53 protein-coding genes (2 of these 53 only partly in view) are annotated in these 57406 nt (G+C 64.4%); 30 read left to right on the forward strand and 23 right to left on the reverse strand.

Going from position 1 to position 57406, the window contains the following annotated elements; genetic code table 11:
* Positions 1-46, forward strand: the final stretch of a protein-coding gene (locus RX329_RS25425; protein WP_085352964.1) for a hypothetical protein. 164 nt of this gene lie to the left of the window's left edge; the window shows 46 of its 210 coding nt (coding positions 165-210); its start codon lies beyond the left edge, outside the window; it ends in the stop codon at positions 44-46.
* 55 nt (positions 47-101) lie between these two features.
* Here the strand turns inward: RX329_RS25425 and RX329_RS25430 are convergent, their stop codons facing one another.
* Complete coding sequence (locus RX329_RS25430) at positions 102-650, reverse strand: CreA family protein (protein ID WP_085352963.1); 549 nt, start codon at positions 648-650, stop codon at positions 102-104.
* A gap of 208 nt (positions 651-858) precedes the next feature.
* Between RX329_RS25430 and RX329_RS25435 the strand changes: the two genes are divergently transcribed.
* From RX329_RS25435 to RX329_RS25450, 4 genes are all read left to right on the forward strand, one after another.
* The gene (locus RX329_RS25435; RefSeq protein ID WP_085384887.1) at positions 859-2442 is read left to right on the forward strand and encodes a L,D-transpeptidase family protein; all 1584 of its coding nucleotides are present in this window, start codon (positions 859-861) and stop codon (positions 2440-2442) included.
* A 92-nt stretch (positions 2443-2534) separates the two neighbouring features.
* On the forward strand, positions 2535-3104 hold the full coding sequence (locus tag RX329_RS25440) for a glutathione peroxidase (RefSeq protein ID WP_085352959.1): 570 nt from the start codon (positions 2535-2537) through the stop codon (positions 3102-3104).
* A 166-nt stretch (positions 3105-3270) separates the two neighbouring features.
* Positions 3271-4290: a polysaccharide deacetylase family protein gene (locus tag RX329_RS25445; RefSeq protein WP_085352958.1), complete on the forward strand. Its 1020-nt coding sequence runs from the start codon at positions 3271-3273 to the stop codon at positions 4288-4290.
* A gap of 8 nt (positions 4291-4298) precedes the next feature.
* On the forward strand, positions 4299-4850 hold the full coding sequence (locus tag RX329_RS25450) for a dihydrofolate reductase (protein WP_018456295.1): 552 nt from the start codon (positions 4299-4301) through the stop codon (positions 4848-4850).
* Between the two features lie 11 nt (positions 4851-4861).
* Here RX329_RS25450 and RX329_RS25455 read toward each other — a convergent pair whose 3' ends face one another.
* Both RX329_RS25455 and RX329_RS25460 read right to left on the reverse strand, forming a co-directional pair.
* Positions 4862-5314 carry a DoxX family protein gene (locus RX329_RS25455; protein WP_018456294.1) on the reverse strand — a complete coding sequence of 151 codons (453 nt, stop codon included), beginning with the start codon at positions 5312-5314 and terminating at the stop codon, positions 4862-4864.
* Between the two features lie 291 nt (positions 5315-5605).
* The gene (locus RX329_RS25460) at positions 5606-7915 is read right to left on the reverse strand and encodes an NADP-dependent malic enzyme (protein WP_018456292.1); all 2310 of its coding nucleotides are present in this window, start codon (positions 7913-7915) and stop codon (positions 5606-5608) included.
* A 245-nt stretch (positions 7916-8160) separates the two neighbouring features.
* Between RX329_RS25460 and RX329_RS25465 the strand changes: the two genes are divergently transcribed.
* From RX329_RS25465 to RX329_RS25475, 3 genes are all read left to right on the forward strand, one after another.
* Complete coding sequence (locus RX329_RS25465; RefSeq protein WP_085364700.1) at positions 8161-8517, forward strand: hypothetical protein; 357 nt, start codon at positions 8161-8163, stop codon at positions 8515-8517.
* Between the two features lie 29 nt (positions 8518-8546).
* Complete coding sequence (locus RX329_RS25470) at positions 8547-9638, forward strand: hypothetical protein (protein WP_317244440.1); 1092 nt, start codon at positions 8547-8549, stop codon at positions 9636-9638.
* 74 nt (positions 9639-9712) lie between these two features.
* Positions 9713-10123 carry a hypothetical protein gene (locus tag RX329_RS25475; RefSeq protein ID WP_317244441.1) on the forward strand — a complete coding sequence of 137 codons (411 nt, stop codon included), beginning with the start codon at positions 9713-9715 and terminating at the stop codon, positions 10121-10123.
* Positions 10124-10268: 145 nt separating this feature from the next.
* On the opposite strand, the gene aspS is transcribed toward RX329_RS25475, so the two are convergent.
* The gene (aspS, locus tag RX329_RS25480; protein WP_085352954.1) at positions 10269-12041 is read right to left on the reverse strand and encodes an aspartate--tRNA ligase; all 1773 of its coding nucleotides are present in this window, start codon (positions 12039-12041) and stop codon (positions 10269-10271) included.
* Between the two features lie 194 nt (positions 12042-12235).
* Between aspS and RX329_RS25485 the strand changes: the two genes are divergently transcribed.
* On the forward strand, positions 12236-13711 hold the full coding sequence (locus RX329_RS25485; protein WP_085384886.1) for a protein adenylyltransferase SelO: 1476 nt from the start codon (positions 12236-12238) through the stop codon (positions 13709-13711).
* An 86-nt stretch (positions 13712-13797) separates the two neighbouring features.
* Here the strand turns inward: RX329_RS25485 and RX329_RS25490 are convergent, their stop codons facing one another.
* On the reverse strand, positions 13798-14787 hold the full coding sequence (locus RX329_RS25490) for a zinc-dependent alcohol dehydrogenase family protein (RefSeq protein ID WP_085353061.1): 990 nt from the start codon (positions 14785-14787) through the stop codon (positions 13798-13800).
* 101 nt (positions 14788-14888) lie between these two features.
* Here RX329_RS25490 and RX329_RS25495 point away from each other — a divergent pair, with 101 nt between their 5' ends.
* Together RX329_RS25495 and rnd are read left to right on the forward strand one after the other, a co-directional pair.
* Positions 14889-15788 (forward strand): LysR family transcriptional regulator, encoded by a 900-nt coding sequence (locus RX329_RS25495; protein WP_085352952.1) that lies wholly within the window; start codon positions 14889-14891, stop codon positions 15786-15788.
* Positions 15789-16162: 374 nt separating this feature from the next.
* On the forward strand, positions 16163-17314 hold the full coding sequence (gene rnd, locus RX329_RS25500) for a ribonuclease D (RefSeq protein ID WP_018456286.1): 1152 nt from the start codon (positions 16163-16165) through the stop codon (positions 17312-17314).
* A 63-nt stretch (positions 17315-17377) separates the two neighbouring features.
* Here the strand turns inward: rnd and RX329_RS25505 are convergent, their stop codons facing one another.
* From RX329_RS25505 to RX329_RS25525, 5 genes are all read right to left on the reverse strand, one after another.
* Entirely contained in the window at positions 17378-18760 is a 1383-nt protein-coding gene (locus RX329_RS25505) for an aspartate aminotransferase family protein (protein WP_018456285.1), read from the reverse strand.
* 158 nt (positions 18761-18918) lie between these two features.
* Positions 18919-19089, reverse strand: coding sequence for a hypothetical protein (locus RX329_RS25510; protein WP_007609402.1), 171 nt, complete (start codon positions 19087-19089; stop codon positions 18919-18921).
* Positions 19090-19119: 30 nt separating this feature from the next.
* On the reverse strand, positions 19120-19683 hold the full coding sequence (locus tag RX329_RS25515) for an isochorismatase family protein (RefSeq protein ID WP_085352950.1): 564 nt from the start codon (positions 19681-19683) through the stop codon (positions 19120-19122).
* A 25-nt stretch (positions 19684-19708) separates the two neighbouring features.
* Complete coding sequence (locus RX329_RS25520; protein WP_018456283.1) at positions 19709-20329, reverse strand: GNAT family N-acetyltransferase; 621 nt, start codon at positions 20327-20329, stop codon at positions 19709-19711.
* Complete coding sequence (locus tag RX329_RS25525; RefSeq protein WP_026233132.1) at positions 20316-20933, reverse strand: hypothetical protein; 618 nt, start codon at positions 20931-20933, stop codon at positions 20316-20318. The genes RX329_RS25520 and RX329_RS25525 overlap by 14 nt, the downstream gene beginning before the upstream one ends.
* A 71-nt stretch (positions 20934-21004) precedes the next feature.
* Between RX329_RS25525 and RX329_RS25530 the strand changes: the two genes are divergently transcribed.
* Entirely contained in the window at positions 21005-22045 is a 1041-nt protein-coding gene (locus RX329_RS25530; protein WP_018456281.1) for a LysR family transcriptional regulator, read from the forward strand.
* 80 nt (positions 22046-22125) lie between these two features.
* Here RX329_RS25530 and RX329_RS25535 read toward each other — a convergent pair whose 3' ends face one another.
* On the reverse strand, positions 22126-23286 hold the full coding sequence (locus RX329_RS25535) for an autotransporter outer membrane beta-barrel domain-containing protein (protein WP_085352948.1): 1161 nt from the start codon (positions 23284-23286) through the stop codon (positions 22126-22128).
* A gap of 378 nt (positions 23287-23664) precedes the next feature.
* Between RX329_RS25535 and RX329_RS25540 the strand changes: the two genes are divergently transcribed.
* On the forward strand, positions 23665-23871 hold the full coding sequence (locus RX329_RS25540; protein WP_007591938.1) for a cold-shock protein: 207 nt from the start codon (positions 23665-23667) through the stop codon (positions 23869-23871).
* A 94-nt stretch (positions 23872-23965) separates the two neighbouring features.
* Here RX329_RS25540 and purN read toward each other — a convergent pair whose 3' ends face one another.
* Positions 23966-24619 carry a phosphoribosylglycinamide formyltransferase gene (gene purN / locus RX329_RS25545; protein ID WP_085352946.1) on the reverse strand — a complete coding sequence of 218 codons (654 nt, stop codon included), beginning with the start codon at positions 24617-24619 and terminating at the stop codon, positions 23966-23968.
* A 14-nt stretch (positions 24620-24633) separates the two neighbouring features.
* A complete protein-coding gene (purM, locus tag RX329_RS25550; RefSeq protein WP_085352944.1) occupies positions 24634-25707 on the reverse strand; it encodes a phosphoribosylformylglycinamidine cyclo-ligase in 1074 nt (357 codons plus the stop codon).
* A gap of 155 nt (positions 25708-25862) precedes the next feature.
* Between purM and RX329_RS25555 the strand changes: the two genes are divergently transcribed.
* The 4 genes from RX329_RS25555 (at position 25863) to ppx (ending at position 31014) form a co-directional block, all read left to right on the forward strand.
* Entirely contained in the window at positions 25863-26405 is a 543-nt protein-coding gene (locus RX329_RS25555) for a CDP-alcohol phosphatidyltransferase family protein (RefSeq protein ID WP_026233129.1), read from the forward strand.
* Between the two features lie 92 nt (positions 26406-26497).
* On the forward strand, positions 26498-27175 hold the full coding sequence (locus tag RX329_RS25560) for a DnaA ATPase domain-containing protein (protein WP_085352943.1): 678 nt from the start codon (positions 26498-26500) through the stop codon (positions 27173-27175).
* Between the two features lie 128 nt (positions 27176-27303).
* A complete protein-coding gene (locus RX329_RS25565) occupies positions 27304-29496 on the forward strand; it encodes an RNA degradosome polyphosphate kinase (protein ID WP_026233127.1) in 2193 nt (730 codons plus the stop codon).
* Positions 29497-29511: 15 nt separating this feature from the next.
* The gene (gene ppx / locus RX329_RS25570; RefSeq protein WP_085352941.1) at positions 29512-31014 is read left to right on the forward strand and encodes an exopolyphosphatase; all 1503 of its coding nucleotides are present in this window, start codon (positions 29512-29514) and stop codon (positions 31012-31014) included.
* A 35-nt stretch (positions 31015-31049) separates the two neighbouring features.
* Here ppx and RX329_RS25575 read toward each other — a convergent pair whose 3' ends face one another.
* The 3 genes from RX329_RS25575 to RX329_RS25585 all read right to left on the reverse strand — a co-directional run bounded on the left by RX329_RS25575 (position 31050) and on the right by RX329_RS25585 (position 33255).
* Complete coding sequence (locus RX329_RS25575) at positions 31050-31910, reverse strand: TerC family protein (RefSeq protein ID WP_085352939.1); 861 nt, start codon at positions 31908-31910, stop codon at positions 31050-31052.
* A 44-nt stretch (positions 31911-31954) separates the two neighbouring features.
* Entirely contained in the window at positions 31955-32377 is a 423-nt protein-coding gene (gene ndk / locus RX329_RS25580; protein ID WP_018456271.1) for a nucleoside-diphosphate kinase, read from the reverse strand.
* 251 nt (positions 32378-32628) lie between these two features.
* On the reverse strand, positions 32629-33255 hold the full coding sequence (locus RX329_RS25585; protein WP_085352938.1) for a glutathione S-transferase family protein: 627 nt from the start codon (positions 33253-33255) through the stop codon (positions 32629-32631).
* 335 nt (positions 33256-33590) lie between these two features.
* Between RX329_RS25585 and RX329_RS25590 the strand changes: the two genes are divergently transcribed.
* From RX329_RS25590 to RX329_RS25600, 3 genes are all read left to right on the forward strand, one after another.
* Complete coding sequence (locus RX329_RS25590; RefSeq protein WP_085352936.1) at positions 33591-33854, forward strand: sulfur globule protein precursor; 264 nt, start codon at positions 33591-33593, stop codon at positions 33852-33854.
* A 217-nt stretch (positions 33855-34071) separates the two neighbouring features.
* A complete protein-coding gene (locus tag RX329_RS25595) occupies positions 34072-34245 on the forward strand; it encodes a hypothetical protein (protein ID WP_007609361.1) in 174 nt (57 codons plus the stop codon).
* A 71-nt stretch (positions 34246-34316) separates the two neighbouring features.
* Complete coding sequence (locus RX329_RS25600; protein WP_085354380.1) at positions 34317-36179, forward strand: ABC-F family ATP-binding cassette domain-containing protein; 1863 nt, start codon at positions 34317-34319, stop codon at positions 36177-36179.
* 159 nt (positions 36180-36338) lie between these two features.
* Here the strand turns inward: RX329_RS25600 and RX329_RS25605 are convergent, their stop codons facing one another.
* The 7 genes from RX329_RS25605 to RX329_RS25635 all read right to left on the reverse strand — a co-directional run bounded on the left by RX329_RS25605 (position 36339) and on the right by RX329_RS25635 (position 46977).
* Entirely contained in the window at positions 36339-37304 is a 966-nt protein-coding gene (locus RX329_RS25605; protein WP_085352933.1) for a tripartite tricarboxylate transporter substrate-binding protein, read from the reverse strand.
* 166 nt (positions 37305-37470) lie between these two features.
* Positions 37471-38925 (reverse strand): HlyD family type I secretion periplasmic adaptor subunit, encoded by a 1455-nt coding sequence (locus RX329_RS25610; RefSeq protein ID WP_085352931.1) that lies wholly within the window; start codon positions 38923-38925, stop codon positions 37471-37473.
* A complete protein-coding gene (locus RX329_RS25615; protein WP_085384879.1) occupies positions 38912-41044 on the reverse strand; it encodes a type I secretion system permease/ATPase in 2133 nt (710 codons plus the stop codon). The genes RX329_RS25610 and RX329_RS25615 overlap by 14 nt, the downstream gene beginning before the upstream one ends.
* A 29-nt stretch (positions 41045-41073) precedes the next feature.
* Complete coding sequence (locus tag RX329_RS25620) at positions 41074-43920, reverse strand: beta strand repeat-containing protein (protein ID WP_085352928.1); 2847 nt, start codon at positions 43918-43920, stop codon at positions 41074-41076.
* Between the two features lie 440 nt (positions 43921-44360).
* Positions 44361-44852, reverse strand: a complete 492-nt coding sequence (locus tag RX329_RS25625) for a hypothetical protein (protein ID WP_018459090.1) — start codon at positions 44850-44852, stop codon at positions 44361-44363.
* A 166-nt stretch (positions 44853-45018) separates the two neighbouring features.
* Complete coding sequence (locus RX329_RS25630; RefSeq protein WP_018459091.1) at positions 45019-45471, reverse strand: DNA polymerase III subunit chi; 453 nt, start codon at positions 45469-45471, stop codon at positions 45019-45021.
* A gap of 6 nt (positions 45472-45477) precedes the next feature.
* On the reverse strand, positions 45478-46977 hold the full coding sequence (locus RX329_RS25635; RefSeq protein WP_085352926.1) for a leucyl aminopeptidase: 1500 nt from the start codon (positions 46975-46977) through the stop codon (positions 45478-45480).
* A gap of 340 nt (positions 46978-47317) precedes the next feature.
* Here RX329_RS25635 and lptF point away from each other — a divergent pair, with 340 nt between their 5' ends.
* From lptF to RX329_RS25685, 10 genes are all read left to right on the forward strand, one after another.
* Positions 47318-48487, forward strand: coding sequence for an LPS export ABC transporter permease LptF (gene lptF / locus RX329_RS25640; protein WP_018459093.1), 1170 nt, complete (start codon positions 47318-47320; stop codon positions 48485-48487).
* Positions 48484-49581 (forward strand): LPS export ABC transporter permease LptG, encoded by a 1098-nt coding sequence (gene lptG, locus RX329_RS25645; protein ID WP_018459094.1) that lies wholly within the window; start codon positions 48484-48486, stop codon positions 49579-49581. The genes lptF and lptG overlap by 4 nt, the downstream gene beginning before the upstream one ends.
* On the forward strand, positions 49581-52070 hold the full coding sequence (locus RX329_RS25650) for an LPS-assembly protein LptD (RefSeq protein ID WP_026233733.1): 2490 nt from the start codon (positions 49581-49583) through the stop codon (positions 52068-52070). Before lptG ends, RX329_RS25650 begins: the two co-directional genes overlap by 1 nt.
* A 69-nt stretch (positions 52071-52139) precedes the next feature.
* Complete coding sequence (locus RX329_RS25655; protein WP_026233734.1) at positions 52140-53066, forward strand: SurA N- domain family protein; 927 nt, start codon at positions 52140-52142, stop codon at positions 53064-53066.
* A complete protein-coding gene (pdxA, locus tag RX329_RS25660; protein ID WP_085352922.1) occupies positions 53066-54082 on the forward strand; it encodes a 4-hydroxythreonine-4-phosphate dehydrogenase PdxA in 1017 nt (338 codons plus the stop codon). The genes RX329_RS25655 and pdxA overlap by 1 nt, the downstream gene beginning before the upstream one ends.
* On the forward strand, positions 54079-54939 hold the full coding sequence (gene rsmA, locus RX329_RS25665; protein WP_018459098.1) for a 16S rRNA (adenine(1518)-N(6)/adenine(1519)-N(6))-dimethyltransferase RsmA: 861 nt from the start codon (positions 54079-54081) through the stop codon (positions 54937-54939). Before pdxA ends, rsmA begins: the two co-directional genes overlap by 4 nt.
* A 16-nt stretch (positions 54940-54955) precedes the next feature.
* Positions 54956-56014: an alcohol dehydrogenase gene (locus tag RX329_RS25670; protein ID WP_018459099.1), complete on the forward strand. Its 1059-nt coding sequence runs from the start codon at positions 54956-54958 to the stop codon at positions 56012-56014.
* Positions 56015-56104: 90 nt separating this feature from the next.
* Positions 56105-56266, forward strand: coding sequence for a Flp family type IVb pilin (locus RX329_RS25675; RefSeq protein ID WP_018459100.1), 162 nt, complete (start codon positions 56105-56107; stop codon positions 56264-56266).
* A 71-nt stretch (positions 56267-56337) separates the two neighbouring features.
* Entirely contained in the window at positions 56338-56574 is a 237-nt protein-coding gene (locus RX329_RS25680) for a hypothetical protein (RefSeq protein ID WP_018459101.1), read from the forward strand.
* 360 nt (positions 56575-56934) lie between these two features.
* Positions 56935-57406 carry the 5' portion of a Crp/Fnr family transcriptional regulator gene (locus RX329_RS25685; protein WP_085352920.1) on the forward strand. It continues 245 nt past the right edge of the window, so 472 of the gene's 717 nt are visible here — the first part of the coding sequence; it begins with the start codon at positions 56935-56937; the stop codon falls past the right edge of the window.

A 57406-nucleotide genomic window follows, 5' to 3' on the forward strand; every position in this document is an offset into this window, starting at 1 on the left:
GCATCTTGCAAAACCGCGCGCCATCCGCGCTGACATCATCGAGTGAACGCAAACCCCTCACTGAGTGCACGCGAGAGCGTCACTGAGTGAACGCAAGAGCGTCACTGAGTGAAGAACTCTCCGCACTTCTGGACGTTGGCGTCCGCCGGTCCCCACGGCATGACCGGCACGGTCGAGGTCGAGTTCTTCGGCGAACCCTCGATCAGCCTGTCCGAATAGACCATGTAGACCAGCACGTTGCGCTTCGCGTCACAGCCGCGCACGATCTGCATCTTCTTGAAGAACAGCGAGCGGCGCTGGCGGAACATGTCGTCGCCCTGCTCCATCTTGTTCTTGAACTTGATCGGGCCGACCTGACGGCAGGCGAGCGAAATGTCCGAGACTTCCTCGGCAAGGCCCAGCCAGCCCTTGAAGCCGCCCTTCTCCGGCACCGTAAAATGACAGGCCACGCCCTCGACTTCAGGATCGTCGAGGCCGTAGGTCGCAAGCTTGTCGTTCGGGCTCATCCATTTGAACACGGTCGAGCGGCGAAAGATTAGATCCGGCTCGTCGGCGGCGAAGGCGGACGCTGCCGGCACGGTCAACGCCATGAGGAATAAAGCGAGGCCTTTCAAGCGGATGCTGGAAAGACTGGGGAAACGAGATGACATGAACCTCTCCGGTAACAACTTCCAGCAATGTAGGGATGAGGCGACCGATCAGGAAGACGACCGGCAAGCCGACACGGCCGCCGTTTACCGCTCCGTGAGGCTTTTTTGCTACGCTTTGGACAAATGTAGCTGATGGCAGAACCGCCATGCTGGTGAACGCGTATCCCCTCTGAGAGACTAACATCTGATTTGGATTATGGATTCGAGGATGAACAGCGTGAACGGGGCCGGTTTTTCTGCCAAGCCGACGCGGCTTTGGCAGGTCGCCATTTTGGCGGCGGCGGGTGCGATCGGCACGGCAAGCCAGGCGGACGCAGCGTTTTATTACTGGACGGACTATTCCGACGGGTCCTACGGGCGCCAGGAGCGCCATCTCGACGTCCCGCGCCAGAAACCGCAGAAGCGCGGTGCGGTCGGCAAAAAAGACCTTGTTGCCGAAAAAGAAGCCGGCACCAAACCGCAAGGTCCTCTCGTCATCGTCGTCTCGATCGACCGGCAGAAGGTCACGGTCTACGACAGCAAAGGCGTGTTCGCGGAATCCCCGGTTTCGACGGGCATGAAGGGCCATTCGACGCCGATGGGTGTGTTCAGCGTCATCCAGAAGCACAAATTCCACCACTCCAACATCTATAGCGGCGCGCCGATGCCGTACATGCAGCGGATCACCTGGTCGGGCGTTGCCATGCATGCCGGCGTGCTGCCGGGCTATCCAGCCTCGCACGGCTGCATCCGCATGCCGATGGCGTTCGCGGTGAAGATGTGGAACTGGACCAGGATGGGCGCGCGCGTGATCGTTTCGCCCGGTCAGATGTCGCCGCAGAAGTTCTCACATCCGCTGCTTGCCTCGCTGCGCGTGCCACCGCAACCCGCGGCCAGCCTCGAGCCGCAGACCAATGCCGGCGACAAGGCCGACAAGGGCACAGCCAATACCGCGGCCACCGAAGCAAAGCCGGTTGAAACGAAAACCGCCAGCGCCGACGGCGTGCCCGAGCTGCGCTCGTCGGTCGGCCACACCGTGATGTCGGACGTGACCACCGGATATGCCCCAGCCCGCGAGGAGGCCCCGGCATCGGCCGACAACACCGAGACAACGGCAAAGCCCGAGACCAAGCCCGCTGAGGCGGCGGACGCGGCCAAGCCAGAGGCCGGAGACGCCGCGCAGCCCGCGAACACTGAAGCGAAGCCTGTCGACGCCGCGGAGACGCCGAAGTCCGAACTCGCGAAGACATCCGATGCACCGGCCGCGGCGCCAGCGCAGGCGGCCACGACCGACGTCAAGAAGGACGAAACCCGCGTTGCCGATCCGGCGCCCGTGGCAAAACCTGAAGCGCCCAAGCGAGCGGGCCAGATCGCGGTCTTCATCAGCCGCAAGGATTCCAAGCTCTACGTGCGGCAGAACTTTGCGCCGCTGTTCGAGGTGCCTGTCACAATCGCCGCGAGTGATCGGCCGCTCGGCACGCATGTCTTTACCGCCGAAATCGACAAGGCCGATTCCAATGCGCTGCATTGGTCGGTGGTGTCCTTGCCAGTGTCGGTCCGTTCTGCCGCGCGCGAAGATGACGGCCGCGTGACAGGCCGCCAACGTGGCGCGGCGGTGATTCCCGTCGCCGTAAAGCCTGTGGTCCCGCCGGACAGTCCAGCCGAGGCCCTGGACCGCGTCTCGATCCCGGCCGACACGATCGCGAGGATCAACGAAATGCTGACATCGGGCGGCTCGATCATCGTCTCCGACCAGGGCATCAACCAGGGCGAGACTGGCGAAGGCACCGATTTCATCGTCCGCCTGTACTAACGCGCCTCATCGCGGCAGATAACGCCGTGTTGACGACGCCGCTCGCACCGACGGGGTAACATGCGCCCCGGATCATTTCGGGGGACGCCGTTATGATGAACCGCAGGACCATACTCATCGCCGCCTTTGCAGGCACGCTGGCGCCGGCGACGCGTGCACTGGCGGATGGCGGCATGAGCCGAATTTCCGCCTACGCCTTCTCTTTCCCGGCATTGTCAGGCGACGACATCCGCCTTGCGGCCTTCACTGGCAGGCCGCTGCTGGTGGTGAACACCGCTTCGCTCTGCGGTTACACGCCGCAATATGCCGGCCTGCAAGACATCTGGAGCGAGTTTCGCGAACGCGGCCTCACCGTCATTGGCGTGCCCTCCAACGATTTCGGCGGACAGGAGCCCGGCGGCACCAGTGAGATCTCGGAAACCGCCCACCACCAATACGGCGTTACCTTCCCCATCGCGGCCAAGGCCATCGTGGTCGGTGCAAAGGCGCATCCATTCTACAAATGGGCGGCAGAGGCGCGCCCGCGAGAAGTTCCGCGCTGGAACTTCCACAAATATCTGATCGGCCGGGACGGCTATATCGCCGATGTCTTTGCATCCGCGGTCGAACCGACAGACACGCGGATCAAGACGGCGATCGCCAAGGCGCTGGCCGACACTTGACGCCACGCGTCCCCAACCCGGTTGGGCACAATTGGGCTGGCGCGCCAAACAGCCGTTGCAATGGCGAGGGCCCACCATCTAGGCTAGGATTGTTAGGGGCAGGATGGTTTTGCCGAAGGCGAAAAGCCGCGGCGGAACAACGGGATCAATCTCGAGGACAACAACCATGCGTGTGGCGGCAGGACTGATATTGGCAAGCGCGATGTCTCTGGCGATGACGGGCGCGGCATGGTCGCAGACCCCGGCTGCAAAGCCCGCCGCCGCGACGCAGGCCGCACCGGCGGCAACACCGGCTGCGGCTGCGCCCGCTGCAGCACCCGCTCCTGCAGCAGCCGCCGCGCCGGCGGGCTTCGTCAATCCTCCGCCGCCTAAGCAGGCGCCGCAGCCCGCCCGCGCAGCCTGCAACACGCCGGGCGCGCTTGGGGTCGCCCGCACCGTCGAGATCGACACCACGGGCGGTCCTGGCTTCGGCTTCGAGCATTTTAAGGAACTCGATTTCCTGCGCGACCACGAAGTGGTGCTGACCTTCGACGACGGCCCCTGGCCCAAGAACACGCCCGCGGTGCTGAAGGCGCTCGCCGACGAGTGCACCACCGGCATCTTCTTCTCGATCGGCAAGCACGCGACCTACGAGCCGGAGATCCTGAAGCAGGTCTACGCGGCCGGCCATACCGTGGGCACCCACACCTGGTCGCACGCCAACCTCAACAACAAGAAGCTCACGGAAGCGCAGCGCAAGGAAGAGATCGAGAAGGGTCTTTCCGCGGTGAAATGGGCGCTCGGCGGCATTTCGCCCTCGCCTTTCTTCCGCTTCCCGGCGCTCCAGCATCCGCCGGAGATGGTCACCTATCTCGGCAACCGCAACACAGCGATCTTCTCCTGCGACATCGACTCCTTCGACTTCAAGGCCTCGAAGCCCGAGAAGGTGATCGAGACCGTCATGAAGAAGCTCGACAGCAAGGGCAAGGGCATCATCCTGATGCACGACTTCCAGAAGCACACTGCGGAAGCCCTGCCCGAATTGCTCAAGCGCCTGAAGGCCGGCGGTTACAAGGTGGTGGCGATGCGCGCCAAGTTCCCGGCCTCGACGCTGCCGGAATACGACCAGGAACTGCTCAAGGACGTCAAGCTGCCGACGGTGAGCACCCGGCCGGTCAACAGCGTCGTGACAACGGTTTCCGAATAGCCGCGCCCTTGTCCTTTCGGATCGAAGGCTACGTCATCGTCTCCGCGGACGGCATGCTCGCGGACGCCGACCATGTCATGCCCGACAGCCTGAAGTTCGAAGGCGACAAGCTGTTCTTCGAGCAGGCGCTCGATCGCGCCGCGCTGATCGTGCACGGCCGTCACTCGCATGAGCAGCAGCCGAATTCACCCAAGCGCAAGCGCCTGATCCTGACCCGCAAGATCCAGACTCTGACCGTCGATCCCGAGATGCCGAACGCGACCTTGTGGAATCCGGCTCACACCAGCTTTGAGGACGCCTGTGCGTTCGCCGATGTCGCTTCCGGCACCGTCGCAATCATCGGCGGCCCCGTCGTGTTCGACATGTTCATGGATCGCTACGATACGTTCTGGCTGTCGGAAGCCCCGCACCTTCGGCTGCCCCGCGGCGAGGGCTGTTTTGTCGAAGTACCGGGGCGCACGCCTCAGGAGGTGCTGGCCTCACACGGGATGAAGCCGGGCGCGCCGTATCTGCTCGACGCCGCGCATGACGTGACGGTGACGCCATGGCGCAGGACGTAGTGGCTTAACCTTTATACGTCCCCGTAGGCCGCTTCGGCCGGACGCGTGGCGCGCCCGTAGCCCATGATCATGAACAGGGCGCCGATGATCGACAGGTTCTTGAGCGCGTCGACCAGCATCTTGCCGTTGTCAGGCGGCACCTGGTTCCAGAAGTCGTAGAACAGGAAGGTCGCGACCGCGACATAGATAATCATCAGCATCGCGAAGAAGCGCGCGCCGAAATTCAGCGCGATCATCACGCCTGCGATGATCTCGAGCACGCCGACTGCGATCGCCAGCAGTTGCGGCGTGGTCATGGCCGTCGCCGTCTCGATCTGCTTGGCGTAAGGCGCGATCATGTCGGGCATCACGACCTTGGCGGCGATGAAATCAACGGTCGCCTGCATGGCAAACAGTCTTGCCGCACCCGTGTAGATGAACAGCACGGCGAACAGGATCCGCCCGAAAGTCACGAACGCTGGCATGATCGGCCTCTTTGCTCAGGCTTTTGAATTCTCGCGAAAGCACTTCGCGATTATGAAGATACATTCGCCGGTTTACAAACGGGGAAATGGCTAACTGCGAGCAATTCAAAGTTGGTGGCCCGGCACTGCACCTTCTTACCTTGTGGGAGAAGGTGCAGTGCCGGATGAGGGGTCTCGCTCTGCAAATTCAACCGTGAGAAATGTGCGCGCGGAAGCAACCCCTCACCCGTCTCGCCGCTCCGCGGCGAGCCACCCTCTCTCACAAGGGGAGAGGGGAAGGCCACGCACGGCCTACGTAAACAACGTCGGCTGCTGCCGCGACGCGCGCTCCTGCGCTTCCACCACAGCCACTGCGGTCATGTTGAGGATGCCGCGCGCCGTTACCGACGGGGTGAGGATGTGAGCCGGGCGCGCCGGGCCGATCAGGATCGGCCCGACGGGGAGCGCGTCCGCCAGCGACTTGATCATCTGATAGGCGACGTTGGCGGTGTCGAGGCTTGGCATGATCATGATGTTGGCTTCGCCCTCGAGCTTGGAGTGCGGCAGCACCATCTTGCGCGCGGCGGCCGAGAGCGCGGTGTCGCCTTGCATCTCGCCGTCGGCCTCGAGTTCCGGATGCTTCTCCTTCAGGAGCTGGGTTGCCCGGCGCATCTTGCGCGAGGATTCCGTGTCGTAGCTGCCGAAATCCGAATGCGAGACGAAGGCGATCTTCGGCTTGATGTTGAAGCGTTGGACGTGGACCGCCGCGAGCGAGGCGATCTCGGCGAGCTCTTCGGCGCTCGGATTGGGCCGCACCTGGGTGTCGGCGATGAAGAAGGCGCCCTTGCTCGTGATCAGCAGCGCCAGCGCCGCATAGTCGCTGATTCCCGGGGTGAACCCGACGATCTCGCGAACATGGCGCAGATGGCTCATGTAGCGGCCCTCGACGCCGCAGAGCATGGCGTCCGCCTCTCCGCGCACCACCGCGAGCGCCGCGATGACGGTGTTATTGGTGCGCACCACCGTGCGCGCCGCATCCGGCGTCACGCCGCGGCGGCCGGCGACCTCGCCATAGGACTGCACGTAGGAGCGGTAGCGCGGATCGTCCTCGGGATTGACCAGGTCGAAGTCCCTGCCGGCCTTGATAGACAGGCCGAAGCGCTCGATGCGGGCCTCGACCACCGACGGACGTCCGACCAGGATCGGCATCGCCAGCTTCTCTTCCAGCACCACCTGGGTGGCGCGCAGCACGCGCTCATCCTCGCCTTCGGCGTAGATCACGCGCACCGGTTGGGTCTTGGCCTTGGCGAACATCGGCTTCATGACGAGGCCGGAGCGGAAGGCGAAGCGCTCGAGCAACGCGGTGTACTCGTCGAAATTGGTGATGGGCCGGGTCGCAACGCCCGATTCCATCGCGGCCTTCGCCACCGCCGGCGCGATGCGCAGGATCAATCTCGGATCAAAGGGACTCGGGATCAGCGAGCCCGGGCCAAACCCTTGCGTCTCGCCGGTATCGAAGCCTTGCGCGACCGCATCGGACGGCGCCTCGCGCGCGAGCTGCGCGATGGCCTCGACGGCGGCGTGCTTCATCTCCTCGTTGATCGCGGTGGCGCCGACATCGAGCGCGCCACGGAAGATGAAGGGAAAGCACAGGACGTTGTTGACCTGGTTCGGATAGTCGGAGCGGCCAGTGCAGATCATGGCGTCGGGACGGGCTTTGCGCGCCTCCTCCGGCATGATCTCCGGCGTCGGATTCGCGAGCGCCATGATGAGCGGCTTGTCGCCCATCGCCTTGGCCATCTCGGGCTTGAGCACGCCCGGTGCGGAGAGACCGATAAAGATGTCGGCGCCGCCGATGACGTCGGCGAGCGTGCGCTTGTCGGTCTTCTGCGCATAGACCGCCTTCCAGCGGTCCATCGTGGTGTTGCGGCCTTCGTGAACAAGGCCGTCGATGTCGCAGACCCAGATGTTCTTGCGCTGCGCCCCCATCGACACCAGCAGGTTCAGTGTCGCAAGCGCTGCGGCCCCTGCCCCCGATGCGACGATCTTGACGTCCGACAGGTTCTTGCCGTTCAGGCGCAGACCGTTGGTGATCGCGGCGGCGACGATGATCGCGGTGCCGTGCTGGTCGTCGTGAAAGACCGGGATCTTCATGCGCTCCTTGAGCTGCGCCTCGATCTCGAAGCATTCCGGTCCGCGGATGTCCTCGAGATTGATGCCGCCGAAGGTCGGCTCGAGCGCGGCCACGGTCTCGACCACGCGTTCGATGGTGTCGGCCGCGATCTCGATGTCGAACACGTCAATGCCGGCGAATTTCTTGAACAGGACCGCCTTGCCCTCCATCACCGGCTTCGAGGCCAGCGGGCCGATATTGCCGAGGCCGAGCACGGCGGTGCCGTTCGAAACCACGGCAACCAGATTGGAGCGTATCGTCAGCGTCGCCGCTTCCGCGGGGTTCTTGGCGATCTCCATGCAGGCGGCGGCGACGCCGGGGGAATAGGCCAGCGCGAGGTCGCGCTGGTTGGCGAGCGGCTTGCTCGCCTGGATCTCGAGCTTTCCGGGGCGCGGCAGCCGATGATAGGCCAGCGCCGCCTGGTGGAGATCATCAGAATAGGACGACATGCGGTGTCTTGCCTCGCGTTACCGGCCTCAAACTACGTTGTCCTGACCGGCCCGCCTTCGGGTGGTATTTCCGGGTCATGGAGACGGGATGAAGCACGTCGGGCGGCCCGGTGGCAACATCCGATTGCTGCCCCATCAACAGGGCGCGCGGTCAAATATCTGATAGCGCTCGCTTTCCCTGGACCGCGCGTTGCTTTGCGAATATGGCAGGTTGCGTGCTGCAACGCGAGCAACTGGAGCTGGGAATGAAGCGAATCCTGATCGGCTTCATCGTCGTGGCCGTGGTGGCCGCGGGCGGATGGTTGGGCTTCAGCTTCTACGCAAAACATCGCGTCACCGCCGAGGTGGAGACCGCGTTCGAGCAAATCCGCAAGCAAGGCGGCAAGGCTAGCTACGGCAAGATCGCCTTCGATCTGCCCACGCGCACCATCACGATCGAGGACATCGCGGTTACGCCGGGCAAGGCACGCAGGCGCAGATCAGGATCGCCGCCATCAAGGGCACGGGCGTTCGCCAGATCGACGAAACAAGGATCTCGGCCGACCCCGTCGACATCACCGGGCTCGAGGTTACGCTGGACCAGATCGGCGCTGCCAAGCTGAAGGTCGCGTACAAGATCCCGCACCTGGTCATGCGCGACTATGCCGGTCCAGTTCAGGCCGGTCAGGTGCCGGCGGACAGCTCGCTGGTCGATATGTACCGCTACGTGCTCGGCCAATATGCGAGTGTCGCTGCATCGTCGCTCACGGCTCCGACCCTCACGATCAGCTTCGATTCCCGCGCCGCCGGCAGCGGCGAGGTCACCTATTCCGGACTGGCGATCCAGAACCTAAAGCACGGCAAGATCGACGGGATGAAGTCGGACCGCGCCGTGATCTCGGTCGACGTGAAGCAACCCGGCAAGACGGACAAGCTGACGGGTGAATCGTCGAACATCATCGTCAACGATTTCGACGCGACCGCGATCATCGCCGCGCTCGATCCGCAGACGGCCAGCGACGACAGCTATCGCCGGGTCTATCGGCAGGTCTCGACGGGCCCCTATGCGCTCAAATCGGCACAGGGGATGCGAGTGGATGTCGACGGGTTCACCATGGAAGACATCGCCGTCCAGCCGTCGAAATTCCGGCTGGCTGAGATATTTGCCGCGCTGCCACGGGATCAATCGGCCCCGCCGACTCCGGCGCAGGCACGCGAGCTGCTGGAGAAGCTCGCCGGAGTTTATGAGGGTCTTCGCATCGGTAAGGCCGAAATCGGCAAGATGTCGGTCGGCACGCCGCAAGGAACGGCCACGGTTGGTGCCATCCGATTTCGCGACGGCGAGTTCGCGGTCGAAGGCGTCGACGCGCCGTCTCCGCAGGGACAGTTCAAGATGGAGCGCTTTGCGCTGAAGTCCTTCAGCACGGCGAGTTTGATGCGCTGGGCAGCAAGCCTCACCACTGCCGGGCGGGCGCCCTCGCCGGATCAGATGCTCGGGCTGTTCGGCGTGCTCGCAGGCGCGGAGATCAAGGGCGTGACGGCGCCGTTCAAGACCACCAATAAGCTGGTCATGATCGACACACTGAGCCTGGACTGGGGGCAGCTGGTCGGCTCGATCCCGAGCAAGGCGCATGTGGTTGCCAAATTTGTCACGCCAGCCGATCCATCCGGTCCAAAACAGCTTCCATTGATTGCCAGCGGGATCGACAAGCTCGCTATCGACCTCGATCTCGGCGCTGCCTGACCGAACAGTCCAACAGCTTCGCTCTGACGCCCGCGACCCTCGACATCGGAGGCAACGCAAGAGCGCAACTGCGTATGGCGCTCGGCAACGTACCACGCGAGGTGTTTTCGGCCGATCCGGCCCAGCTCATGGGCCAGGCGGCCCGGATCGAGGCGGGCACGCTCGAATTCTCATTGCGCGACAGCGGCGTCATCGATCTCGTCGCGGCGCAGTTCGCGCGCATGCAGAATGTCAGCCGCGATACCGCACGCCAGGCGCTCGTCGAGAGCATCAAGGCTAAACGCGAGCAAGTTGCTTCCGCCAATCCGGATGCGAACGCGGCCGTGGACGCGATCGCCCGCTTCGTCGAGACGCCGGGCCAGACGCTTTCCATCATGCTGTCCCCGCGCGCCAAGGCACCGCTGATGCAATTGATGCAGCTCTTGCAAACCGACCCACAGAGCGCGCTTGCGCAGTTCAGGATCGAGGCGTCGACGGGGCTGTAGGGAACGACGCTGCGCGCGGGGATGGCAGTTGGACCGGCGAAAATCCCTCCCCGTCATTGCGAGCGAAGCGAAGCAATCCAGAGTCACTCCGCGGAAAGATTCTGGATTGCTTCGCTTCGCTCGCAATGACGCTGTGGAGACAGCCTCACTTCTGCGGCAGGCTCACCTTCACGTGCAGCTCGCGGAGCTGCTTGGGGCTGGGCTCCGACGGTGCGCCCATCAGGAGGTCCATGGCCTGCTGGTTCATCGGGAACAGCGAGACCTCGCGCAGATTGTTGGTGCCGCACAAGAGCATGACGATGCGGTCGACACCGGCGGCCATGCCGCCATGCGGCGGGGCGCCGTACTGGAAGGCGCGGTACATGCCGCCGAAGCGATCGACGACTTCCTGCTCGCCATAGCCGGCGATCTCGAACGCCTTCACCATCGCTTCCGGCACGTGGTTGCGGATGCCACCCGAGGCGATCTCGTAGCCGTTGCAGGTGATGTCGTACTGGAACGCCTTGATGGTCAGCGGGTCCTGGCCCTTCAAGGCATCGAGACCGCCCTGCGGCATCGAGAACGGGTTGTGCGAGAAGTCGACCTTCTTGTCCTCGTCGTTGTACTCGTACATCGGGAAGTCGACGATCCAGGCCAGCTCGAACCGCTCCTTGTCGGTGAGGTTCAACTCCTCGCCGACCTTGTTGCGGGCCAACCCAGAAAATTTCCAGAACTTGTCGGGATCGCCGGCGACGAAGAAGGCGGCGTCGCCTTCCTTCACGCCGATCTGCGCGCGGATCGCGGCGGTGCGCTCAGCACCGATGTTGTTGGCAAGCGGACCGGCACCTTCGCCGCCCTCGCGCCACATGATGTAGCCGAGGCCGGGCTGACCTTCGCCCTGCGCCCAGGAGTTCATGCGGTCGCAGAAGGCGCGCGAGCCGCCACCCGGCGCCGGGATCGCCCAGACCTGGTTCTTGGGGTCCTCCAACATGCGCGCGAACACCTTGAAGCCGGAGCCGCGGAAGTGTTCGGAGACGTCCTGCATCTCGATCGGGTTGCGCAGGTCCGGCTTGTCGCTGCCATATTTGCGCAAGGCTTCCGCGAACGGAATCCGGCGCCAGCCCTTGGTCACCGGCTTGCCCTTGGCAAACTCCTCGAACACACCCGTGATGACAGGCTCCATCGCGGCGAAGACATCGTCCTGCGTGACAAAGCTCATCTCGACGTCGAGCTGGTAGAACTCGCCCGGCAGACGATCCGCGCGTGGATCCTCGTCGCGGAAGCAGGGCGCGATCTGGAAGTAGCGATCGAAGCCCGACATCATCAAGAGCTGCTTGTACTGCTGCGGCGCCTGCGGCAGGGCATAGAACTTGCCGGGATGAATGCGCGACGGCACCAGGAAGTCGCGCGCGCCCTCCGGCGAGGACGCGGTCAGGATCGGCGTGTTGAACTCGAAGAAGCCCTGCCCCTCCATGCGCCTGCGCATCGACTTGATGATTTCGACGCGCGTCATGATGTTCTGGTGCAGCTTCTCGCGACGCAGATCGAGGAAGCGGTACTTCAGGCGGATGTCTTCAGGATATTCCTGGTCGCCGAACACCGGCAGCGGCAGGTCGCCGGCCGGGCCCAGCACCTCGATCTCGCTGACATAGATCTCGATCTTGCCAGTCGGCAGATCGTCATTGTCGGTGCCTTCGGGGCGGCGACGGGCCTTACCGTCCATCCGCACCACGAATTCCGAACGCAGCTTTTCGGCCTGCGAGAACGCCGGCGAGTCCGGATCGACCACGCACTGGGTCAGGCCGTAATGGTCGCGCAGGTCGATGAACAGCACGCCGCCATGGTCGCGAACGCGATGGACCCAGCCTGAAAGGCGGACCGTCTCGCCGATGTTGCTCTCGCGGAGCGCGCCGCATGTATGTGACCGGTAGCGATGCATGGTCGTCCCAAATTCAATGTCGGAGGATCGAATCGAACCGCCGAAACGGCAGGTTCAAAGTTGCGGCAGGGTTTACCTCGGCAGGACGGGGGCGGCAACCAAGGGAACGGCCCGTTTTCGGCTGGAAGTGGCCATTTTTGCCCAATCTCGGCTCAAGCCTTTGCCATCAGGCGTTCCACGCCTATCTTGAGGCCATGACAGTCCATTTCCCGTTCCAGAACTCCTATTCGGCGCTGCCGGACAGCTTTTTCGCCCGGGTCGCACCGACGCCGGTGGCAGCGCCCCGGCTGATCAAGCTGAACCGGCCGCTGGCGGTCCAGCTCGGGCTGGATCCTGATGTGCTGGAAACCCCTGAGGGCGCCGAGATCCTGGCCGGCAAGACGGTTCCCGCCGGCGCCGATCCGATCGCCATGGCCTATGCCGGCCACCAGTTCGGGCAATTCGTTCCGCAGCTGGGCGACGGACGGGCGGTCCTGCTCGGCGAGGTCATCGACAAGGACGGCATCCGCCGCGACATCCAGCTCAAGGGCTCCGGTCCCACCCCATTCTCCCGCCGCGGCGACGGCCGTGCCGCGCTCGGGCCGGTGCTGCGCGAATACATCGTCAGCGAGGCGATGTTCGCATTGGGCATCCCCACCACGCGCTCACTCGCTGCCGTCGTCACCGGCGAGCACGTCATCCGCGAGACCGCGCTGCCCGGCGCGGTGCTGACCCGCGTCGCCTCGAGCCATATCCGCGTCGGCACCTTCCAGTTCTTCGCCGTCCGCCGCGACACCGATGCCATTCGCCGGCTCGCCGACCACGTCATCGCCAGGCACTATCCGGAGCTGCTCGGCGCCGAGCGGCCCTATCACGCGCTGCTCGGTGGCGTCGTCGCACGCCAGGCCGATCTGGTCGCACGCTGGCTGCTGGTCGGCTTCATCCACGGCGTGATGAACACCGACAACTCATCGATATCAGGCGAGACCATCGATTACGGTCCGTGCGCCTTCATGGACGCCTACAATCCGTCGCAAGTGTTTTCCTCGATCGACGAGATGGGCCGTTACGCCTATGCCAACCAGCCGCGCATCGCGCTGTGGAATCTGACCCGGCTTGCCGAATGCCTGCTGCCGCTGTTTTCCGAGGATCAGGAAAAGGCGGTCGCCAAGGCCCAGGACATTCTTGGCGCCTTCTCCGACACGTTCAGCGACGGCTATCAGGCGGGCCTGCGCAAGAAAATCGGCCTGTTCACGGAGCGCGACGGCGACGACGCGCTGATCCAGGACCTGCTGGACGCCATGGCCAAGAACCAGGCCGACTTCACCCTCACCTTCCGCAAACTCGGCGACGCCGCTGGCGATCCGGCTGCTGACGATGCACGCGCGCAATTCATGGACCCCGCGGCGTTCGACGAGTGGGCCAGGCGCTGGCACGAGCGCACGGCGCTGGAGCCGCAAACCGCAGCCGAACGGCAAGCCGCCATGCACGCCGTCAACCCGATGTTCATCCCGCGCAACCACCGCGTCGAGGCCGTGATCCAGGCCGCGGTCAACGATGACGACTACACGCCGTTTGAGGAATTCGTGAAGGTGCTGGCTAAACCGTTCGAGGGCCAGCCGGACTATGCAGCCTACGCCGATCCGCCGCTGCCGGAGCAGCGGGTGCTGCAGACGTTCTGCGGGACGTGAGGCAAGCTCGGTGCGCACGTGGACGAGCCGAAGGCATAATCCAGATGCGGGGGTGCCGAAATCGTTTGTTCAAGACGATCATTCGCTCAGATCGTTACCACGATCTTGCCGAACTGCTCGTTTGACTCCAGAAAGCGATGCGCTTCGCCGATCTCCTCAAACTGAAACGTTTTGGCGATGATCGGTTGCAATGCGCCGTCCCGCAGCCCGTCGAGGATGAAGGTCTTCGCCTTAGCAAGCCGCGCGGGGTCGCGGATGATCTCGTGCACGAGATAGCCGCGCAGCGTCAGGCTCTTGGTCAGTACGTTGACCAGCGGAAACGGCGTCGGCTCTGGGCTCAGGCGGCCATATTCGATGAGAACGCCACCCGGCGACATCGCGGCGGTGAGCGGCTCAAATATGGGACCGCCGACCGCGTCGAACACCACGCGAACGCCGTTTGAGCCGACAATGTCCTGCAGCCGTGACCGGATGTCCTCTTCCACCGAGGCGATGACGTCGGCGGCGCCAGCATCGCGCAGGGCCTGCCGTTTGATCGAGGTTCGCGTCACTGCAATCGGGATCGCACCGATCCGGTTCGCGATCTGAATCGCTGCAAGCCCGACGCTACTCGACGCCGCGGTGATGACTACGGACTCCCCTCGCTCCAGCCCAGCAATATCGACCAGAGCGCCGAACGCCGTCAGATATTGCATCCATACCGCGGCCGCGGCGTCGAAGCCGAGCTCGGGCGGGTGCTTCACGACGAACTCCGCCGGAAACGTGACGAGCTCGCCATAAGCCGGCCATCGCACCATCGACACGGGCGGCACGATGCTGACGACCTCGCCCGGCGAGAAGCCGCTCACGCCTTCGCCGATCGCCTCGACGATGCCGGCGGCCTCGAGACCGAGGCCGGACGGAAAGGTCGCGGTCTCGATATAGGTCCCCTTCCGCAAGAGCGCTTCCGCGCGATTGAGCCCGAGCGCCTTGACCCTGATCTGCACCTCGCGCCTCCCTGGCGGCGCGACGTCGACGGTCTCGATGCGCAGCACCTCGGGGCCACCATGTCTGTGGAAGCGAACGACGCGCGCCATGAACACATCCAAAACAATTGAATTCAATGGAGCTATGCCAACCGGGCGGCGCCGGATAAGCGTGCAGAGGGGTGAACAGTCGAAACCAGGAGTTTGCAATCATGGACCGCCTGACCAGCATGGCCGTCTTCGTCAAGGCGGTTGATGTAGGCTCGTTCGCCGCTGCCGCCGATGCGCTCGAAATGTCGGCGCCAATGGTCGGCAAGCACGTTCGTTTCCTCGAGGAGCGCCTCGGCGTCCGCCTCCTCAACCGCACCACACGGCGCCAGAGCCTGACCGAGACAGGCCAAGCCTACTACGAGCGCTGCCGCACTGTGCTCGCTGAAGCCGTGGCCGCCGACGCCGTCGCTTCCGACGAATTGTCCGAGCCGCGTGGCCGGCTCCGCGTGACCATGCCTGCCCTGCTGGGCCGGCACTGCATCGCCCCCTTGCTGATGAAGCTCGCGCGACGATATCCCCATCTGGAGCTCGATCTCTCGTTCGGCGACCCGATCGCTGACATCATCGAGGGCCGCTACGATCTTGCGATCCGGACCGGCGATCTACACGATCAATCCGGCCTGATGACGCGGCGCATCGCAAGCCAGCGCATGGTGGTGTGCGGCACGCGCTCGTACTTGCGCGCCAACGGCAAGCCGAAATCGCTCGACGATCTTGCCCAGCATCAGGCGATCATCTATCGCCGCTCCGGACGCGTCCGGCCGTGGCTGTTTCCCCGCGAGGGCCAGCCTCCGAGCGAAATCGTGCCGGCGGGAAGGCTCAGGCTCGACGATCTCGACGCGATCGCGGACGCCGCGTCACAGGGGATGGGACTGGCCTGGCTGCCATACTGGCTAGTCCGCGAACGCCTACGCGCCGGTACACTCGTCACTCTGTTGAGCGGTCAGCCGGGATTTCTCTACGACTGCCACGCGCTCTGGCCACGCTCGCCCCGGATGCCGCCGAAAGTTCGCGCCGCCGTGGACGCCTTGGCGGCCGCCCTGCCGAAGCTCATGACCTGACGCCTGATGCCGTGACGCCTGCATAGCATGCCGCGGCCGTTAACCCCCCGTCCACCATCCGGCCCGACCCGCCGCCGGTAACCACGAGAATTAACAGACCCTCAATTCGCCCCCGACAAGTTTAGCAATGTTGCTGGGGGATTTTGCCGTGGATCTGTTGGTTTTCGAGTTCCTGGGGCTGGCGCTGGTCGCCATGTGCGTGGTCGTGGTGGCACTGCCCTGCGCGCGCAAACCCTCCCGGCGGGTCCGCTACGAATAGGATTTTCGTCGGAAAATGCGATTCCGGTCCAAATGCAAGGCTCGAATTCGCTTCGAGCCCCTTGACATCACAGCGCTTTCGGCAGAACGGCTGATGGACTTGTCATGGGCCGTTCATGGATTTGATTACCACCACCGCTGACCTTGCGGCTGCCTGCAGCCGGCTGGCCAAGCACCCCGTCATTACCGTCGATACCGAGTTCCTGCGCGAGACCACCTATTACCCGCTGCTGTGCGTGGTGCAGATGGCCAGCGCCGAGGAAGCAATCGTCATCGACACCCTGGCCGAGGGCATCGACCTCAAGCCGTTCTTCGAGCTGATGGGCAACGAGGGCGTGTTGAAGGTGTTCCACGCCGCCCGCCAGGACATCGAGATCATCTGGCACCAGGCGGGTATCATCCCGCACCCGGTGTTCGATACCCAGGTCGCGGCCATGGTGCTCGGCTACGGCGACAGCATCGCCTACGACGCCCTGGTCGAGAAGGTCACCGGACACCGCCCGGACAAGACCCACCGCTTCACCGACTGGTCGCGCCGGCCGCTGACCAAGGAGCAGATGCACTACGCCGTGTCCGACGTCACGCATCTGCGCGACGTGTTCGCAGCGCTCGATGCCGACCTTAAAAAGCGCCGGCGCAGCGAATGGGTCTCGATCGAGATGGAAGTCCTGACCTCGCCCAAGACCTACGACTTCCATCCCGAGCGCGCCTGGGAACGGCTCAAGACGCGGGTGCGCAAGCCCAAGGACCTTGCGGTCCTAATGGAGGTCGCCGCCTGGCGCGAGCAGGAGGCGCAGAGCCGCGACGTGCCGCGAGGCCGCGTGCTGCGCGACGAGGCCGTCAGCGACATCGCGACCCATGCGCCGAACACGATCGAGAAGCTCGCAAACCTGCGCTCCGTGCCGAAGGGTTTTGAGAAATCCAAATGGGGCGCCGACATCGTCGCCGCTGTCGAGCGCGGGCTGGCGCGCGATCACGCCACGCTGCCGAAGCTGGAAAAGCCGCGCAACAATAACAATGGCGCCGCGATCGTCGAACTGTTGAAGGTGTTGCTGCGCATGACCGCGGAGCGCCATGCGGTCGCCAGCAAGGTGATTGCGACCGTCGACGATCTCGAGGAGATTGCGGCCGACGACGAGGCCGACGTGCCGGCGCTACGCGGCTGGCGCCGCGAGCTGTTCGGCGAGGCCGCCCTGAAACTGAAGCGCGGCGAGCTGGCGCTGGCGGTCGAGAAAGGCCGCGTGATCGGGGTTCAGCGAGCGGAATAGCCCCGATGCCTCCCGATGTCGGGGGTGTGATAGAGCGCTACGCTCACGCGTGAAGCGCCGTCCCTACGCCGGCGTCAGCTTCGCCACTTCCGGCTTCATGTCGTCCAGCACACCTGAAATCGCCGCGACCAGCTCGTCGATCTGAGTCTTGGTGACGATCAGCGGCGGGCAGATGGCAATGGCATCGAGCATGTTGCGCGAGATAACGCCGCGCTCCTGCAGCATGCGGCTGGCCATGCCGCCGACGGCGCCCGGCGTTGCCGCTGCGGTCTTGCGCGCCTTGTCCAGCACCAGTTCGATCGCAGCGATCATGCCGACACCGCGGACCTCGCCCACCAGTGGATGGCTGGTGAGTTCACGCAGCTTGCCTTGCATGTAGCCACCGAGCTCGGCGGCGTGCGCAACCAGCCCCCGCTCCTCGATGATCTTCAAATTCTCGAGCGCAATCGCCGAGCCGACCGGATGGCCGCCCGCGGTGAAGCCGTGGCCGAGCACGCCGATCTTGTTGCTCTCGTCGGCGATCGGTTCGAACATGCGATCGTTCATCATGATGGCCGACAGCGGGAAATAGCTCGAGGTGATCTGCTTGGAGACCACGATGGCGTCGGGCTTGATGCCGTAGGTTTCGCAGCCGAACATCTTGCCGGTGCGGCCGAAGCCGCAGATGACCTCGTCGGCGACCAACAGGATGTCGTACTTGTTCAGCACCTTCTGGATCTTGTCCCAATAGGTCGCCGGCGGCACGATGACGCCGCCCGCGCCCATCACCGGCTCGCCGAAGAACGCAGCGATCGTGTCCGGGCCTTCCTTCTGGATCAGCGCATCGAGTTCCTCGGCCCGCCGCGTCGCGAACGCTTCCTCGCTCTCCCCGGGCGCGCCATCCTTGTAGAAATGCGGCGAGCCCGTGTGCAGGATGTTCGGGAGCGGCAAGTCGAAAGAGCGGTGGTTGTTCGGCAGCCCGGTGAGGCTGGCGGACGCGATGGTGACGCCGTGATAGGCGCGCATCCGGCTGATCACCTTCTTGCGCTGTGGCTGGCCGAGCGCATTGGAACGATAGGCAATCAACTTCAGAACAGTGTCGTTGGCCTCCGAGCCGGAATTGGTGAAGAACACCTTGCTCATCGTAACAGGCGCGAGCGCGACCAGCTTCTCGGCGAGATCGATCGAGGGCCCGTGCGATTTGGCGGAGAACGTGTGATAGAACGGCAGCGCCAGCATCTGCTTGTGCGCGGCGTCGACCAGCCGCTTCTCGTTGAAGCCGAGTCCGACGCTCCACAGGCCTGCCATCGCCTCGAAATAGCGCTTGCCTGACGCATCGAACACGTAAGGCCCCTCGCCGCGTTCGATCACCAGGGGACCGGCCTGCTGATGGGCGCGCGCGTTGGTGTAGGGATGGAGCTGGTAGGCCACATCCCGGGCCTCTTGCGAATTGGGCAGCATGGACATTTGCAGGAATCCTTGAAAGCGTCACGTCGCCGGCGCGGCCAGCGTCATCACTCGATGATCCAGCTCCTTGGCTATTGCCACCGCGCAAAACTTGCAACGTCAATTCGTCGGCAGGAAGCGCTCAGCTGCGTTGCACAAAGCCGCACATCGGGCAGCTGTCACGCCGCACCGTCGTCATTCCCATCGCTATCGGCGGCAGCGGCCTCCCGCACCTCCACCAGCGCCATCGAGAGCAGATACACCGTCGTTGGCAGACCAAGACGGCGTGCCGCCTCGGCGGCACGCGACAGGTCGCTTGCCAGCTCCTCGAGCTGATCTCCCCGTGACAATGTCCCACTCCATCCGTCGATCGCGGCCGCCTACACCGCAACGGCGCCGCTGGTTCTGATCAGTTCGGCGCTGGACTGGATTGTAGCAAAATTCCCGATCACATTCACTACCGCATGCTTGTAGGCGGCAGCATCGCCAGTCCCCGGCTGCCGGCAGGCCACCGCGTCGGCCACCACCTGGAAGCGATGACTGCGGTGAAACCCGTCAATAGCGGTGGCCAGGACGGTTTCGTCCAGGGAAAAGCCCGCGAGCACGCAACGGACATTGCGGATATTGGACATGTAGTCCACAAACCGCGCCGAACTGTAGGCCGACGGCAGCGGGTGCTCGAAGGTCATTTCTCCCGGCCGCGGCTTCGCCTCCGCGATCCAATCGGTCAGCTTGGATGCCGGATTGAACCAGGCCGCCTGCGCGATGCGCTTCAGATGCATCACCGGCCAGAGATTGTCGCGCCAGAACGTCAGCAGTTCCACGCAGCGCGCCGTTGCGGCATCGCCGTCGAGGATGACGTGGCGACGTCCGGGGGTCAGATATTCGACCTGGAGATCCGTGCAGACCAGGATCGGCGGATCGTCTGTGATGGAAACCAGCATGGTTTTGCGCGCAGCTGCACCAGTTTCAACGACCAGCGAGCGCGACGTCCCGCAGCGGCGACGTCACAGCCCGTCCTGCCGAGGCGTCGAGCACGCCCGGCCGGTCCCAATCGCCCTCGGGGCGGATGATCACGTAAGGATCGCTGTCCAGCGTAATGGCATCCGGACCCGGTTCGATCTCCAGCAGCATTTCTGTGTAGGAGAAGTCGGAAAATGTGATCTTGCGATTGTGACCAAGCGGCTTGGCGCCGAAATGGGCCCAGAAATCGACCAGCCGGTCCTGCGCCTGGCCGTAGATCTTGCGAAAGCCCTTGCGCTTCACATAGTCGACGCTCGCTTGTACCAGCTTGAACGAGACGCGCGACCGCCGGTATTGGTGCCGCACCGCAAGCCGTTCCACCTTGGCGAAATCGCCGAAGAACCGCACCCGCAGACAGCCCGCAGGCTCGTTGCCGACATAGCCGATGAAATGCGCGGCAACCATGTCGTTGCCGTCGAACTCTTCATCGAACGGGCAATCCTGCTCGGCGAGATAGACGGCTGAGCGGATCGAGGTGACCAGCATGAGATCGGTGAGATCGCGCGCGAGGCGAATGGTGATGGCGCGGGAATCGGGCTTGGCGAGAGGAATCCTAGTACCGTGCATCTGCAAAACTCCTTGCTTGGATGATCGCGCTCGGCATGCGCATCGGCTGCCGATGCCAGGGCCGCTCGTAGCACCAGAGGTCGGGTTGGAAGCTTGGAACAGGCTCGAAGCCTGTCGCTTTCATGATGTCGCGGCCGGCCACGGTTGACGGCTGCGCATAGCAATCCGCGTTGCGAAACCTTAGCTGTCTAAGATGAGCCGCGGCCTTGCCGAGACCGGCGACGCCGCGCCCCGTCGCCGCGATCGCCCAGATGTAGATAGCGGAAACGTCTTCCTTCGCGGACGCGAGATAGCGCGTCTCCGGCGCGGTGAGGCAGATCTCGTCGAGCAGCAACGCATCATGCCCGCGATCGTTGAGAAACAGGAAGGCCATGCCGCCGACAAGGTTGCCCTTCCGGCTGAAAGTCAGGATGCTCTCGGGATCGAAGGCGAAATATTTTGCAAGCTCAGTCGCCCCGATCCGAACGCCCGGCACCAGCCGGTGCGCCAACTGCGAAAGCGCGGCGATTTCGGAAAATTTGGCGCGACGGACGTCGACATCCGGACTGAGCGGCAGCGCGTCGAAATCATGCCTTGCGGCAAACGAGCCCCTTTCCATACTCATGTCGCCCCTCTATCGTTCGCGGCTTTCGTGCCCCGCTATGGCGATGAGCTTAGCGGCTGGGGATCAGGCGTATGCAGCAGTTATTGCACCGGGGTGCTGCGGTGATGCAGCACCGTGAAGAAACCCTGGACATGTCCTGGGACGATTTGAAACTGTTTTTAGCTTGCGCAAAATATAAAAGCTTCCGCAACGCCGCCGAGGAGCTCGGGCTCACCTCCACCACCCTGATGCGCAGGATCGACCGGCTCGAAGAGAGCATCGACTGCAAGCTGTTCCTGCGCGACCAGAGCGGGCTCACGCTCAGCGACGAAGGCAGCGCGATGATCGCCGACGTCGCGCACATGGAGCGTCATGCCTTCAATGTGTTCCGGCGTGCTTCGCGATCGTCGAACGATATGTCAGGCACCGTGCGCGTCGCGGTGACGGAAGGCCCCGGCAATTTCTGGATTCTGCCGCGACTGATCGATTTCCAGAAAACCTATCGCAAGATCACCGTCGACCTGCGCTGCGCGATGGAACAGGCCGACGTCGCGCGGCTCGAATCCGATATCGCGATCCAGCTCGAGCCGCCGACCAATCCCGATCTGATCGTCGCCAAGCTCGGCCGCCTGCACATCTATCCCTTCGTCTCCAAGGAGTACGAAAACCTCTACGGCGTGCCCGCGACCCTGGCCGAGCTGAAGAACCACCGCATCATCAAGCAGAGCGCCCCGCAGGTCGACGACGGCGCCTACGCCCGCGTGCTCGGACTGAAGTCGCTCGAGGGCATCGTCGGGATCAAGACCAACTCCTCGGTCGGCGTGCTCTATGCGGTGGAGCGCGGCGCCGGCATCGGATTCCTGCCGACGGTTTCGATCGCGCTCGGCGCCCCGCTGGTTGCCGTCGATCTCGGCGTCAGCCACCACGCCGATCTCTGGCTCACCTATCATAAGGAGTTCCGCGCCTCCGAGCGCCACAAGATCGTGGTCGATTGGCTGAAGAAAATCTTCGATCCCAAGATCCATCCCTGTTTCCGCGACGAGTTCATCCACCCGAACGCGCTGGCGCCGATGATGACGGCCGCGCGCGCGGCCTTTGGATTGACGGGTTATGTCGCGGCAATGCCGACTTAAAGCTCGAGCATGATGCTTTCGTAAAACCGCTTCGCAGTTTTCCGGGATCCTCCTCTGGGCCGACGCGGGCAGGCTTCGCTTCACCACCGATATTCGAAGCCGACCGTGCCCTGGTGCGACGTCAGCTCGTTGCGGAACTTGCCGTCGTAGTTGACGTAGAGCCGCGCCGTGTTGGTCAGGCTGAGCGAGGCCGAGGCGCCTGCATCCGTACCGTAGCGGCTCTCGCCGATGCCGGGCACGACGATGCTCTGGGTCCCGAGGCTGACCTGCACCGATCCCAGGTTCTGATAGAAATTGTCGACGAACTTGCCGTAGGCGGACAGGTCCAGGATCTTCTGGTCGAAGATGAAGTAGCGCCCGATCTCGGCTCCGATCATGACGCGCGCGCGCGAGAGCGCCGTCGAGCCGACATTGAGTGGATCGAGGCCGCCAACCTCCTGGAACGCGACGCTGGTGGCGCGGACATATTCCAGTGCGCCCTTGGGCACGATGCGCATGTGGTCCTTGGTCCAGTAATAGCTGATCTCGGTCAGCGCGCCGTCGATTGCGGCGCGATAACCCGCGGTCGCAAGTCCCAGGCCAGTATCCCGGCTGGAGCGGACCTTGCCGAAGCCGTGCACCACCGCGAAGGCCCAGGTCCAGGGGCCCTTGTCGACTGAGCCGCTGAAGCCGAGTTGCGTCAGATCCAGCGTGGCGGACTGAAGTGCGAGCGGCACGTCGATATCGGTGTGGCTCTGGTCGACGGAGAAGCCGAGATTGACACCCGGCGCGAGCCGCGCGCCAAAGCCTGCGACACCGCCAAACGTCTTGCGCTTGTCGCCGACAAAGTCTCCTTGCGCATCCGTCCGGACCGAGATGCCATAACCCTCGAACCAGGTGCGGTAGCGCGGGTCTTCCGTGCTCGCCGACGCGCCGCCGCCGCCGGGATTGGTCCGAAACGCCCGGTTGACGCCGCCAGATGCCTGGTTTCCGAGCCGCTCCAGGAAATTCGAGCCGAGATTGAGCGAGCTGTTGCCGGCCGACTGGTCGTAATTGGTCGCGGTCGGCATCGGAATTGGCATCGGAATCGGCGTCGGTGACGGCGTGGGTGTCGGGGTCGGCGTGGGCGTGGGACTCTGCGCAAAGCCTGATGTCGTCGACAGTACCATGATGAGAGCAAACGCCACGGCAGCCGCGATCCAGCGGACGCGGTTCAGCCTGATCGCCTGCCGTGTCTCTGAGGGCTGCGAAATGCAGCACATGGCGACAAATCCTGAAGCAAAGGGCGGCGCGCAAAAAAGCAACAGGAGCGGCGCACGCGTGCCGCGATTTGTTCCGAACTGTTACTGAGGGTCAACCGGCTGGCGCGTCCCGGCAAAGGCATTGCTTCCGATTGTGGTTCCGCGGCCACAGGTCGCAAATTGCGGACGGGCACTCGGGTCGAAGTCTTGAAATTCGCGCGCGGCTTGCTAACGGGCGATTTTCATGTTGCAATATCGGACACAATCGGAATTGGCCGCTCGACTGTGCGTTTCGCGACTTTGACACTCAAGACTCGAACAGACTACCGGAAGCCCGTTTGTGGCGTGGCACGCGAAAAGCGGCCGCGTCGTTTTTGTATCTAGCGGAGGAGACTGAGGATGCCGCAAAAGGGCACCGTCAAATGGTTCAACCCGACCAAGGGCTATGGGTTCATCAAGCCGAACGGCAGTGACAAGGACGTCTTCGTCCACATCTCCGCCGTCGAGCGCGCCGGACTCTCGACCCTCAATGAAAATCAGGTGGTTGAATACGATCTCGTGGAGAACCGCGGCAAGGCATCCGCGGAGAACCTCAAGGTTTCCTGATTTCTCTCGCGGTCTGCGCAAGAGATCATGACGTTGCCCCCGGCTCTGCCGGGGGTTTTTGTGGAATGAGAAGTATTCCGAGTGCGACGGCGCTTCACCGCACCAACGGCGAAACCAGAAAATTCTCCGACGGCCCGCTGCCCGCGGTCTTGCACACATCGCCCTCGATCTGGACCTTGCCGGTCGCGAGCAGGCTCAGTGCTGCGGGATAGATGCGGTGCTCGACTTCAAGGATACGCTCCGACAGCGTGTCCGCCGTGTCGTCGTCGCTGACGGGAACCGCGCCCTGCATCACGATTGGGCCGGCGTCGGTCTCGGGGATCACGAAGTGCACCGTCGCGCCGGACAGCTTGACGCCGGCGCGCAAGGCCTGGCCGTGCGGGTCGAGACCGGGGAAGGACGGCAGCAGCGAGGGATGAATGTTGAGCATCCGCCCGTACCACGCCTTGGTGAATTCGGCCGTGAACAGGCGCATGAAGCCGCCGAGGCAAATCAGCTCGATGCCGTGCTGATCGAGTGCTGCTTGCAGCACCTTCTCGAAGCCGGCGCGGTCCTTGCCGAACGGCTTGCTTTCGATCACCAGCGTCTTCACGCCGCTCGCTTTGGCCCTTTCCAGCCCCAGCGCATCGGCCTTGTTCGAGATGACGAGCGAAATCTCCGCCGGAAAATCCGGCGCGGCCGCGCCCTTGATCAGCGCAGCCATGTTGGAGCCACGGCCGGAAATCAGGATGGCGACGCGGCGTTTCATTACAGCGCCGGTCATTACAGCGCCAGGTCGAGATGGCCGTTATAGACGACGCGGTGCTCGCCCTCGGCCGGGATCACGCTGCCGAGCTGTGCCACGGTCTCACCGGCGTCAGTGAAGATCTCCACGACCTCTTCGACCTTGTCCGGCTCGACAATCGCGATCATGCCGATCCCACAATTGAAGGTCCGCAGCATTTCGAGCTCGGCGATGCCGGCCTGCGCGGCCAGCCATTTGAACACCGGCAGCACTGGCAGGCGCGCCAGATCGATACCGACGCCGAGATGCTTCGGCAGCACGCGCGGAATGTTGTCGGTGAAGCCGCCGCCGGTGATGTGGGCAAGCCCCTTCACCGCGCCGGTCTCGCGGATCGCGCGCAGGCAGGATTTGACGTAGAGACGCGTCGGCGTCAGCAACGCGCCGCCGAGCGTCATGACGGGCGCAAACGGCGCCTGCGCCCCGAAGCCGAGGCCGGATTGTTCCACGATCTTGCGCACCAGCGAGAAACCGTTGGAGTGCACGCCCGACGAAGCGAGCCCGATCACGGCATCGCCGGCGGCGATGTCCTTGCGCGGCAAGAGCGTGCCCCGCTCCGCGGCGCCGACGGCAAAGCCGCCGAGGTCGTAGTCGCCGTCTTTGTAGAGGCCGGGCATCTCGGCCGTCTCGCCACCGATCAGGGCGCAGCCGGATTCGCGGCAGCCTTCGGCGACACCGGCGACGATCGACGCGGTCGCCTCCGGATCGAGCTTCCCGCAGGCAAAATAGTCGAGGAAGAACAGCGGCTCGGCGCCCTGCACCACGAGGTCGTTGACACTCATGGCGACGAGGTCGATGCCGATCCCGCCATGCAGGCCGGTCTCGATCGCGATCTTGACCTTGGTGCCGACGCCATCGGTCGCGGCCACCAGGATGGGATCCTTGAAACCGGCCGCCTTGAGATCGAACAGGCCGCCGAATCCGCCGATTTCGGCGTCGGCGCCGGGCCGTGCGGTGGCGCGCACCATCGGCTTGATCAGGTCGACCAAGCGGTTGCCCGCATCGATATCGACGCCTGAATCGGCGTAAGTGAGGCCGTTTTTGCGGTCGGTCATGCCCGATTTCCAGTGGGTTTGCGGCTGGTTACGTCGAATTCCGGGGACGCGCAATGGCTCGCATGGCGCGCCGCCGTATACTATGTAGAGATATCAACCGGTTCAGCCTCCAAAGGGCCGAATTCGAGGTCAGGCCGGGTGCCGGGAAGCGCCGTGTGAGTATACCGAACATCATTACTTTGGGCCGCATCATGCTGGTCCCGATCATCGTCTGGGCCATCGTGTCGAGCCAAATGGAGGTGGCGTTCGCCGTATTCCTGATCGCCGGTATCAGCGACGCGGTCGACGGCTTCCTTGCCAAGCGTTTCAACATGACGAGCGAGCTCGGCGCCTTGCTCGACCCGCTCGCCGACAAGGCGCTGCTGGTCTCGATCTACATGGCGCTCGGCATCTGGGGCGCGATTCCGCGCTGGATCGTCATCCTGGTGGTCTCGCGCGACATCATGATCGTCGCCGCCGTGATCATATCGTGGCTGTTCGACCGACCTGTGGAGATGAAGCCCTCAAAGGTATCCAAGCTCAACACTGTGGCCCAAGTGGCGTTCGCGGCGCTGGTGCTGGCCGCCCTCGCCTTCGGCTTCAAACCCGGTCCTTATGATATAATCCTGATGGGCCTCGTCACGGTCTTCACGCTCTCCTCCGTGTCGCTCTATCTTGTCGAATGGTTGCGGCACATGAGCACGATCGAGGCCAAGTGAGTTGGGAGCGGCCCCGTAAAAGGCCAACTCCCGCTCGATGAGGTCGCATCTCGTCAAACGAAGCCGGCACGCCGGCACGGAGCAAAGCAAGCGTGCCAGGCCGCGTTCATCCCCGACAGTTGGCGTTTTCGCTTCCGCATGCGGAGAGCCTGAGCCGGGACAATTTCCTCGAAGGCCCCGTCAACGCCGCCGGTCTTGCCCTCATCGACGCCTGGCCGGAATGGCCGAACCGAATCATGTGGCTGGCCGGCCCGGAAGGAAGCGGCAAGAGCCATCTCGCCGCGATCTGGGCCGAGGCTTCAGGCGCCCGCTCGACCACGGCCAATGGGCTGACCGCCGAGGCCGTCCCGGCTGCGCTCGCCACCGGCGCGCTGGTGGTCGAGGATCCCAAAGCCAGGGAATTCGACGAGCGCGCCCTGTTCCATCTGATGAATCTGGCCCGCGAGGACGGCGCCTACGTCCTCTTCACCGGACGCGAGGTGCCCGCGTCTCTCGAGATCGAGCTCGCCGACCTGCGCTCGCGGCTCCGCGCCGTCCCCGTTGTCTCGCTGCTGCCGCCCGACGACCAGCTCTTCCGCGGCCTGATCGTCAAGTTCTGCGCCGACCGCCAGCTCGCGGTGGACGAGAGCGTGGTCAGCTACCTCGCCACTCGCCTGGAGCGGTCCTCGGCCGCCGCCCGACGGGCTGTGGACCTGCTGGACAGCGAGGCCTTGCGCCTCGGCCGCCCCGTCACCCGGGCCCTGGCGGCCGAGCTGCTCCGGGATGTCTGACCAAGGCGGGTTGACGCGGCCGGGCGGCGGAACATCAATGTCATCGAAACGTCATCGCTCTAACACATGCTCCCGCGGGTTTTGCGCGTAAGTCGCAAATTGGGGCGAACTGGATGGACCGACTTCTGATGGATTCTGCGCAAGCTGTTGAAGTTAAAGAAAAAGCCCCGGAAGCCGAAGGCCCGCCGGCGATCGCATCGAGCCCCGAGCGGTTCATCAATCGCGAGCTTTCCTGGCTGCACTTCAACCGCCGCGTCCTGGAGGAATCGGTCAATCCCAGCCACCCCATGCTGGAGAGGGTGCGATTCCTGTCGATTTCAGCGAATAACCTCGACGAGTTCTTCATGGTCCGCGTCGCCGGCATCAAGGCCCAGGTGCGCGAGGGTATTGCTGAGCGCAGCCCCGACGGTCTGACCCCGTCCGAGCAGCTCGCGCTCATCAACCGGACCGTCTCGCAGCTTGCCTCCGACCAGCAGGCAATCTGGCGCGACCTGCGCGGCACGCTCGCCGACGAGGGTATCGTGCTGGTCGAGGGCAAGGAGGTCACCAAGGCGGAACGAACCTGGGTCGAGGACTACTTCCTCAGCAACGTGTTCCCGCTGCTGACGCCGCTCGCGATCGACCCGGCCCACCCCTTCCCGTTCATTCCGAGCCTCGGCTTCACCATCGCGCTCCAGCTCACGCGCGCCGCCGACGGCAAGCAGATGAACGCGCTGATCCGCATGCCCGGCAAGATCGACCGCTTCATCCGTCTGCCGGCTGACGGCAAGGTCGTCCGGCTGATCTCGCTGGAGCAGGCCACCGCGCTGTTCATCAACCGCCTGTTCCCCGGCTACAATCTTCACGGCCAGGGCGCCTTCCGCGTCCTCCGCGACTCCGAACTCGAAATCGAGGAAGAGGCCGAGGATCTCGTCCGCCTGTTCGAGACCGCGCTGAAGCGCCGCCGCCGCGGTTCGGTGATCCGACTCGAGATCGACGCCAAGATGCCGGAGCAGCTGCGCAGTTTCGTGCAGCACGCGCTGTCGACCGCCGACGACGAGGTGTTCCTGGTCGATGGCGTGCTCGCCATGAACGAGCTCTCGCAGCTCACCCGCCTTGACCGGCCCGATCTCGAATTCACCCCTTACGTGCCGCGCCATCCCGAGCGCGTGCGCGAGCAAGGCGGCGACATCTTCGCTGCGATCCGGCAGAAGGACCTCGTCGTCCATCACCCCTACGAATCCTTCGACGTCGTGGTGCAGTTTCTCCAGCAGGCGACGCGCGACCCCGACGTCGTCGCCATCAAGCAGACGCTCTACCGCACCTCCAGCAACTCGCCGATCGTGCGCGCGCTCGTGGAAGCCGCCGAAGCCGGCAAATCCGTCACCGCGCTGATCGAGCTGAAGGCCCGCTTCGACGAGGAGGCCAACATCCGCTGGGCGCGCGACCTCGAACGCGCCGGCGTGCAGGTCGTCTACGGCTTCCTCGAACTGAAGACCCACGCGAAACTCTCGATGGTGGTGCGGCGCGAGGGCGGCAGCCTCACGACCTACGTCCACACCGGCACCGGCAATTACCACCCGGTGACCGCGCGCATCTACACCGACCTCTCCTACTTCACCTCGGAGCCGACCATCGGCCGCGACGCCGCGCGCGTGTTCAACTTCATCACCGGCTACGCTGCGCCGAGCGATCTGGAAAAGATGGCGGTGTCTCCGCTGACCTTGCGCAAGCGCATCATCGAGCACATCCAGGGCGAGACCGCGCATGCACGGCACGGCCGGCCTGCTGCGATCTGGATGAAAATGAACGCGCTGGTCGACCCCGATATCATCGACGCGCTCTACGAGGCCTCCCAGGCCGGCGTGCAGGTCGAGCTCGTGGTGCGCGGTATCTGCTGCCTCAGGCCCGGTATTCCCGGCCTGTCGGAGAACATCCGCGTCAAGTCGATCATCGGACGATTCCTCGAACACGGCCGAATTTACTGCTTCGGCATGGGCCAGGGCCTGCCGAGCGCAAAAGCGGCTGTGTATATCTCCTCAGCCGACATGATGCCGCGCAACCTCGACCGCCGCGTCGAGGTGCTGTGTCCGCTGCAGAATCCCACGGTGCATCAGCAGGTTCTCGAACAGATCATGGTCGCGAATCTCAAGGACAATGAACAGAGCTGGCAATTGTTGCCGGACGGGTCCTCAACGCGTATGAAGACCGCGAAGGGCGAGGAGCCTTTCAACGTCCACAACTACTTCATGACAAATCCGAGTCTGTCTGGCCGTGGTAAGTCGCTCAAGGAATCCTCGCCGCGCCGCCTCACGCGCCGTAATGAACGTCATCAATCCTGATCCGGGATCGTCGACGTGAAGCGGCCGCGCAAGCGCGGCTCGAGCGTCGCGGTCATCGACATCGGCTCCAACTCGGTCCGTCTCGTCGTCTACGAGGGACTGACGCGGAGCCTCATTCCCATCTTCAACGAGAAGACGCTGTGCGGCCTCGGGCGCGAAGTGCAGAGCACGGGACTGCTTGCGCCCGACGCCGTCGACAAGGCGCTGACCTCGCTCAAGCGCTTCCGTGCGCTGTGCCGGGTCATGCAGGTCGGGCGGGTGTTTGCGATTGCGACCGCCGCCTGCCGCGATGCCTCCAACGGCGCCGACTTCATCGCGAAAGCCGAGCGCATCTGCGCGGTGAAGATCGAGATCCTGTCGGGCCCGCGCGAGGCGCGGCTGTCGGCGCTTGGCGTGATCTCCGGCATCCATCATCCTGACGGCATCGTCGGCGACCTCGGCGGCGGCTCGCTCGAACTGATCGACGTGCGCAAAAACACCGTGCGCAGCGGCGTGACGCTGCCGCTCGGCGGCCTCGCGCTGCAGGACCTCGCGCATAAATCCCTGAAACGCGCCGACCGCATCGTGCGCGAAGCGCTCGATGGGGTGCCGCAGCTCAAGGCGGGGAGCAGCCGCAGCTTCTACGCGGTCGGCGGCACCTGGCGCGCGCTTGCGCGCATCCACATCATCCAGAGCGGCTATCCGCTGCAGGTGATGCACGGCTATTCGATTTCGGCGGCCGAGGCGCTCGATTTCTCGCGTCGTCTCCGCCGGCTTGCGGCCGCCGGCATGCTCGCCGACATCGAGATCGTCGCCGATGCCCGGCGTCCGCTCCTCACCTATGCGGCGCTGGTGCTCGAGCACATCATCCGGGTGGCGAAGCCGAAGACCATCGTGTTCTCGACCTTCGGCGTGCGCGAGGGCCTGCTGCACGAGAAGCTGCCGGAGTCCGAGCGCAACAAGGACGGACTGATCTGCGCGGCCGAGGAGCTGAACCAGCTGCTGTCGCGTTCGGCAAAGCACGCCCGCGAGCTGATCGCCTGGACCGACCGCCTCGCGCGCGTGGTGAAGCTGCGCGAGACCGAAGAAGACCGCCGCCTGCGCCACGCCGCGTGCCTGCTGTCCGACATCGGGTGGCGCGTGCATCCCGACCATCGCGGCGAGCAGACGCTGAGCCTCGTCGTCAACGGTAATTTCGGCGCGATCACCCACACCGAGCGCGCCTTCGTCGGGTTGTCCGTGTTCTATCGCTATGCGGGCCTCAGCGAGGAGAACCAGCCGCCGGTCGCCATGCAGGAGCTGCTGACGCCGGCGCAGCTCGAACGCGCCCGCCTGCTGGGCGCGGCCTTCCGCGTCGCACATCTGATCTCGGCGGCGCGTCCGGGCGTCTTGCCCGCGACGCATTTCCGCAGCATGGGCCGCAAGCTGTTGCTGGTGTTCGAGCACCGCCTCGGCGATCTCGTCGCGGATCGAGTCGGCAGCCGCTTCCGCGCGCTCGCCCGCCTGATCAACCGCGCCGGCTCGATCGTCCGACGCTAGCGCTTTTCCCAAGAGATCATGCTCAAAAGATAGATCTACTCCGCCGAGGCCTTGACGTGGCGTTCGGAGGACTCCAGCGCGGCCGCGCTCATGCTGCGGCGGCGCCAGATGGAGCCGACGACCAGCACGACAACGACGCCGAGAGCTGCGCAGAGATATTCGCCGCCTCCGCCGCCATGGGCGAATTGCGGCGGGATGCGCAAGGCGCCGAGCATGTTGTCGAGCGAAGCGCCGAACGGACCGTCGAACAGCGCATGCAGCCTCGGCGCGATGCCGGGATCGGTCGCGATCACTTCGCCCGCGATCCAGCCGAGCAGCGCCGCGCCGGCCCACACCAGAACCGGCAGCTTTGCGAGCAGCGCCATGATCAGCGCCGCGCCGGCGACGATCAAGGGCACGCTGATGGCAAGACCGAGCACCAGCAAGGGCACGCTGCCATTGGCGGCCGCGGCCACCGCAATGACGTTGTCCAGGCTCATGACGATGTCGGCAACGACGACGATCTGCACGGCCTGCCACAGATGCGACGCCGACTCGACGCCGTCCTCGTCCTCTTGCTCCGGCACCAGCAGCTTGGCCGCAATCACGATCAGCGCGAGGCCGCCCACCAGCTTGAGGTACGGCAACTCCATCAGGCTCGCGACGATGCCCGTGAAGATGATCCGCAGCAGCACCGCGGCGCCCGCACCGAGGATCATGCCCCACAGCCGATGCCGCGGCTTGAGGCCGCGACAGGCAAGCGCGATCACCAGCGCATTGTCGCCGGACAAGAGGATGTTGATCCAGATGATCTTGCCGACCGCGACCCAAAAGGTCGGTTCGGCCATCTCAACGCGGAACTGGGTGAAGAATGCCCCGATCGTAGCGGGATCGAAGATCTGCCAGAGCCAGTTCACACTACGTCCTTTCGCCGCGTCTCGTTACCTTATCGGCTGACGGATCAGCCGACGATCTCGTTGCCCGAGAAGAACTGCGCGATCTCGATCGCGGCGGTCTCCGGCGCATCCGACCCGTGCGCGGAGTTCTCGCCGATCGACTTTGCGTAGAGCTTGCGGATGGTGCCGTCAGCCGCCTTGGACGGATCGGTCGCGCCCATCACGTCGCGATACTTGGCGACGGCACCCTCGCCTTCCAGCACCTGGACGACCACGGGGCCCGACGTCATGAACTCCACGAGCTCACCGAAGAAGGGGCGCGCCTTGTGGACCGCATAGAAGGTCTCGGCCTGTTCCTTGGTCATGCGGATACGCTTCTGCGCGACGATGCGCAGGCCCGCCTTCTCGATCACGGCGTTAACCGCACCGGTGAGATTGCGCGCGGTGGCGTCGGGCTTGATGATCGAGAAGGTGCGTTCGATGGCCATGATGTTGTCCTTGAAGAGAAACAGTGGTTCGGAGTTGCCGGGCTTATATCGGCGCCTTCGCGATACGGCAAGCGACCGCCCAAACGGGCTCGCGGGCGCTTCGCCGCAGGCCGAGGGCGAGTGTTCACCTGAACCGATACTTGTAGATGGCGGCGATCTGGGCGAAGGTCGGCGTCGGGCTTAGGGCCGCTTTCGACCCCATGACGTTGAGTGCTGACCTCTCGTGTCTCGATTGGCGGACGAAACGGGAATCAGGTGTTCACCCCTTCGTGCGAACGCTCCATGGCACGCTTGTAGGCGTCGCGGCCGGTGGTGCGGGCGAGATAGGCCTGTTCGGCGTCGCCGAGGGTGATCCCGCAGTTCCGTTGGCCCAGGTTCAGGGCGTAGGTCACCGAGATGTCGGCTGCTGTGAAAGCCTCGCCGGCAAGGTAGGACGAGTCGGCAAGCCGTTGGCTGACAAGCTTTAGCCGCTTCTGGAACGACTGCAGGCACCAGGTCGCGCCCCAGTTCTCCCGTTCGGCGTCGGGCGCGATGAAGCGGCTGACGACGACGGGCATCATCAGGGTCGCGAGACCGGCTTCGCCCAGATGCAGAAATTGCTGGTAGGCGGGGAACGTGGGATCCTGCGGCGCGGGCGCCAGCGGCGTCGGCCCGTAGCGGGCCATCAGGTACTCCATGATCGCGATCGACTCGACCATGACGACGTCGCCGTCCTGGATCGCCGGGATGTAGTCAGCGGGGTTGACCGCCAGGAACTCGGGGTCCTGCTTGGCGGCCAGCATGTCCACCTGCCGCACGCGGTAGGGAAGGCCCATCTCCTCCAGCACCCATACGACCCGGATCGATCGCGAGGTCTGTCCGCCCCAAACGGTGATCACGCGAAGGCCCCTTCCTGGTGTGACTGAGGATCGACCATGGCAGACTCTATATGACCGTAGCACTCAAGGCAGACGCGAAGCTTAGCTTCAGCGTGGTCTCCTTCCCATCCATTGCGGACGCGTGGTGGGTCCCCCTCTCAGGCTTGGAATTCCAACGTGGATTACAATGATTTCACCCAAATGAACTCAATCTGAAGGCCTCGTCAGGGTTTGGTTCAGCCTCGCCCGGATAATCTCAGGTCCATCGAAACCAAAGCCTCTTTCAGAGGCAGACCGTTTCGGCGGCCTTTCCATCGACGCGATAGCCCCGCGCCAACAGATTTGAGGAGATCACCATGTTGAGGAAACTTTCCCTCGCCGCCGTCGCCGCCGTCGCCGCGGTTGCGCTTGGTGCCGCGCTGGCGCCGACCTCCGCCTCCGCGCACTGGCATGGTGGCGGCGGCGGCTGGCACGGCGGCGGTGGCTGGCACAACGGCCACGGCTGGGGTGGACCGCGCTTCTATGCTCCCGTCTCCTACGGCTATGGCGGCTGCTATGTGCGCCGGCTGGTCCCGACTCCCTGGGGACCCCGCTGGCGGATGATCAACCGCTGCTACTGAGCCCGACAGCACCTTTCCAAAGATACCTGAGCCCCCAAGGTACCTTCCAGGCGAAGCCCCGGCGTCCCCCAGCGCCGGGGCTTTGTATTCGGAGAGGATATTGCGCGGCTTCACACAATTTTTGCTAGAATGCCGCGCAATCGCCGCGAGTGGCGAAACCATTTGGGGGCCAAGGACTTGGTACCGTGTCGCTTCTTTGAGAACACGGAACTCTGCGATGGTTAGCCTTTTCGCCGACGATAGCGAGCAAATCGACCGGCGCACCAGCCGCTCGATCCGCGATGCGGTGGGCGAACGGCTCCAGCAGAGCCTGCGGCCCGAAGCCAGGCTGCCGACGCACCTCGAGCAACTCCTCAATGAGCTGAAGCAGCGCGAGCGCGATTCGCACTGAGTTGACAAGCACCGGCTTGCAAACACAGAAAAACGGGTTGCGTTTGATCGCGGGTGCGGTGACAAGGCCGCATGCTCTCCATCACCGACCTCTCCATCCGCCTCGCCGGACGCCTTCTGATTGACCAGAGTTCCGTGCAGATCACGCCCGGATCCCGCGTGGGCATGGTCGGTCGCAACGGCACCGGCAAATCGACCCTGTTCAAGGTGATCCGCGGCGAGTTCGCCGCTGAGCACGGCACGGTGAGCCTGCCGCCCCGCTGGCGCGTCGGCAGCCTGGCGCAGGAAGCGCCGAACGGCCCCGAGAGCCTGATCTCGGTCGTGCTCAAGGCCGACCTCGAACGCGACGCACTGCTCACCGAGGCCGAGAGCGCGACCGACCCGCACCAGATCGCCGAGATCCAGACCCGGCTGGTCGACATCGACGCGCATTCGGCGCCGAGCCGCGCCGCAGCCATCCTTTCCGGTCTCGGCTTCTCCGCCGCCGACCAGCTCCGCCCCTGCGCCGAATTCTCCGGCGGCTGGCGCATGCGCGTTGCGCTCGCCGCAACGCTGTTTGCGGCTCCCGACCTGTTGCTGCTCGACGAGCCCACCAACTATCTCGACCTCGAAGGCACGCTGTGGCTCGAGGATCACCTCGCGCATTATCCGCGCACCGTTATCGTGATCAGCCATGATCGCGATCTGCTGGAAAGCTCGGTCGACCAGATCCTGCATCTGGATCGCAGCAAGCTCACCCTTTACAAGGGCACCTACTCCTCCTTCGAGGAGCAGCGCGCCATGCGCGAGATGCTCGATGCCAAAGCGGTCAAGCGCCAGGAAGCCGAACGCGCCCGCCTGCAAGCCTTCGTCGACCGTTTCAAGGCCAAGGCCTCGAAAGCCCGCCAGGCGCAGTCCCGTGTGAAAATGCTGGAGCGGCTGAAGCCGATCACGGCGCTGGTCACCCAGGACGTACGCGAGATCAGCTTTCCCGCGCCCGAGAAAATCCTGTCGCCGCCGATCATCGCCGCCGACAACGTCGTGGTCGGCTACGATCCGAACTCGCCCGTGCTGAACCGCGTCACCTTGCGCGTCGACAATGACGACCGCATCGCGCTCCTTGGTTCGAACGGTAACGGCAAGTCGACTCTCGTGAAGCTGCTCGCCGGCCGCCTCGCGCCGTTCTCGGGCAAGGTGACCCGCGCCGACAAGCTCTCGATTGCCTATTTCGCCCAGCACCAGCTCGACGAATTGAACGAGGATGCCTCGACCTACGACCACGTCCGCAAGCTTATGGGCGAGGCGCCCGAAGCCAAAGTACGCGCCCGCGCCGGTGCGATCGGCTTTTCCGGCAAGGCGGCCGATACCAAGGTCGGAAAATTGTCGGGCGGCGAGAAGGCGCGGCTCCTGCTGGGACTGGCGACCTTCTTCGGCCCCAACATGATCATCCTGGACGAGCCGACCAACCATCTCGACATCGACAGCCGCGCCGCGCTTGCGGAAGCCATTAACGAATTCCCCGGCGCCGTCATCATGGTTTCGCATGATCGCTATCTGATCGAGTCCTGCGCCGATCAACTCTGGATCGTCGCCGACCGCACCGTGACTAATTACGACGGCGACCTCGACGAATATCGCCGCCTGGTGCTGTCCGCGCGCAATGGCGAGCCCGCCCCGCGAGAGCGCAACGCGCCGAGCGAGAAGCCGCAGCGTCCGAGATCGGACAATCGCGGCTCGCTGAAGAAACGTATCGCGGAAGCTGAGACCGAGATCGCCCGCGTCAGCGCGATCATCAGCAAGATCGACACTGCGCTGGCCCTGCCCGACATCTTCACCCGCGACCCCAAGCAGGCCGCGCAACTGTCGAAGGCACGTGCCAATGCGGCCGACGCGCTGGCGCGCGCCGAGGAGCAGTGGCTAGAGGCGAGCACGCAGTTCGACGAGGCGGCGGGCTGACGCCTCCGCGACCGGCCCGACATTAAAATCGCAAAAACAACCCCATGCACAGTACCGGTATTTTGCTACCCGGTGATTGGCTATTGAATGGACTGTTCTTTACCGTGGTGACTCAGCCCGCTCACGCAGCGATGTCGGGACGAATTGAGCAGGAATGGCTCAGTCCGCGAATTGGCCGGCTGCCTTGATCATCGGAGCCCAGCGGTCGACTTCGCTCGCTAGCATCGCGGCCAGCGCCTCCGGCGTCGCCTTCTCCTGCGGGACCGGCTCGGTATTGATGTCGTTGAACCGGGCGATCAGCGTGGAATCCCTAAGGGCGGACTGGAGCGCCGCGGTCAGCTTCTGAACGACCGCCGGCGGTGTGCCCTTGGGGGCATAGATGCCGTGCCAGACGCCAAGTTCGAACCCTTTGAGACCGGCCTCGTCGGCCGTCGGCAGATCGGGCAGGCTCTTCAGCCGCTCCTTGGTGGTGATCGCATAGGCCTTGACCTGCTTCGACATGATCGGGCCGGTGGTATTCGTCGCCTGGTCGCAGGTAAGATCGATCTGCCGGCCGAGAAGGTCGTTCATGATGGGGCCGTTGCCCTTGTAGGGCACCGCGGTGAGCTGCTTCTGGATCGCTGTCATGAACAGCATGCCGCAGAGATGCGACGCCGCGCCGAGTCCGGCATTGGCATAGGTCAACTTGTCGCCCTGCTGTTGGGCGTAGGCGACCAATTCCTTCAGCGTGTCGGCCGGAAAATCCGGACGCGCGATGATGGTCATCGGCGCATTGGTCACAAGCCCGATCGGCGCAAAGGCCGTCTTCGTGTCATAGCTGAGGTTGCGGTACAGTGTGGCGGCCGTCGAGAGGCCGACATGATGGATCAGCAGCGTGTATCCGTCGGGCTGGGCTCGCGAGGCGCGGGTCGTGGCGATGGTACCACCGGCGCCAGGCGCGTTCTCGACGACGACCTGTTGGCCAAGCGATTTCGCCATGCCGGCCGCGGTCAGGCGAGCAATCGTGTCCGTAGGTCCGCCGGCGGCGAACGGCACCAGCATGGTGACGGGCCTGATCGGATAGTCCTGGGCGAGCGCCGCGCCAAACGGCAGGACCAGAGCCGATACGAGGGCAATGAGCCGCATGCTTTCCTCCAAATTTTTTGCTTGCTCCTATGTACGCATTCCGGGCTGCGGGGCCACACCAAAATGACTTCATCAGGAGTGGCGCGCCCGCGGCATGGTGTAGCTGCCGAAAAGCCCGATTGGTTCTCAGCGCGTCTCGCGAAGCTTCGTCGGCATCATGCGGGAACTAGCGCTCGCGCATGATCTCGTGCCGGTAGCGCTGCAGCGGCGATAGCAGGTAGCTCAGGATGGTGCGCGAACCGGTCCTGATCTCGACGGTCACCGCCATTCCCGGCGACAGGCTGACGAGGCGGTCGTCCACCTGCATCTGGGTGCGATCGAGCGAGATGCGGGCGCTGTAGCTCAACTCCTGCCCGCTGGGCTCGCTGCTGTCGCGTTGTGTCGCGAGCGGACGGTCGCTCCCGCGCTCCTGCGGCCAGTCGCGGATGATGGCGTCCTGCGAGACGCTCACGACCTGGCCTGCGAGAAGCCCGTAGCGGGTGAAATTGAAAGTGTCGATTTTGATGGCAGCACCCTGCCCGGCCTCGACAAATCCGATATCGCGATTGGAGATCATCGCCTCGATCTCGAGCCGCGTATCGGTCGGCACGATTACCAGCAGCGACTGCGCGGGCGTGACCACGCCGCCCACGGTGTGGACCGCAAGCTGCTGCACGACGCCGTCGACCGGCGACGTCAGTTGCTGAAGCCTCGTCCTCTGCTGCGCCTTGATCAGATCGCGTGCGACGCCATTGGCTTTCTGTTCGCTCTTAGCCAGCTCGTCGGAGAGACTCTTCCTGTACTCGGCCAGGGCTTGGATGCGGGTCTCCCGGATCGCGGCGACGGCCGCCTCGGCCTCCTTCAAGCGGCTGCTCTGGACGCGAAGCTCCTCCTGCTGCTCGATCTGGAGCTGGAGGGTCTCATAGTAGGTCAGCTTCGAGCCGATCTCCTTCTCCATCAGCGTCTTGCGGATCTCGACACGCTGCTGGGTGATCGGCAGCAACGCATCAAGCTTGTGAATCGTCGCCGCAATCGTCTGATGTTCGGCCTCCTTCTGCGCTTCCTGACGTGCCAGCGCCGCGAGCTTGGCCCTGTTCTCGCTGACCTGATTGGCGAGGAGCTGCCGTTGCGTCGCAACCAGCATGGGATCGGCATCCTCTGGTACGACGAGATCAGCGGATACCCCTTCGCCGCCCGCCAATGCGGCGCGGAGGCGCGCGACGTTGAGCCGCTCGGCCATGAGATCGTCATGCAGACGATCGCGCTCTGCGGCGTTCACCGTCGGATCGAGCTCGATCAGCAGGTCGCCCGCCTTGACCGATTGCCCGTCCTGCACGTGAATGGCGCGCACCACGCCGGTCTCGAACGGCTGGATCACCTTGCTTCGCCCGCTCGACACGACCTTGCCGGTTGCGGAGGTCACGATGTCGATCGTGCCCCAAGCCGACCAGGCCAGCGCCGCGCAGACAAGCAGCATGAGGGCCAGGGCGATGGCGCGGCCGATCGGCGATGGCGGTGTTTCCGTGATTTCCAGCGCCGCCGGCAGGAAGGCGACTTCCTCGGCGCGCCGGCCCTTTCCATTCCGGAACGGGATCACGGTCTGCTCCGGACGAGCGGCCGGCACAGTGTTAGCCGACCTCATAAATGCCTCCCTGGAGACGATGCAGGGCGGCATAGCGGCCGCCGGTCTTGATCAGCGCATCATGCGTGCCGTCCTCGACCAGACGGCCGCGTTCCAGGGTGAAGATGCGATCGGCGCCGCGGACGGTGGACAGACGGTGCGCGATGATCAGGACGGTGCGGCCTTTCGCGATCTCCTTCATGTTGTCATGGATGATCCGCTCGCTTTCATAGTCGAGCGCGCTGGTGGCTTCGTCGAAGATCAGGATCCGGGGATTGCCCACCAGTGCGCGGGCAATCGCGATGCGCTGGCGCTGCCCGCCCGAGAGCGTCGAGCCGCGCTCGCCGACCACCGTATCGTAGCCCTCGGGGAGCTCCAGAATGAAATCATGCGCGCCCGCCAGCTTCGCCGCATCGATGATGCGATCCATCGGCAGGCTTGGATCGGCCAGCGCGATGTTGTCGCGCACCGACCGGTTGAACAGCATGTTGTCCTGGAGCACGATTCCGATCTGCCGACGGAGTCCGGCCGGGTCGGTCGTCATCAGATCCATTCCGTCGACCAGCACGCGGCCGCCTTGCGGTACATAGAGCCGCTGCACCAGCTTGGCGAAGGTGCTTTTGCCCGAACCGGACGATCCGACGATGCCGACGGTTTGTCCGGCTGGAATGTCGAATGAGACATCGTGCAGGATCTCCGGCCCATCGGGCCGGTAGCGGAAAGAGACGTGCTCGAAGCGGATGTTGCCCCGGATCGGCGGCAGCCCCGCGCGGGCCGCGGAGTAAGCAGGCTCCGCCGCGCTGTTGAGGATGTCGCCGAGCCGGGCGATCGACAGTCGCGCCTGATGAAAATCCTGCCAGACCTGCGCGAGCCGCAGCACCGGGGCCGACACCCGCCCTGCGAAGATGTTGAAGGCAACGAGCTCGCCGACGGTCAATGCGTCACCGATCACCAGTCTGGCGCCGACATAGAGAATGGCGGCGGTGACGACCTTGCTGACGAGCTGCACCAGCTGGCTAGCCGTGTTGCCGAGGCTGGTGACACCGAAGCTCGCGGAGACATAGCCTGCGAGCTGCTCTTCCCAGCGGCGCTGCATCTGCGGCTCGACCGCCATCGCCTTCAGCGTTTCGATGCCGCTGACGCTCTCGACCAGGAAGGCCTGGTTCTCGGCGCCGCGGCGGAATTTCTCGTCCAGCCTGCGGCGAAACAGCGGCGTCGCCACGGCCGAGATCGCGATGTAGAACGGGAACGATGCCAGCACGATGAAGCTCATCTGCGCCGAATAGGCGAACATCACCGCCAGGAACACCGAGGTGAAGACCAGGTCGATGAGAAGCGTCAGCGACGAGCTGGTGATGAAATTGCGGATGTTCTCGAGCTCACGGACCCGGGCCACGGAATCTCCGACGCGCCTGGCCTGAAACCACGCCATCGGCAGCGCCAGCAGGTGGTGGAACAGGCGTGCCCCGAGCTCGACGTCAATGCGGTTGGTGGTGTGCGCAAACAGGTAATTGCGCAGGATCCCGAGCACGGTGTCGAACAGGGAGACGACGACGAGGCCAATGACGAGGACGTCGAGCGTGGACCGCGAGCGGTGCACCAGCACCTTGTCGATCACGACCTGGAAGAACAACGGCGAGACCAGCGCAAAAAGCTGGAGGAAGAACGAAGCCGCCAGCACCTCGCCCAGCAGCCGCCGGTATTTGCCGATCGCGCCGATGAACCAGGTGATATCGAAGTGCCGCCCGAGGTCGGACAGGCCGGCGCGCCGAACCATCAGGATCAAACCGCCGTCCCAGATCGCGCACAGCTCGTCGCGATCCATCAGTACCGGACGCTGCGCCTCCGGGGACTGCACCAGCACCTTATCGGCGGAGGCCTTTGCGATGACCATGAAGCCGCCGTCCCGCAGCATTGCGATCGCAGGCAGCGGGGTGTCCGACAGACGGCTCCACTGCGTTCGATAGGTTCGCGCTTTAAGTCCGAGAGACCTGGCGCAGCGGACGATATCCGCTGCGCCGAAGCTTGCCGCGCCCAGCCGGTGCCTGAGCTGCTCGCGATCGGCCGCAACACCTTGCAGATGCAGCAGTGTCAGCAATGCATCGAGCCCCGTATCGGTGGAGACCGCGTTCGTCGTCATGAGCGTTCTCCGGGCCGATGCAGTTGGCTTCAGGCGTGCTGCGGCGGTGCGAGCACCTGGTTCTGCATCGCGTGCGGATCGGGCAGCGGCATCTCGCCGTTCCCCTCACCTGCCGGGACGAAGCTGGCCGCCATGGCCTGGTTGAGCAGCATCGCGGCCGCGAACGCACCGCCCTGGATGACGACGTTGTTGCCGGTGCCGCCGTCGAGGACGTCGAGGCCCCCGCCGCCGATCAGCACGTCATCACCGGCACCACCTGCCAGCGTGTCGTTGCCGGGGCTGCCGATCAGCACGTCGTCGCCGTTGCCGCCATTGGCAACGAGCTGGATGCCGCCGTGCAGACCGGAGGCCGTGATGACGTCGTCGCCATCGAGACCGTTGATGACGATCCTGTCGCCCGCGCCGGCGTCGGTAATGTTGATGTCCTGGCCAAGCCCCGACACCGTGATGATGCCGTCGTGCTCGGTCACCGTGATGACGTCGTTGCCGTCGGTTGCGTTGATGGTCACGGTATCCGCGGCGCCGTCATTGGCGCCGAGATCGAGGTCGACCTGGCTGACGCCGGTGCCGGAGAGGTCACCGACCGTAATGTTGTCGGCACCGCCGAGAGCGTTGAAGTCGACATGTTCGACCCCGTTCAGGTCCACCGCAATGGCGGCAACATCTCGCGTGAACAGCACCCGGCCGCCATTGGCCGAGATGTTGATGTTCTCGCTGATATTGGCGCCGTTGAATGCCAGAGTGTCGGTGCCCTTCCCGCCTTCGACGGTATCGCTGCCGTCGCCGGGGTTCCAGACGAAGGTGTCGTCGCCCGCACCGAGATTGGCGAAATCGTTGCCGCGTCCGCCGTTCACAATGTCATTGCCGGCACTGCCTGTGATGGTGTCGTTGCCGTCGCCGCCATTGATGTTGAGGCTGAACAACTGTCCCGCCTTGATGGAAGACGCATCGATGACATCATTGCCTTGGCCGCCGTTGATGCCGAGCACATCACCGGCGTCCGCATGCGCAATCGTCACCTGCGCAGCGAGGCCGTTGACCACGATCGATCCGCCGGCGGTCACGACCGATATGTTGTCGTCACCGGTCGTGCCGTTCGCGGTCACGCGGTCCGCCGCGGCATCGCCGCTCTGGCTGCCGGGGCCGGCACTGAGGTCGATGGCAACCTGCGTGATTCCTGTCCCGGTCAGATCGTTGACGGTGATGTTGTCGGCGCCGCCTGCCGCCGCGATCTGCACGTGCTCGACGCCGGCGAGGTCCATGACGATAGCACCGACGTCACGGGTGAGTAGCGCACGGCTTCCGTTCGCCGAGATCGACATGGTCTCGGCCACATTGGCGCCGTTGAACACCAGCGTATCGGTTCCCGTGCCGCCTTCGACAGTGTCGCTGCCGTCACCGGGATTCCACGTGAAGATGTCGTCGCCTGCGCCGAGAAGCGCGACGTCATTGCCGCGGCCGCCGATGACCTTGTCGTTGCCGTCGCCGCCGATCAGGGTGTCGGCTCCCTGGCTGCCGGTGATGGTGTCGTTGCCCGCACCGCCGTCGATGGTCAGCCCGATCGCCGCGCCGAGCGTGGATGCATCGATCACGTCGTTACCGCCGAGCGCCTGCACGACCAGCCGGTCGTTGCCGGCCTCTGCATTTGCGATCGTCACGACCTCCGGCAGCCCCGTGACCGTGACCGTTGTGCCCGCGGCTGTGACCTCGATGTGCTGATTGCCGTTGCTGCCGTTGACGGTCACCGTATCAGCAGCGCCGTCGCCTTGCGTCCCTCCCGGAACGGCTCCGAGATCAACCAGCACCTGCTTGACGCCGGTCCGGGTGAGGTCGCCGACGGTGATGTTGTCGGCGCCGCCACGCGCATCGAATTCGATCTGCTCGACGCTGTTGAGATCCATCGTGATGTTGGCGACATCGCGGGTGAAGCGCACCCGGCCGCCATTGGCCGAGATGTTGATGGTCTCGTTGATGTTAGCGCCATTGAAAAGCAGCTTGTCGCTGCCCGAGCCGCCCTCGACCGTGTCGCTGCCGTCACCGGGATTCCAGATGAAAGTGTCGTCGCCACTCCCGAGCTGGGCGACGTCGTTGCCGCGTCCGCCATTGACGATGTCGTCGCCGCTGCCGCCGATGATGAGGTCGTTGCCGTCGCCGCCGATGATCCGGTCGTTGCCGGCGCCGCAATCGAGCGTCAGCGAGATCAGGCTGCCGAGCCCATTGCCCGCGGTGATGACATCGTCGCCGCCGCCGCTGTGCAAGACGAGATTTTCAGTCGTGCCGATGTCGAGCGAAAACGGCGCCGCGCCCGTCCCGTCGAGCCGCACGCGGGTGCCGTTCGCCGTGATTGTGAACGTCTCGGCGGCGTTGTTTCCGTTGACCTGAGCCGTATCGTTGCCCTCACCACCTTCGAACAGGTTGGTGCCGCCGCCGGGATTCCAGGTCATGACGTCGTCGCCGGCCTCGCCGAACAGCTGGTTGTCGCCGCTGCCGCCGTCCAGGACGTCGTTACCCGCTCCGCCGAACAGCAGATCGTTGCCGCCGCCGCCCTTGATCAAATCGTTGCCGGCCTGACCAAACAGGAGGTCGGCTCCCGAGCCGCCCGTGATCCTGTCATTGCCGTCGCCGCCGAAGATGTGCACCGCCGGCATCGGTCCGTGGCATTCGTCGACGGTGATCGTGTCGTCACCGCCTTGACCGAAGATGTCGATCGCGGTGGTGTTGTCGACCGTGGGTTCGCCACCAACCGTTTTCACGTGCCCGTTATCAACCAGGATGCGGCCGGACTTGTCGCGACTTATCACGAGGCCGTTATTCGCGCTGTCGCCGAAAATGATGAGTTGCCCCGTAACCGGGGAAAACACAGAGGTAATGGACATCCAAATGATCCTTCCGACCTAGCCCCTCCCTTCGACGCGTAGCATTCGCGCACATGACATTCTTGAACCGTTGCTTGAGACGCGCGTGATTATTCTGGAGATTTCCTCCAGTTTTGCTTCGGGGCAGTTTCCGACAGCGGATGCGAAGGCTTGCTCATCACGAACCGCCTGATCACGGATCACGCGTAACGCCCCCGTGATTTTCAACGCGCGCGGAAGAACGCAGCTCGAGGCAATGAAGGCACTTTGGGCGAAGGTCGGCATCCGCGATGTCGAAACTCGCGAACAAGATCGCCGGCGAGCGCGAACGGGAGAGATCACGGTTCACGCCTCGGCCACCGCGATCAAGGAATGCAAAGCCGCTTGATGATGGGGATAGGAGTGCGCGGCTGATCGCATCGACAGCCGCAACCAGCTTCAGGCCAAAAGGTCGACCCGTGTTACGCCGACTTCTTCTTCGGCTTCGGCTTGGTCGCCTTCGGCATGACCGGCGCCTCCGGCGTGCCCTCGATCGAGGACAGGCGACCGGCCGTGAAGGTATAGATGCCAGCGCGCGGACCGGTCGTCCAGGTCACGACCGCAACGCGCCTGCCGGCGGCATCACCGGAGAGGTTGACGCTCGAGGGCGCGCCGATGCCGCGCACCACATCGCATTCGGTGTGGCCGAGCGCGACGGTGCCGCCCATGGGAGCCGGCGCGGTCGTCGACGCATTCGCATCAGCCGGCCCGGGCGGCGGCGCCATGCCGGCACAAGCCCCGTCGGCGCTGACCAGATCCTCGGCCCCAACCGGCTTGTCGGGGGTCAGCGGCGGCGACTCAATCGAGATGCTTTTGATGAACAGGCGGCTGGGCGTGTTGAACCACTGGGCATCCCTGGACAACAGATCGGTCCCGCCCGAACAGCCCGCAACCAGCGGGGCTACGGCCGCCAACGCAATTATGAGCGAGCTGGGAAGCTTTTGATGTCGCACGATAAACTAAAATCCCCGAGTGAAGGATCGGCCCTAAGCAATTGTAGCAACATCACTTTGCGGCACGAAGGTGACAAAAGCCATCATCACCCGAAAAGTGCAAATTATCATTAATTGCGAGCGACCGCTAATTCCGCTTCTGCCACCGGCCCCGCTCGTCAGCCTGCCAATAAGTGACATCAAATCCCCGCGCCTTGCAATCCGTCCAGGCGCTGCGGGCGAACGCAAGCGCGTCCGGATCGTCGCCGTCGAACAGCAGCACCATGCGCTCATAGGCCTGCGCGTCCTGCGGCACCGCGGCGTTGTCGACGAGGAAGCGGACATTGGCACCGTTCGGATTGTCCTCCTCGACCGCCAGCACGATCGGCTGATCGGCGGCGTCGCTCACCCGCCATGTCGCGTGCGGCAGGAAGGAATCGTCGCGATAGGTCCACAAATGAGCGTCGAGCGCATCGGCGCGCTCCGGCGAATTCGACTGCACCACGACGCGCCAGCCGCGCTCGAGCGATTTCTCGAGAAGCGGCGGCAACACGTTCTCCACCGTCATGTTTTGCAGATGGTAGAAAAGGACTTCAGTCATCTCGGGTCATTTGCGCTCGTAATGGTCGGCGACCAGACGGTCGAGCAAGCGAACTCCGTAACCGCTTCCCCAGCTCTGATTGATGTCGGTCTTCGGCGCGCCCATGGCGGTCCCAGCGATGTCTAGATGCGCCCAGGGCGTGCCGTCCACGAAGCGCTGGAGGAACTGTGCCGCGGTGATCGAGCCGCCATGGCGGCCGCCGGTGTTCTTCATGTCGGCGAACTGGGAATCGATCAGCTTGTCGTATTCGGGGCCAAGCGGCAGGCGCCAGACCTTCTCGCCGCTCTCGATGCCGGCCGCCAGCAGCCGCTCGGCAAGCTCGTCATTGTTGGAGAACATGCCGGCATGCTCGGTGCCGAGCGCGACCACGATGGCGCCGGTCAACGTCGCCAGATCCACCATGAATTTCGGCTTGGTTTTCTTGGCGACGTACCAGAGCACATCGGCAAGCACCAGGCGGCCTTCCGCGTCGGTGTTGATGATCTCGATGGTCTGGCCCGACATCGAGGTGACGATGTCGCCTGGGCGCTGCGCGTTGCCGTCCGGCATGTTCTCGACGAGGCCGATGGCGCCGACGACGTTGACCTTGGCCTTGCGTGCCGCGAGCGCATGCATCAGGCCGACGACGCAGGCAGCCCCTCCCATGTCGCCCTTCATGTCCTCCATGCTGCCGGCCGGCTTGATCGAAATGCCGCCGGTGTCGAAGCAGACGCCCTTGCCGACGAAGGCAACCGGCGCCTCACCTTTCTTGCCGCCGTCCCAACGCATGATCACGGTGCGGCTCGGCCGCGCCGAGCCCTGGCCGACGCCGAGCAGAGCGCCCATGCCGAGCTTGTCCATGGCCTTGACGTCGAGGACCTCGATCTTGACGCCGAGCTTGCGGAGCAGGCCTGCGCGGCGCGCGAACTCCTCGGGAAAAAGCACGTTCGGCGGCTCGTTGACGAGGTCGCGCGCAATGATCACGCCGTCCACGATCGCAGCCGCCGATGTAAACGCCTTCTTCGCGGCGACCACGTCGCCGACCGCAAACGAGACGTCGGCGCGCGTGCCGCCCTCCTCGCCATCCTTCTTCCTGGTCTTGTAACGGTCGAACTTGTAGGTGCGCAGCCGCAGGCCCGAGGCGATCGCGACCGCCTGCTCGCTGGTCATGGCGCCGTTTGGAAGTTCCGCCATGATAGTCATGGCCGCCGCCCCGGCCGGAAGCTTGCTCGCCGCCACGCCGCCGAATTTGAGGAAGTCGTTCGCCTTCAGACCGGTCGCCTTGCCGGCGCCGATCACGATCAGGCGGGTGGCCTTCACGCCTTCGGGCGCAAGGATGTCGAGCGCCGCGCCGCTTTTGCCCTTGAAGGCGGCGGCGGTGGCCGCCCGCTTCACGAGTTCGGTGGCCCCGCCGAGCGCCTTGGCGGTCGCCGGGCCGAGCTTCAGGCTGTCGTCGCAGAACACGACCATGATGCCACGGGCGGCGGCAGACAATGGAACGAAGCCGACCTTAATGGCATCGGACATGAGTAACTCCTCAAAAACATTGCGCTTTTTAACGATCGGCGGTCCCGGCCACGGGCCGGAGCTGAACGGCGATTCACTGAGCGTCCCGCACTATGGGCCACCGGCCCGGCAGATGCCAAGCACCCCCCGTGGCCGAGGGGCCACAACGAGGGAAATATTAACCATATATTGAGGGTGCCACGGGGCAGCCATTTTGTTGACGGATCAAAGGGATGGTACTGAGAGAGTAAGCCGGCGGATGAGATGGTTGGCCGACCTTGGGGATGCCCTTGCGGGGATTGGTTGGACAGCCGGAATTCCGGCCGGCATTGGGGACTTGGTGGGATTCGTGCGGTAGCGCATGGGGTCAATCGATAGGTATATCTTCCGCACGACGCTCGCGTCGTTTGCGCTGGTCCTGGTCAGCCTCACGGGCGTGATCTGGATTACGCAAGCGTTGCGCGGCATCGACCTGATGACGAGCCAGGGTCAGACCATCCTGACCTTCCTCGGGATCACCAGCCTCGTCGTGCCCGCGCTGGTCCTGATCATCTCGCCGATCGCGCTGATGATCGCGATCTCGCATACGCTGAACAAGCTCGCGACCGATTCCGAGATCATCGTGATGAATGCCGCCGGCTTCTCGCCATTCCGGCTGTTCTATCCGTTCTTCTACGCCACCTGCGTGGTGGCGCTGCTGGTCGCCTTCATCGCGGCCTATCTCGCTCCCGACGGCATGCGGCGGATCAAGCAGTGGGACGCCGAGATCACCGCCGACGTGCTCACCAACATCCTGCAGCCCGGCCGCTTCGCCCAGCTCGACAAGAACCTGACGATCCGGATTCGCGAACGCCAGCCCGGCGGCATCCTCGCCGGCATCTTCATCGACGACCGCCGCGATCCGAACGAGCGGGTCTCGATCGTCGCCGAGCACGGCGAAGTCGTGAAGAACGAGACCGGATCGTTCCTGGTGCTGGAGACTGGCAATCTCCAGCGTTTCGAGGCCGGCAAGCGCGATCCCGCGCTGGTGGCGTTCGGCCGCTACGGCTTCGACATGTCCAAGTTCTCGGGCCAGGGCCGCGACGTCACCCTCGGCATCCGCGAGCGTTATCTCTGGGAGTTGCTCTCGCCGTCCGAGGACGATCCCGTCTACAAGCAGATTCCCGGCCAGTTCCGCTCGGCCCTGCATGACAGCCTGCTGGCGCCGATCTATCCCTTCGCCTTTGCCGTGCTGACCTTTGCGTTTCTGGGTGCGCCTCGCACCACGCGCCAGAGCCGCAATTTCTCGATCGGCTCCTCGATCCTTGCCGTGTTCGGCCTGCGCATGGCCGGCTTCGCCTGCTCGGTGATGGCGGTGAAATCGCCGGGCGCGGTGCTGGTCCAATATGCCATGGTCATTGGTGCCATCGGCGTCGGGCTGGCGATCATCATTGGCGGCCTTGTGGTCGAACCGCCGCCGCGCCTCATGGAGGCCATCAACAGGTCGAACGCGCGCATCGCGCGGCTGTTCGGACGGCCGGCCACCGCATGAGCATGCTCACCAACACACTCGGGCGCTATTTCGCCGGCCGTTTCGTGGTCGCGGCGCTCGGCGTGTTCGCCGGCATTTTCCTGCTGCTGGTGCTGGTCGATTACATCGAGATGGTGCGCAAGACCTCAGGGCTCGCATCCGCCTCCGCAGTCATGGTGGCCGAGACCTCGCTGTTCCGCGTGCCGCAGCTTTTGGAGAAGCTGACGCCGTTCTGCATGCTGATCGGCGCCATGACCTGCTATCTCGCCCTCTCCCGCCGGCTCGAGCTCGTCGTCGCGCGCGCCGCCGGCGTCTCCGCATGGCAATTCATCTCGCCGGCGCTCGGCAGCGCGCTCCTGATCGGCGTGATCGCCACCGTCGCCTACAATCCGATGTCGGCCAATCTGCGCGAGCTGTCCAAGCGCATGGAAGCCGAGCTGTTCGGCTCGGCGCCCGGCGGCGGCATTCAGGACGCCTCCGGCTTCTGGCTCAACCAGAAGACCAGCGACGGCGAGACGATCATCAATGCGGCGCGCAGCGAGCAGCAGGGTATCCGGCTCACCGGACTCACGCTGTTCCGGTTTGACACAGAGCAGCACTTCAAGGAACGGGTCGAGGCGCGCGAGGCGACGCTCGAGGCCGGCCGTTGGCTGTTCAAGGGCGTCCGCCGCTTCTCGCTGGATTCGCCGCCGGTCGATCAGGCCAGCCTGGAGATTCCGACCACGCTGACCGAGGCCCAGGTCCGCAACAGCTTTTCCACACCCGAGACTGTGTCCTTTTGGCAACTACCGAGCTACATCCGCTCATCCGAAAGCTCGGGCTTCGCGACAGCCGGATACCGACTCCAGTATCAGAAGCTTCTGGCACAGCCGTTTTTGCTTGCAGCCATGGTGATGCTCGCGGCCTCCGTGTCGTTGCGCTTCTTCCGGATGGGCGGCGTGCAGAAGATGGTTTTGAGTGGCGTGGGCGCAGGCTTTCTGCTCTACGTTCTGTCGAAAGTGACTGAAGATTTGAGCAAGGCTGAGTTGATGCATCCGATCGCTGCGGCGTGGTTGCCCGTGGTGGTGGGCGGCCTCACCGGCTTTTTGGCCTTGCTGTATCAGGAGGACGGATAGTGACGGCCGTCCACCGAGGGCCCGTGTCTCGTTTGACGCGGCGCACATTGGTGCGCGCGAACGGGTGTGGCTTGTCCATTCGCAGATTCCTGCTTGCTGTCGCCGCCGTGGCATCGCTCGGTGGCGTGATGGACGTTGCCGCCGTGACGCCGGCATCCGCCCAGAGCTTCACCTACAATCCGCTGCCGCCGCGTGCGAAGCCGCCGAAGGCCGTCAACGACAACCAGATGCTGGTTCAGGCGACCGAGGTCGATTACGACTACAACAATTCGCGCGTCTCCGCGGTCGGTAACGTCCAGCTGTTCTACAACGGCACCAGCGTCGAGGCCGACAAGGTCATCTACGACCAGAAGACCAAGCGGCTCCATGCCGAAGGCAACATCCGTATGACGGATGCCGACGGCAAGATCACCTATGCCGAGATCCTGGACCTGTCCGACGACTACCGTGACGGCTTCGTCGATTCGCTGCGCGTTGATACGGCCGACCAGACCCGCATGGCGGCGAGCCGCTCCGATCGCTCCAGCGGCAACTACACGGTGTTCGAGAACGGCGTCTACACGGCTTGCGCGCCGTGCAAGGACGATCCGAAGAAGCCGCCGCTCTGGCAGGTCAAGGGTGCGCGCATCATCCACGACCAGCAGGAGAAGATGCTGTATTTCGAGACGGCGCAGCTCGAATTCTTCGGCGTGCCGATCGCCTATATGCCCTATTTCTCGACGCCCGACCCGACCGTGAAGCGCAAGACCGGCTTCCTGATGCCGGGCTTCACGTCGAATACGCCGTTCGGCTACGGCGTCGAGGTTCCGTTCTACTGGGCGATCGCGCCCGACATGGACGCCACCTTCAACCCGCGCATCACGTCCAGGCAGGGCGTGCTGTTCCAGGCCGAATTTCGCCAGCGCCTGATGGACGGCGCCTATCAGATCCGCGTCTACGGCATCGACCAGCTCGATCGGAGCGCGCTCGCTGGCCAGCCCGGCGACAAGCAGTTCCGCGGCGCCGTCGACACCAAGGGTCAGTTCGCGCTGAACGACAAATGGGTCTGGGGTTGGGACGGTGTCCTGATGTCCGACTATTATTTCTTCTCGGACTATCGGTTGTCGCAATATCGCGATCCGCTGGGCTCGTTCCTGTATCTGCCGACGGATGCACTCTCGCAGCTTTACCTGACCGGTGTCGGCAATCGCAGCTTCTTCGACGCGCGCACGATGTACTGGCTGAGTTACTCGGGCAACCAGAACCAGGTGCCGGTCGTCTACCCCGTGATCGACTACTCGAACGTGCTGAACTATCCAGTCTTCGGCGGCGAGTTCAGCTACAAGACCAATTTCGTGAACCTGTCGCGTGACACCGCGGTGTTCGATCCGATCACGACGCTCGCCAACACCAACAGCCTGTGCACGACGGTGTCGGCCGATCCGCTCGCGCGTACGCCGTCGCAGTGCCTGCTGCGCGGCTTCCCGGGTACCTACACCCGCCTGACGGCGGAAGCGCAGTGGCGCAAGTCCTTCACCGATCCGTTCGGTGAAATCTGGACGCCGTTCGCCATTCTCCGCGCCGACGCGATCAACTCCTCGGTCTCCAACCAGCCGGGCGTGTCGAACTATTTGCCCGTCGGCGATACCCAGGCGCTCCGCCTGATGCCGACCGTGGGCCTCGAATACCGCTACCCCTTCATCAACGTTCAGCCCTGGGGTTCGACCACCATCGAGCCGATCGCGCAGATCATCATCCGGCCGAACGAGACCTATGCCGGCAAGCTCCCCAACGAGGACGCGCAGAGCATGGTGTTCGACGCCTCGAACCTGTTCAGCGTCGACAAGTTCTCCGGCTACGACCGTGTCGAGGGCGGCGGCCGCGCCAATGTCGGCGTGCAGTCCACCACGCAGTTCGACAGGGGCGGAGCCATCAAGACGCTGTTCGGCCAGTCCTACCAGCTGTTCGGCATGAACTCCTTCGCGGTCCAGGACTCCATCAATACCGGCGTGGATTCCGGCCTGCAAAGGCCGCGCTCCGACTATGTGGCGAGCGCCGCCTATTCGCCCAACAGCACCTATACGTTCAGCGTTCGCTCGCGCATGGACGAGCAGACCTGGAACGTGCAGCGCTTCGAGGCGGAAGGCCGCGCCAACTTCAACCGCTGGTCAGTCAGCATGCTGTACGGCAATTACGCGGCGCAGCCGGAACTCGGCTATCTAACCCGCCGCGAGGGCATCCTGACGTCAGGCTCGATCAAGCTCGCGGCCAATTGGGTGGTCACGGGCTCGGCGCGCTGGGACCTTGAGGCCAACAAGATCAACCAGTATGTGCTCGGTGCCGGCTACGTCGACGATTGTTTTGTGCTCGGCTTGAACTATGTAACTGCGTATAGCTATTCCGCAGGCTCGACCCCGCCCGTGCTGAACCACGCGATCATGTTCCAGATCGGCCTGCGCACGCTGGCGAACACAGCGACCACCAGCAGTTCCGGCGGCGGACTCCAGTGAACGGTTTGAAGGTGCCGGCCGCGTGTTCCCGATCGCAGGTTCACCTCGGCTGACATGCGAGCGACAAATATGACGATCCCATTGCCTGTCTTCCGCCTCTTCCTCATCCTCGCCGCCCTGCTGCTGGCCGGCGCGCCGTTGCGTGCGCAGAACATCGTCTTGATGGTCAACGGCGATCCCATCACCGACTTCGACATCGAGCAGCGCTCCAAGCTCGACCAGCTGACGACGCAGAAGACACCGGCCCGCCAGGACGTCATCAACGAGCTGATCGACGACCGGGTGAAGATGAAGGAAGGCAAGAAATATGGTGTCGACCCCGGCGTCTCCGACATCAACCAGTCCTACGAGGGCATGGCGCAGCGCATGCGCATCTCGCCGGACCAGCTCACCAAGTCGCTCGAGGTCAAGGGCGTCCGCCCCGAAACCCTGAAGAGCCGCATGAAGGCCGAGATGGTCTGGACCAGCCTCGTGCGCGGCCGCTTCAAGGAGAAGCTGCTGGTCGGCGAGAAGGACGTCGCGCAGGCCGTGCAGGCCCAGACCGGCGACAAGCTGCAGATCGAGGGCACCGAATACAAGATGCAGCCGATCGTGCTGATCGTGCCACGGGGCTCGTCGCCGGCGTTCCTGGAGACACGGCATAAGGAAGCCGAGCAGTATCGCTCGCGCGTCGGAAGCTGCGAAGAAGCCAATTCGCTGTTCCGCTCCACGCCGAACGCCACCATCCGCGACGTCGTCACCAAGACCACCGCTGAATTACCCGAGGCGCTGCGTAAGGTGCTCGACGACACGCCGATCGGCCACCTGACCGCGCCCGAGACGACCAAGGCAGGCATCGAGATGGTGGTGCTGTGCTCGCGCAAGCCGACCATGATCGACACGCCGAAGAAGCGCGAGGTCCGCGAGAAGATGTATCAGGAGAAGTACGAGAAGACCCAGAAGACCTATCTCGAGGAGCTCCGCAAGGCGGCGATGATCGAGTATCGCAACCGCTGATGGCCAAGCAGCCTGCCAAGCCCCTCGCCCTGACGCTGGGAGAGCCTGCCGGCATCGGCCCCGACATCACCATCGCAGCCTGGCTCAAGCGCCGCGAACTGGACCTGCCCGCCTTCTATCTGCTCGGCGACGAGGCGCTGATCGCCCGCCGCGCCAAGGCGCTCGGCGCTGCCGTCAGGATCGCTTCGGTGACCACCGGCGAGGCCGAGGCCGCCTTCCCCGAGGCCCTGCCCGTGGTTGCGTCCGGCGAGCCCGCGAGCGCCGCGCCCGGCAAGCCCGACGCATCGAGCGCGCCGGCCGCGCTCGCCTCGATCCGCCAGGCGGTCACGGATGTCCGCGAGGGCCGCGCCGGCGCCGTTGTCACCAATCCGATTGCCAAGAGCGTGCTCTATCGTGCCGGCTTCCGCCATCCCGGCCATACCGAATTCCTCGCAGAGCTCGCCGCGGAAGACGGCCCCACGCCGCAGCCGGTGATGATGCTGTGGTCGCCGCGGCTCGCCGTAGTGCCCGTGACCATCCACGTCTCCTTGCGCGATGCACTGGCCCAGCTCACCAGCGAGCTGATCGTCTCGACCGTGCGCATCGTCGCGACCGAACTCAAATCCCGCTTCGGCATCGCGAATCCGCGCATCGCGATTTCCGGCCTCAATCCGCACGCGGGCGAGGACGGCTCGCTCGGCCACGAGGAGCAGACCGTGATCGCGCCGGCGATCAAGACGTTGCGGGGCGACGGTATCGAGGCGAAGGGACCGCTCCCCGCCGACACCATGTTCCACGAAGCCGCGCGAAACAGCTATGACTGCGCCGTCTGCATGTACCACGACCAGGCGCTGATCCCGATCAAGACTGTGGCCTTCGATGACGCGGTCAACGTCACGCTCGGACTGCCCTTCATCCGCACCTCGCCCGACCACGGCACCGCCTTCGACATCGCCGGCACCGGCAAGGCCAATCCGGCAAGCCTGATCGCTGCGTTGAGGCTTGCGAGCCGGATGGCGGCTGCGAAAACCCGATGAGCACGATCGATGACCTCCCGCCGCTTCGCGAGGTCATTCGCCAGCACGCCTTGTCGGCGCGCAAATCGCTCGGCCAGAACTTCCTCCTCGACCTCAATCTCACCGCGCGCATCGCGCGTGCGGCGGCTCCACTCGAGGATTCCACCATCATCGAGATCGGCCCCGGCCCGGGCGGGCTGACGCGCGCCCTGCTCGCGCTCGGCGCCAGACGCGTCATCGCCATCGAGCATGACGAGCGCGCGATCCCTGCCTTGCAGGATATTGCTGCGCGCTATCCCGGCCGTCTCGAGATCGTCCATGGCGACGCCATGACCTTCGACCCGCGCCCGCTGCTATCAGGCGAAAGAGCAAAAATCGTCGCCAACCTGCCCTACAACATCGCGACCCACCTCCTCGTCGGCTGGCTCACCACCGAACCCTGGCCGCCCTGGTACGAAATGATGGTCCTGATGTTCCAGCGCGAGGTCGGCGAGCGCATCGTGGCGCGCGAGGACGAAGAGGCCTTCGGCCGACTCGGCGTGCTCGCCAATTGGCGCTGCGAGACCAAGATCCTGTTCGACATCGCGCCGTCCGCCTTCGTGCCGCCGCCGAAGGTTACGTCTTCCGTTGTGCGACTGATCCCGCGCGAAACGCCTCTCGCCTGCGATCGCAAGCTGCTCGAACAGGTCGCGGCCGCCGCCTTCGGCCAGCGCCGCAAGATGCTGCGGCAAAGCCTGAAGGCGCTCGGCGCCGATCCCGCGCGGCTCGCCGCAGCTGCCGGCGTCGATGCGACGCGGCGCGCGGAGACCGTTCCGATTTCCGGCTTTGTTGCCATGGCCCGTGAATTGGCCAATATACGCAGCGAAACAGAGAGATAATTTCGGAGGAAGAAATATGGCGTTGATGCGTCGGCAGTCCCTCGTCAAGTTCGATGCGCCGCTGTGCGAGACCATCGTCGAGACGCCGAAGCCGCAAGGTCGAGAGGTGCTGGTGCGGATCGAGCGTTGCGGCCTCTGCCACTCCGATCTGCACATCCAGGACGGCTACGCCGATCTCGGCGGCGGCAAGAAGCTCGACACCACGCGCGGCATGACGCTGCCCTTCACGCTCGGCCACGAGATCGCGGGCGTGGTCGACGAAGTCGGCCCCGAGGTATTCGCCGGTCTCGTCGGCAGCAAGAAGGCGGTGTTTCCGTGGATCGGTTGCGGCCAGTGTCGCGACTGCGCCAATGGCGACGAGAATCTCTGCGCCAGACAGCGCTTTCTCGGCGTCTCCATCGACGGCGGCTTCGCTACCCACGTGCTGGTGCCCGACGCGAAATATCTGCTCGACTACGATCCCCTGCCCGTCAACCAGGCCGCGACGCTGATGTGCTCCGGCGTCACCGCCTACGGCGCGCTCAAGCGCCTGGTCGACCGGCCGCGCCAGCGCAACCTCCTGCTGATCGGCCTCGGCGGTGTCGGCATGATGGGCCTTTCCTTCGCGGCGGCCATGTTCAAGCAGCCGATCACGGTCGCCGACCTCAGCGGTGCCGCGCGCGAAACCGCGCTGAAGAACGGCGCGGCGGTGGCCTACGATCCGGCCGAGCCCGACGTGGTCAAGCGCATCCTCAAGGAAACCGATGGCGGCTTCGACGAGATCGTCGACTTCGCGGGCAACGAGAAGTCCATGGCTTTCGCGGTCGCCGTCGCCGCGCGCGGCGGCAAGATCGTGGTCTCCGGCCTGATGGGGGGGCAGTTCACGTTGCCGATGGTGCAATGGGTCTACAAGCGCATGACCATCGAGGGCTTCATGGTCGGCACACTCACCGAGGCTCACGAGCTGATGGCGCTCGCCCGCGCCGGCAAGATCAAGCCGACGCCGATGCGCGAGGAGCCGATGGCCGACGTCCAAACATGGATCGACGAGCTTCGCGCCGGCAAGGTCGTCGGCCGCATCGTGCTCAAGAACTAGAAACTGACGCAGACCCGTGTTCCAAATTGGGGAACCCGCTCTCTGCAGAATACGGTCCTCGCCAGCTCTCTTTTTGGATTTCTGGCAACCATGCAGACGATCCGCCGCTTCCTCGCCGACGAGTCCGGCGCCACAGCGATCGAGTACGGCCTGATCGCCGCCGGCATTGCGCTTGCGATCATCGCCGTCGTCAACAATCTCGGCGCGACGCTGAACAAGAAGTTCACCTCGATCGGCAGCTCGCTGAAGTAGCGGGCACGCGCGCCAATTCAAAGCATTCGTCTGTCCCGCGGAACGGCAACGGCCGCGCCGCGTTGGCAGCCATGTCCATTCGCTGCACCGTCGAGAACGCATTCTTCATCGCCTGGAGTTTCCTGGAGCAGAGCGGAGAGCTCGGCTCCCCGGACGAGACGGCGAACGTCCTGCTCGACGCCATTGAGGCCCAGCTCAGGACCGGCGAGCGCCGGCAACTGATGCTCGCCAACAGGGCGATCGATGCCTATCGCGCCCACGCGGAAAAAGGCCGGCCCGCGCACGATTGCGAAGCACGCTTCGGGTGACGAACTTCGGGTGATGAACATCCCGGCCGCCCTCGGGCCCGCCGGCCCGGCGGCGTTGAGGTATAGGCCGGCGGTCCGTCGGGCAGAGCGCACGGGCTGCGGCGCTCCGCGACGAGCGCGCTACGCTGGAGCCGCGCCCTGCTGTGTGCACTCCTGCACAGAGCTCGCAATGTTGAAGGCCGCTGGGTTCGGCTGCGCCATTGCCTCGTCCCATGCCTCGCCAAAACTTTCTGGAATTCCGCAAGCCGGAGGCCATTTTTCAACGGCTGAAAAACGCCTTGTGTGCACTTTGGAACCGTCGGCTCCGTCACGGAAACGTAGGGTTCTGGCCGGTGCCGATTCCCGGCCAGAGCAAGACATGTGACCGGTCGGCCCCAGAACGATCTTCTCCAGCAGCTCAGCCGCCCGGATTTCGAACTGCTCGCGCCGCACCTCCAGCCGGTCGAACTCGAGGCGAGCCACATCCTTTATCATGCCGGCGACGAGGTGGCGGCGGTCCATTTTCCCTGCCGTTCCACGCTCGTGTCGTTCGCCGTGCCGGTCGAGGACGATCGCGAGGTCGAAAGCCTGCTGGTCGGGCGCGAGGGCGCGGTGGGCATTGCCGCCGGCCGCAGCGCCTCGCTGGCCTATTCGCGCATCGTCGTGAAGCTGGGCGGCACCCTGCTGCGGCTGCCGCCGCGCGTGCTCGAGCAGGCCCAACAGAGGTCGGCCACGCTTCTGCAAATCTTCTCTCGCTACGCCGACTGCCAGTTCGCGCAGCTACTCCAGACCGCGGCCTGCAATGCCGCGCATTCGATCGAGCAGCGCGCCGCCAAGTGGATCATCTCCGCGC

The organism is Bradyrhizobium sp. BWC-3-1 (assembly GCF_032917965.1).
GTDB lineage: Bacteria > Pseudomonadota > Alphaproteobacteria > Rhizobiales > Xanthobacteraceae > Bradyrhizobium > Bradyrhizobium canariense_D.

Bases quoted from the DNA above. Each gene is read 5' to 3' on its own strand.
- RX329_RS25525 (WP_026233132.1), bottom strand. From the start codon at position 20,933: ATGAGTATGGAAAGGGGCTCGTTTGCCGCAAGGCATGATTTCGACGCG.
- RX329_RS25445 (WP_085352958.1), top strand. From the start codon at position 3,271: ATGCGTGTGGCGGCAGGACTGATATTGGCAAGCGCGATGTCTCTGGCG.
- RX329_RS25430 (WP_085352963.1), bottom strand. From the start codon at position 650: ATGTCATCTCGTTTCCCCAGTCTTTCCAGCATCCGCTTGAAAGGCCTC.
- RX329_RS25465 (WP_085364700.1), top strand. From the start codon at position 8,161: ATGAAGCGAATCCTGATCGGCTTCATCGTCGTGGCCGTGGTGGCCGCG.
- RX329_RS25435 (WP_085384887.1), top strand. From the start codon at position 859: ATGAACAGCGTGAACGGGGCCGGTTTTTCTGCCAAGCCGACGCGGCTT.
- rnd (WP_018456286.1), top strand. From the start codon at position 16,163: ATGGATTTGATTACCACCACCGCTGACCTTGCGGCTGCCTGCAGCCGG.
- RX329_RS25615 (WP_085384879.1), bottom strand. From the start codon at position 41,044: ATGACGACGAACGCGGTCTCCACCGATACGGGGCTCGATGCATTGCTG.
- RX329_RS25520 (WP_018456283.1), bottom strand. From the start codon at position 20,329: ATGCACGGTACTAGGATTCCTCTCGCCAAGCCCGATTCCCGCGCCATC.
- RX329_RS25595 (WP_007609361.1), top strand. From the start codon at position 34,072: ATGGTTAGCCTTTTCGCCGACGATAGCGAGCAAATCGACCGGCGCACC.
- RX329_RS25655 (WP_026233734.1), top strand. From the start codon at position 52,140: ATGACGATCCCATTGCCTGTCTTCCGCCTCTTCCTCATCCTCGCCGCC.
- RX329_RS25565 (WP_026233127.1), top strand. From the start codon at position 27,304: ATGGATTCTGCGCAAGCTGTTGAAGTTAAAGAAAAAGCCCCGGAAGCC.
- RX329_RS25515 (WP_085352950.1), bottom strand. From the start codon at position 19,683: ATGCTGGTTTCCATCACAGACGATCCGCCGATCCTGGTCTGCACGGAT.
- pdxA (WP_085352922.1), top strand. From the start codon at position 53,066: ATGGCCAAGCAGCCTGCCAAGCCCCTCGCCCTGACGCTGGGAGAGCCT.
- RX329_RS25440 (WP_085352959.1), top strand. From the start codon at position 2,535: ATGATGAACCGCAGGACCATACTCATCGCCGCCTTTGCAGGCACGCTG.
- lptF (WP_018459093.1), top strand. From the start codon at position 47,318: ATGGGGTCAATCGATAGGTATATCTTCCGCACGACGCTCGCGTCGTTT.
- RX329_RS25630 (WP_018459091.1), bottom strand. From the start codon at position 45,471: ATGACTGAAGTCCTTTTCTACCATCTGCAAAACATGACGGTGGAGAAC.
- RX329_RS25505 (WP_018456285.1), bottom strand. From the start codon at position 18,760: ATGTCCATGCTGCCCAATTCGCAAGAGGCCCGGGATGTGGCCTACCAG.
- purM (WP_085352944.1), bottom strand. From the start codon at position 25,707: ATGACCGACCGCAAAAACGGCCTCACTTACGCCGATTCAGGCGTCGAT.
- RX329_RS25495 (WP_085352952.1), top strand. From the start codon at position 14,889: ATGGACCGCCTGACCAGCATGGCCGTCTTCGTCAAGGCGGTTGATGTA.
- RX329_RS25475 (WP_317244441.1), top strand. From the start codon at position 9,713: ATGGCGCTCGGCAACGTACCACGCGAGGTGTTTTCGGCCGATCCGGCC.
- RX329_RS25490 (WP_085353061.1), bottom strand. From the start codon at position 14,787: ATGGCGCGCGTCGTTCGCTTCCACAGACATGGTGGCCCCGAGGTGCTG.
- RX329_RS25540 (WP_007591938.1), top strand. From the start codon at position 23,665: ATGCCGCAAAAGGGCACCGTCAAATGGTTCAACCCGACCAAGGGCTAT.
- lptG (WP_018459094.1), top strand. From the start codon at position 48,484: ATGAGCATGCTCACCAACACACTCGGGCGCTATTTCGCCGGCCGTTTC.
- RX329_RS25470 (WP_317244440.1), top strand. From the start codon at position 8,547: ATGCGCGACTATGCCGGTCCAGTTCAGGCCGGTCAGGTGCCGGCGGAC.
- RX329_RS25670 (WP_018459099.1), top strand. From the start codon at position 54,956: ATGGCGTTGATGCGTCGGCAGTCCCTCGTCAAGTTCGATGCGCCGCTG.
- RX329_RS25605 (WP_085352933.1), bottom strand. From the start codon at position 37,304: ATGCGGCTCATTGCCCTCGTATCGGCTCTGGTCCTGCCGTTTGGCGCG.
- RX329_RS25485 (WP_085384886.1), top strand. From the start codon at position 12,236: ATGACAGTCCATTTCCCGTTCCAGAACTCCTATTCGGCGCTGCCGGAC.
- ndk (WP_018456271.1), bottom strand. From the start codon at position 32,377: ATGGCCATCGAACGCACCTTCTCGATCATCAAGCCCGACGCCACCGCG.
- RX329_RS25610 (WP_085352931.1), bottom strand. From the start codon at position 38,925: ATGAGGTCGGCTAACACTGTGCCGGCCGCTCGTCCGGAGCAGACCGTG.
- RX329_RS25600 (WP_085354380.1), top strand. From the start codon at position 34,317: ATGCTCTCCATCACCGACCTCTCCATCCGCCTCGCCGGACGCCTTCTG.
- purN (WP_085352946.1), bottom strand. From the start codon at position 24,619: ATGAAACGCCGCGTCGCCATCCTGATTTCCGGCCGTGGCTCCAACATG.
- RX329_RS25590 (WP_085352936.1), top strand. From the start codon at position 33,591: ATGTTGAGGAAACTTTCCCTCGCCGCCGTCGCCGCCGTCGCCGCGGTT.
- RX329_RS25455 (WP_018456294.1), bottom strand. From the start codon at position 5,314: ATGCCAGCGTTCGTGACTTTCGGGCGGATCCTGTTCGCCGTGCTGTTC.
- rsmA (WP_018459098.1), top strand. From the start codon at position 54,079: ATGAGCACGATCGATGACCTCCCGCCGCTTCGCGAGGTCATTCGCCAG.
- RX329_RS25635 (WP_085352926.1), bottom strand. From the start codon at position 46,977: ATGTCCGATGCCATTAAGGTCGGCTTCGTTCCATTGTCTGCCGCCGCC.
- RX329_RS25460 (WP_018456292.1), bottom strand. From the start codon at position 7,915: ATGTCGTCCTATTCTGATGATCTCCACCAGGCGGCGCTGGCCTATCAT.
- aspS (WP_085352954.1), bottom strand. From the start codon at position 12,041: ATGCATCGCTACCGGTCACATACATGCGGCGCGCTCCGCGAGAGCAAC.
- RX329_RS25535 (WP_085352948.1), bottom strand. From the start codon at position 23,286: ATGTGCTGCATTTCGCAGCCCTCAGAGACACGGCAGGCGATCAGGCTG.
- RX329_RS25675 (WP_018459100.1), top strand. From the start codon at position 56,105: ATGCAGACGATCCGCCGCTTCCTCGCCGACGAGTCCGGCGCCACAGCG.
- RX329_RS25530 (WP_018456281.1), top strand. From the start codon at position 21,005: ATGCAGCAGTTATTGCACCGGGGTGCTGCGGTGATGCAGCACCGTGAA.
- RX329_RS25680 (WP_018459101.1), top strand. From the start codon at position 56,338: ATGTCCATTCGCTGCACCGTCGAGAACGCATTCTTCATCGCCTGGAGT.
- RX329_RS25620 (WP_085352928.1), bottom strand. From the start codon at position 43,920: ATGTCCATTACCTCTGTGTTTTCCCCGGTTACGGGGCAACTCATCATT.